At 37.5% G+C, this 57,671-nt stretch carries 47 protein-coding genes, 1 tRNA gene, 1 pseudogene and 1 CRISPR repeat array; of the genes and pseudogenes, 28 read left to right on the top strand and 21 right to left on the bottom strand.

Going from position 1 to position 57,671, the window contains the following annotated elements; genetic code table 11:
* The 3 genes from C7H19_RS11450 to C7H19_RS26350 form a co-directional block, all read left to right on the top strand.
* The coding region (locus tag C7H19_RS11450) for a transposase (RefSeq protein ID WP_146136511.1) at window positions 1-540 on the top strand (540 nt) is incomplete at its 5' end.
* 10 nt (window positions 541-550) lie between these two features.
* A CRISPR array of direct repeats spans window positions 551-2,705; the repeat unit is 37 nt; unit sequence CTTTCTATTAACTGAATCCTGTTTACGGGATTGAAAC.
* Between the two features lie 91 nt (window positions 2,706-2,796).
* A complete protein-coding gene (locus C7H19_RS27185) occupies window positions 2,797-3,069 on the top strand; it encodes an IS1/IS1595 family N-terminal zinc-binding domain-containing protein (protein WP_219907635.1) in 273 nt (90 codons plus the stop codon).
* Window positions 3,066-3,539 carry an IS1 family transposase gene (locus C7H19_RS26350; RefSeq protein WP_219907636.1) on the top strand — a complete coding sequence of 158 codons (474 nt, stop codon included), beginning with the start codon at window positions 3,066-3,068 and terminating at the stop codon, window positions 3,537-3,539. Before C7H19_RS27185 ends, C7H19_RS26350 begins: the two co-directional genes overlap by 4 nt.
* Window positions 3,540-3,677: 138 nt before the next feature.
* On the opposite strand, the gene C7H19_RS11460 is transcribed toward C7H19_RS26350, so the two are convergent.
* Together C7H19_RS11460 and C7H19_RS11465 are read right to left on the bottom strand one after the other, a co-directional pair.
* Window positions 3,678-6,443, bottom strand: a complete 2,766-nt coding sequence (locus C7H19_RS11460; protein ID WP_245927468.1) for a CHAT domain-containing protein — start codon at window positions 6,441-6,443, stop codon at window positions 3,678-3,680.
* Between the two features lie 13 nt (window positions 6,444-6,456).
* A complete protein-coding gene (locus tag C7H19_RS11465) occupies window positions 6,457-11,757 on the bottom strand; it encodes a beta strand repeat-containing protein (RefSeq protein WP_181280589.1) in 5,301 nt (1,766 codons plus the stop codon).
* A 177-nt stretch (window positions 11,758-11,934) separates the two neighbouring features.
* Here C7H19_RS11465 and C7H19_RS11470 point away from each other — a divergent pair, with 177 nt between their 5' ends.
* The 4 genes from C7H19_RS11470 to C7H19_RS11485 all read left to right on the top strand — a co-directional run bounded on the left by C7H19_RS11470 (window position 11,935) and on the right by C7H19_RS11485 (window position 14,710).
* Entirely contained in the window at window positions 11,935-12,765 is an 831-nt protein-coding gene (locus C7H19_RS11470) for a DUF4351 domain-containing protein (protein ID WP_106457021.1), read from the top strand.
* A gap of 57 nt (window positions 12,766-12,822) precedes the next feature.
* Window positions 12,823-13,380: a Uma2 family endonuclease gene (locus C7H19_RS11475; RefSeq protein WP_106457147.1), complete on the top strand. Its 558-nt coding sequence runs from the start codon at window positions 12,823-12,825 to the stop codon at window positions 13,378-13,380.
* A gap of 278 nt (window positions 13,381-13,658) precedes the next feature.
* The gene (locus C7H19_RS11480; protein WP_106457022.1) at window positions 13,659-14,132 is read left to right on the top strand and encodes an excisionase family DNA-binding protein; all 474 of its coding nucleotides are present in this window, start codon (window positions 13,659-13,661) and stop codon (window positions 14,130-14,132) included.
* 5 nt (window positions 14,133-14,137) lie between these two features.
* The gene (locus C7H19_RS11485; protein ID WP_106457023.1) at window positions 14,138-14,710 is read left to right on the top strand and encodes a PIN domain-containing protein; all 573 of its coding nucleotides are present in this window, start codon (window positions 14,138-14,140) and stop codon (window positions 14,708-14,710) included.
* On the opposite strand, the gene C7H19_RS11490 is transcribed toward C7H19_RS11485, so the two are convergent.
* The 3 genes from C7H19_RS11490 to C7H19_RS11505 form a co-directional block, all read right to left on the bottom strand.
* A complete protein-coding gene (locus C7H19_RS11490) occupies window positions 14,693-16,387 on the bottom strand; it encodes a ShlB/FhaC/HecB family hemolysin secretion/activation protein (protein WP_106457024.1) in 1,695 nt (564 codons plus the stop codon). The two genes, C7H19_RS11485 and C7H19_RS11490, sit on opposite strands and share 18 nt — an antisense overlap.
* 207 nt (window positions 16,388-16,594) lie before the next feature.
* Window positions 16,595-18,589, bottom strand: a complete 1,995-nt coding sequence (locus C7H19_RS11495) for a S8 family serine peptidase (RefSeq protein WP_106457025.1) — start codon at window positions 18,587-18,589, stop codon at window positions 16,595-16,597.
* An 832-nt stretch (window positions 18,590-19,421) separates the two neighbouring features.
* Window positions 19,422-19,802 carry a hypothetical protein gene (locus C7H19_RS11505; RefSeq protein WP_106457027.1) on the bottom strand — a complete coding sequence of 127 codons (381 nt, stop codon included), beginning with the start codon at window positions 19,800-19,802 and terminating at the stop codon, window positions 19,422-19,424.
* A gap of 204 nt (window positions 19,803-20,006) precedes the next feature.
* Between C7H19_RS11505 and C7H19_RS11510 the strand changes: the two genes are divergently transcribed.
* The gene (locus C7H19_RS11510) at window positions 20,007-20,594 is read left to right on the top strand and encodes a Uma2 family endonuclease (protein WP_106457028.1); all 588 of its coding nucleotides are present in this window, start codon (window positions 20,007-20,009) and stop codon (window positions 20,592-20,594) included.
* Here the strand turns inward: C7H19_RS11510 and C7H19_RS11515 are convergent, their stop codons facing one another.
* The 4 genes from C7H19_RS11515 to C7H19_RS11530 form a co-directional block, all read right to left on the bottom strand.
* Window positions 20,595-21,659 carry a glycosyltransferase family 4 protein gene (locus C7H19_RS11515; protein WP_106457029.1) on the bottom strand — a complete coding sequence of 355 codons (1,065 nt, stop codon included), beginning with the start codon at window positions 21,657-21,659 and terminating at the stop codon, window positions 20,595-20,597.
* 78 nt (window positions 21,660-21,737) lie between these two features.
* Window positions 21,738-23,021, bottom strand: a complete 1,284-nt coding sequence (gene glyA / locus C7H19_RS11520; protein ID WP_106457030.1) for a serine hydroxymethyltransferase — start codon at window positions 23,019-23,021, stop codon at window positions 21,738-21,740.
* A 104-nt stretch (window positions 23,022-23,125) separates the two neighbouring features.
* Window positions 23,126-23,917: an ABC transporter permease gene (locus tag C7H19_RS11525; protein WP_106457031.1), complete on the bottom strand. Its 792-nt coding sequence runs from the start codon at window positions 23,915-23,917 to the stop codon at window positions 23,126-23,128.
* Window positions 23,918-24,901 carry an ABC transporter ATP-binding protein gene (locus tag C7H19_RS11530; RefSeq protein WP_106457032.1) on the bottom strand — a complete coding sequence of 328 codons (984 nt, stop codon included), beginning with the start codon at window positions 24,899-24,901 and terminating at the stop codon, window positions 23,918-23,920.
* 533 nt (window positions 24,902-25,434) lie between these two features.
* Here C7H19_RS11530 and C7H19_RS11535 point away from each other — a divergent pair.
* A complete protein-coding gene (locus C7H19_RS11535; protein ID WP_106457033.1) occupies window positions 25,435-26,835 on the top strand; it encodes a hypothetical protein in 1,401 nt (466 codons plus the stop codon).
* Window positions 26,795-27,931, top strand: a complete 1,137-nt coding sequence (locus tag C7H19_RS11540) for a DNA cytosine methyltransferase (protein WP_106457148.1) — start codon at window positions 26,795-26,797, stop codon at window positions 27,929-27,931. The genes C7H19_RS11535 and C7H19_RS11540 overlap by 41 nt, the downstream gene beginning before the upstream one ends.
* A 23-nt stretch (window positions 27,932-27,954) precedes the next feature.
* Here C7H19_RS11540 and C7H19_RS11545 read toward each other — a convergent pair whose 3' ends face one another.
* Together C7H19_RS11545 and C7H19_RS11550 are read right to left on the bottom strand one after the other, a co-directional pair.
* Window positions 27,955-30,348, bottom strand: a complete 2,394-nt coding sequence (locus C7H19_RS11545; RefSeq protein WP_106457034.1) for an endonuclease MutS2 — start codon at window positions 30,346-30,348, stop codon at window positions 27,955-27,957.
* Window positions 30,349-30,435: 87 nt separating this feature from the next.
* Window positions 30,436-30,834 carry a YybH family protein gene (locus tag C7H19_RS11550; protein ID WP_106457035.1) on the bottom strand — a complete coding sequence of 133 codons (399 nt, stop codon included), beginning with the start codon at window positions 30,832-30,834 and terminating at the stop codon, window positions 30,436-30,438.
* Window positions 30,835-31,356: 522 nt separating this feature from the next.
* On the opposite strand from C7H19_RS11550, the pseudogene C7H19_RS27190 reads away from it, so the two are divergent.
* The 5 genes and pseudogenes from C7H19_RS27190 to C7H19_RS11580 form a co-directional block, all read left to right on the top strand.
* Window positions 31,357-31,488 (top strand): annotated as a pseudogene (locus tag C7H19_RS27190) (DUF4164 domain-containing protein); the annotation flags it as partial.
* A 45-nt stretch (window positions 31,489-31,533) separates the two neighbouring features.
* Window positions 31,534-32,454: a tRNA epoxyqueuosine(34) reductase QueG gene (queG, locus tag C7H19_RS11565; protein ID WP_106457038.1), complete on the top strand. Its 921-nt coding sequence runs from the start codon at window positions 31,534-31,536 to the stop codon at window positions 32,452-32,454.
* 22 nt (window positions 32,455-32,476) lie between these two features.
* Window positions 32,477-33,196 (top strand): HAD-IA family hydrolase, encoded by a 720-nt coding sequence (locus tag C7H19_RS11570; protein ID WP_106457039.1) that lies wholly within the window; start codon window positions 32,477-32,479, stop codon window positions 33,194-33,196.
* Between the two features lie 116 nt (window positions 33,197-33,312).
* Window positions 33,313-34,416: a YheT family hydrolase gene (locus C7H19_RS11575; protein WP_245927476.1), complete on the top strand. Its 1,104-nt coding sequence runs from the start codon at window positions 33,313-33,315 to the stop codon at window positions 34,414-34,416.
* Window positions 34,417-34,478: 62 nt separating this feature from the next.
* Complete coding sequence (locus tag C7H19_RS11580) at window positions 34,479-35,084, top strand: glutathione S-transferase N-terminal domain-containing protein (protein WP_106457041.1); 606 nt, start codon at window positions 34,479-34,481, stop codon at window positions 35,082-35,084.
* A 40-nt stretch (window positions 35,085-35,124) separates the two neighbouring features.
* On the opposite strand, the gene C7H19_RS11585 is transcribed toward C7H19_RS11580, so the two are convergent.
* From C7H19_RS11585 to sppA, 4 genes are all read right to left on the bottom strand, one after another.
* A tRNA-Arg gene (locus C7H19_RS11585) sits at window positions 35,125-35,197 on the bottom strand.
* A gap of 47 nt (window positions 35,198-35,244) precedes the next feature.
* Entirely contained in the window at window positions 35,245-36,309 is a 1,065-nt protein-coding gene (locus C7H19_RS11590) for a pentapeptide repeat-containing protein (protein WP_106457042.1), read from the bottom strand.
* Between the two features lie 2 nt (window positions 36,310-36,311).
* Entirely contained in the window at window positions 36,312-36,725 is a 414-nt protein-coding gene (gene aroH, locus C7H19_RS11595) for a chorismate mutase (RefSeq protein WP_106457043.1), read from the bottom strand.
* Window positions 36,726-36,819: 94 nt separating this feature from the next.
* A complete protein-coding gene (sppA, locus tag C7H19_RS11600) occupies window positions 36,820-37,641 on the bottom strand; it encodes a signal peptide peptidase SppA (protein WP_106457044.1) in 822 nt (273 codons plus the stop codon).
* 172 nt (window positions 37,642-37,813) lie between these two features.
* Between sppA and C7H19_RS11605 the strand changes: the two genes are divergently transcribed.
* From C7H19_RS11605 to C7H19_RS11615, 3 genes are all read left to right on the top strand, one after another.
* Window positions 37,814-38,815, top strand: coding sequence for a DMT family transporter (locus C7H19_RS11605; RefSeq protein WP_106457045.1), 1,002 nt, complete (start codon window positions 37,814-37,816; stop codon window positions 38,813-38,815).
* Window positions 38,816-39,083: 268 nt separating this feature from the next.
* Window positions 39,084-39,902: an acyl-ACP--UDP-N-acetylglucosamine O-acyltransferase gene (gene lpxA, locus C7H19_RS11610; protein WP_425428897.1), complete on the top strand. Its 819-nt coding sequence runs from the start codon at window positions 39,084-39,086 to the stop codon at window positions 39,900-39,902.
* Window positions 39,903-39,986: 84 nt separating this feature from the next.
* Window positions 39,987-40,838, top strand: a complete 852-nt coding sequence (locus tag C7H19_RS11615) for a DNA adenine methylase (RefSeq protein ID WP_219907638.1) — start codon at window positions 39,987-39,989, stop codon at window positions 40,836-40,838.
* 326 nt (window positions 40,839-41,164) lie between these two features.
* Here the strand turns inward: C7H19_RS11615 and C7H19_RS11620 are convergent, their stop codons facing one another.
* Both C7H19_RS11620 and C7H19_RS11625 read right to left on the bottom strand, forming a co-directional pair.
* Complete coding sequence (locus C7H19_RS11620) at window positions 41,165-41,665, bottom strand: hypothetical protein (protein ID WP_106457047.1); 501 nt, start codon at window positions 41,663-41,665, stop codon at window positions 41,165-41,167.
* A 645-nt stretch (window positions 41,666-42,310) separates the two neighbouring features.
* Window positions 42,311-44,128: an alpha/beta hydrolase gene (locus C7H19_RS11625; RefSeq protein ID WP_106457048.1), complete on the bottom strand. Its 1,818-nt coding sequence runs from the start codon at window positions 44,126-44,128 to the stop codon at window positions 42,311-42,313.
* 262 nt (window positions 44,129-44,390) lie between these two features.
* On the opposite strand from C7H19_RS11625, the gene ubiE reads away from it, so the two are divergent.
* Together ubiE and C7H19_RS11635 are read left to right on the top strand one after the other, a co-directional pair.
* Entirely contained in the window at window positions 44,391-45,098 is a 708-nt protein-coding gene (gene ubiE / locus C7H19_RS11630) for a bifunctional demethylmenaquinone methyltransferase/2-methoxy-6-polyprenyl-1,4-benzoquinol methylase UbiE (protein WP_106457049.1), read from the top strand.
* Window positions 45,099-45,132: 34 nt separating this feature from the next.
* A complete protein-coding gene (locus C7H19_RS11635) occupies window positions 45,133-46,362 on the top strand; it encodes a DUF445 domain-containing protein (protein ID WP_106457050.1) in 1,230 nt (409 codons plus the stop codon).
* A 230-nt stretch (window positions 46,363-46,592) separates the two neighbouring features.
* Here the strand turns inward: C7H19_RS11635 and C7H19_RS11640 are convergent, their stop codons facing one another.
* Entirely contained in the window at window positions 46,593-47,477 is an 885-nt protein-coding gene (locus tag C7H19_RS11640) for a 4-hydroxybenzoate solanesyltransferase (RefSeq protein ID WP_106457051.1), read from the bottom strand.
* Window positions 47,478-47,532: 55 nt separating this feature from the next.
* Between C7H19_RS11640 and C7H19_RS11645 the strand changes: the two genes are divergently transcribed.
* A complete protein-coding gene (locus C7H19_RS11645) occupies window positions 47,533-49,188 on the top strand; it encodes a Ppx/GppA phosphatase family protein (RefSeq protein WP_106457052.1) in 1,656 nt (551 codons plus the stop codon).
* A gap of 89 nt (window positions 49,189-49,277) precedes the next feature.
* Here C7H19_RS11645 and C7H19_RS11650 read toward each other — a convergent pair whose 3' ends face one another.
* Genes C7H19_RS11650 through C7H19_RS11660 form a run of 3 tightly spaced genes read right to left on the bottom strand, consistent with a single transcriptional unit; the run spans window position 49,278 to window position 51,047 of the window.
* The gene (locus C7H19_RS11650) at window positions 49,278-49,877 is read right to left on the bottom strand and encodes a hypothetical protein (RefSeq protein WP_106457053.1); all 600 of its coding nucleotides are present in this window, start codon (window positions 49,875-49,877) and stop codon (window positions 49,278-49,280) included.
* Window positions 49,878-49,897: 20 nt separating this feature from the next.
* Entirely contained in the window at window positions 49,898-50,269 is a 372-nt protein-coding gene (locus C7H19_RS11655) for a hypothetical protein (protein ID WP_106457054.1), read from the bottom strand.
* Complete coding sequence (locus C7H19_RS11660; RefSeq protein WP_106457055.1) at window positions 50,253-51,047, bottom strand: TIGR04255 family protein; 795 nt, start codon at window positions 51,045-51,047, stop codon at window positions 50,253-50,255. The genes C7H19_RS11655 and C7H19_RS11660 overlap by 17 nt, the downstream gene beginning before the upstream one ends.
* A 299-nt stretch (window positions 51,048-51,346) precedes the next feature.
* On the opposite strand from C7H19_RS11660, the gene C7H19_RS11665 reads away from it, so the two are divergent.
* The 7 genes from C7H19_RS11665 to C7H19_RS11695 all read left to right on the top strand — a co-directional run bounded on the left by C7H19_RS11665 (window position 51,347) and on the right by C7H19_RS11695 (window position 57,622).
* A complete protein-coding gene (locus C7H19_RS11665) occupies window positions 51,347-52,627 on the top strand; it encodes an MSMEG_0569 family flavin-dependent oxidoreductase (protein WP_106457056.1) in 1,281 nt (426 codons plus the stop codon).
* Between the two features lie 302 nt (window positions 52,628-52,929).
* Window positions 52,930-53,544 (top strand): PEP-CTERM sorting domain-containing protein, encoded by a 615-nt coding sequence (locus tag C7H19_RS11670; protein ID WP_106457057.1) that lies wholly within the window; start codon window positions 52,930-52,932, stop codon window positions 53,542-53,544.
* A gap of 304 nt (window positions 53,545-53,848) precedes the next feature.
* Window positions 53,849-54,331, top strand: coding sequence for an MSMEG_0572/Sll0783 family nitrogen starvation response protein (locus C7H19_RS11675; protein WP_106457058.1), 483 nt, complete (start codon window positions 53,849-53,851; stop codon window positions 54,329-54,331).
* A 1-nt stretch (window position 54,332) separates the two neighbouring features.
* On the top strand, window positions 54,333-55,310 hold the full coding sequence (locus C7H19_RS11680) for a Nit6803 family nitrilase (protein WP_106457059.1): 978 nt from the start codon (window positions 54,333-54,335) through the stop codon (window positions 55,308-55,310).
* 3 nt (window positions 55,311-55,313) lie between these two features.
* On the top strand, window positions 55,314-56,381 hold the full coding sequence (locus C7H19_RS11685; protein WP_106457060.1) for an MSMEG_0568 family radical SAM protein: 1,068 nt from the start codon (window positions 55,314-55,316) through the stop codon (window positions 56,379-56,381).
* Between the two features lie 15 nt (window positions 56,382-56,396).
* Window positions 56,397-56,933, top strand: coding sequence for an MSMEG_0567/Sll0786 family nitrogen starvation N-acetyltransferase (locus tag C7H19_RS11690; protein WP_106457061.1), 537 nt, complete (start codon window positions 56,397-56,399; stop codon window positions 56,931-56,933).
* A 206-nt stretch (window positions 56,934-57,139) separates the two neighbouring features.
* Window positions 57,140-57,622, top strand: a complete 483-nt coding sequence (locus C7H19_RS11695) for a cupin domain-containing protein (RefSeq protein ID WP_106457062.1) — start codon at window positions 57,140-57,142, stop codon at window positions 57,620-57,622.
* Window positions 57,623-57,671: the final 49 nt, after the last annotated feature.

Consider the following 57,671-nt stretch of genomic DNA (forward strand, 5'->3'; position numbering starts at 1 on the left):
GCAAAAAGTATACCACTCGAGAGTTTTAAACCAGTTGTTTTAAACTTAGAGAAACCAAAAACGGTTTGGGTAAAGACATTTACAGCTAAAATGTTGCGTCATGAAGGAGAAAGAACCTTTGCCATCGTCATGAATGCTAGTTCTTTTGAAAAGGCGACAGATATCGATTATTTGATTACAAATGTTGAGGCAATAAAAGTGACGCCTGAATGGATAGTAAGCATCTATTCACAAAGGAATTGGGTGGAGGTCTTTTATCGTGAAGCGAAAGGGTGGTTAGGGCTAGGAGAATATCAAGTGAGAGGGAAAAGAAGCTTGCTTCGTCATTTTATTTTAGTATTTTGTGCTTATACTTTCATCTTATGGCACAAGTTAACTGGGGGACTACGAAGGAGATGGGCTAACAAACCTTTGAATACATTTACTGAAGCTTTAGAGGCTTTTCGGACAGCGATGTCTTTTCGTTTCTTCGATTGGCTGACTCAAAATAGGGATGTCTTTGCTTCTTACAAAGCAAGTTTAGGGTTTATTTGGGCTTGATTTGTGTTTAAGTCCCATTAACTGAATCCTGTTTACGGGATTGAAACGTCCAGTGATTTATTATTAAATCTAGCAGGATAAACTCTTTCTATTAACTGAATCCTGTTTACGGGATTGAAACATGACATTAAAGCTCAAAAAATAGCACCGCTTCAACTTTCTATTAACTGAATCCTGTTTACGGGATTGAAACATTTAAAATAATAGGGATTGCTTGTTCTTTTTTACTCCTTTCTATTAACTGAATCCTGTTTACGGGATTGAAACGAAGACACTGAAACATTATCAATTCCCGCTACTGTCCTTTCTATTAACTGAATCCTGTTTACGGGATTGAAACAAGTCTTTTAAAGCACTTTCCGAAGGAGCTTCCCATTTACTTTCTATTAACTGAATCCTGTTTACGGGATTGAAACTTTATCTTCGCCTTTTGCCCTTCTTTGAATTCAGCACTTTCTATTAACTGAATCCTGTTTACGGGATTGAAACATTGACAGGGCAGATTTAAGCACGATTACATCTGCAAGCTTTCTATTAACTGAATCCTGTTTACGGGATTGAAACTCACGTAGCAGTCTAATGCGGCATAATCGTAGGCATCCTTTCTATTAACTGAATCCTGTTTACGGGATTGAAACATACATAAAGAATGTTGGTTGGCTACGGCATAAGTAACTTTCTATTAACTGAATCCTGTTTACGGGATTGAAACTCAGTAACACCACGAAATGGCATAGGATTAGATTTACTTTCTATTAACTGAATCCTGTTTACGGGATTGAAACAACACCAGCAGCAAGCACAAAGAACACTCCCTGAGCTTTCTATTAACTGAATCCTGTTTACGGGATTGAAACGTTGATGTCCCGATGCTTAGTGCGGCAGACGATTTCTTTCTATTAACTGAATCCTGTTTACGGGATTGAAACCGTATGCCACAGGAAAATCTACACTACTTGGTTCACTTTCTATTAACTGAATCCTGTTTACGGGATTGAAACATGGAGTAATTAGCGATCGCTCCTGATGTAGCGTAACTTTCTATTAACTGAATCCTGTTTACGGGATTGAAACATTCAGTCGCGATCATAACAAAAGCTACATAGAAGCTTTCTATTAACTGAATCCTGTTTACGGGATTGAAACCTTCACTGGGCAATTCACGGGAATGAGCATCTTTCCTTTCTATTAACTGAATCCTGTTTACGGGATTGAAACATGGAGTAATTAGCGATCGCTCCTGATGTAGCGTAACTTTCTATTAACTGAATCCTGTTTACGGGATTGAAACATTCAGTCGCGATCATAACAAAAGCTACATAGAAGCTTTCTATTAACTGAATCCTGTTTACGGGATTGAAACCTTCACTGGGCAATTCACGGGAATGAGCATCTTTCCTTTCTATTAACTGAATCCTGTTTACGGGATTGAAACTTGGATGCTCAAACCAATGTCTTTGAGTATCTATGAACTTTCTATTAACTGAATCCTGTTTACGGGATTGAAACATAATATCCCACAGAGATTCGATTAACATTTCTTTTTCTTTCTATTAACTGAATCCTGTTTACGGGATTGAAACTTTAATTAGATTGTTAACTGTTACTATTAAAGGATCTTTCTATTAACTGAATCCTGTTTACGGGATTGAAACGCAAACTCCCATTTAAACTTGAAGGGAATTTTTACTCTTTCTATTAACTGAATCCTGTTTACGGGATTGAAACAACCATAACGCGCATTTACCGGTGAAGGTAGACCCCTTTCTATTAACTGAATCCTGTTTACGGGATTGAAACGGGAAATCGGCTGGTCAGACGAGTCCAGGTGCGCTTTCTATTAACTGAATCCTGTTTACGGGATTGAAACGTTTGACTAAGATGCTTGTTGTTTATAGGTTTCCCAATCCTTTCTATTAACTGAATCCTGTTTACGGGATTGAAACATTGGGAGCCAGAAACAAATTATACGAATTATAAAGCCTTTCTATTAACTGAATCCTGTTTACGGGATTGAAACCATAAACTGGCAAATCAGCAATCGACTTTTGATCTCTCTTTCTATTAACTGAATCCTGTTTACGGGATTGAAACGCTTAACGGGTGTAGGAAAATGGAACCCTAATCTCTTTCTATTAACAGAATCCTGTTTACGGGATTGAAACTATAAAAAGAATCGGTGGTGTCTTAACTTTGTTGATGACCTTTGATAAAATAGACTGAACCATATCTAATCAACTAGCTTTCTTAGACATCATGACCGTTTTGCTTCCAGTTCAATGCCCTTTTTGTCATAGTACCGATGTGATTAGACATGGAAAATATAATAATAAACAACGCTATCGCTGTTCTAACCAGGATTGTCTTCGTGTAACCTTTAGTCTTAACATAACTGAAAGAGGCCGCCTCCCTGAAGTGAAAAAGCAAATTATTGAAATGAGTCTAAATAACAGTGGAACTCGCGATATCGCTCGTGTGCTTAAAATTAGTACCACAACGGTTACTAAAGAATTAAAAAAAAATCGTTGAAGCTGCAATCAGTCAATCAAGCCTTTCTAGAAACGATTAACCCAGACTCAATAGAAGTAGAGATATATCCAGTTAAAGAAAGTCCCAAAGAAGGAGTAGAGGAGTCGGAGTTAGATGAAATGTGGAGTTTTGTTGAGAAAAAAAAGAATCAAAGATGGCTGTGGCACGCGATAGCTCACGCGACGGGAAAAGTTCTGGCTTATGTATTTGGAAAACGTCAAGATCAAGTCTTTCTGAAGCTGAAGGAATTGCTAGAGCCATTTGGCATCAAAAAGTCTTATACAGATGGGTGGGGAGCGTATGAGCGAAATTTACCAGCCGAACAGCACGAAATTGGCAAGAAAAATACTCAGAAAATTGAGCAAAAACATATTCGTTTGAGGACAAGAATTAAAAGACTAGCGAGGAAAACAATTTGCTTTTCCAAATCTGAAAAAATGCACGACGAGCGTGATTGGACTATTTATTAATCGGTATGAATTTGGAATGTCAATTTAGAAGGTCATCAACAAAGTTAAGACATCTCCGCTTTTCGGAGAGTGACACAAGAGGGATAGCAGTTTTTAATATTGATTGAATTCGGAGAGTGACAAAAGAAGGATAGATGATTATAACCAATTCCCTAAAAGAACGTATGCTGCCCAAAAATGCGGGCGTTTGTATACAGGATCGTTGAGTAATCCAAGTTGAGCTTGGCGAAGTGCATCCGCTTTCGTCAGGGTTGAATCTTTTAAAGCGCCGTAAAATCGCTCCATCAAAATCGTCGTTGCTTGATCATTTACTTGCCAAAGTGTCGCTAATGTGCTACGCGCACCAGCCCTGACAGCGACTCCAGCGAGTCCTAAAGATGCTCGACTATCTCCGGTTAAGGTTTCGCAAGCACTCAAAACCAGTAGTTCAATAGAACTATTTCGCTCAATATCTCTGGAACGAAGTAGATTATTTAATTGGTTGACATTAAGGCGATCGTCCCAAGTTAAAATAAAAGTCTGATCGGCTTTTTGGCTAAATTGTCCGTGAGTTGCCAAGTGAACCACAGAAAAAGGTGCAGAATTGACGGTATTCTTAAAACCTTCGTTGGTAAAGGTTTGATTGAGCAACTCGACACTACGAGGTACTTGGGTTTGTATCTGTTGTAATTCTTGACGGACAAAAGGAAGCGCCGCGAATTTTCCTCGTGCTTCGCTTAATCCTGCGATTAACGCTCTTTTATTTTGTTGTTTAAAAGGTTTGGGGTCTATTAGTTGTAAGCTTGGAATTAGGGCAATGCTGTACTGTTCGATTAAATATTGTTGACCGTTGTGCAGTACAGACATCGGTAGATTTCTTAGCGCACTATCAAGGACAAAAATCAACGTTTTAACTTGACTTTGGGCTAAATCTTCTTGAGCCGGACGTAACAACCAGTCGTATACTTGTTGTGCTAAAGGTAATGTTTCTTGACTATTAGCCTGAGTCAGTGATTGAGTGAGTCTATTGAGTATTCTTTCAACTTCTTTTTTATTCTCAATGGGCGTAGTGTAATGACGTAGCTCTTGTTGTGGTAATTTAAGAATAATCTCGAAACGGTCTTCTAAAAAAATCGGATAAATAACCGCAGCCGTAGGATCATTTTGTTGAGTTACTTCGTCAATTACTACAGGGTTAGCATCAAGACATACCAGTCGAAAGAAGTTTTCTAATTCAGCTAATTGTAAAGAATCAATGGTCAAAAGAGCTAATTGTAAGTTTTCTGTTGATGTTTCAGTTGTTTCAATGGGCTGTAAGAGCAAATCTACATATTCACGATAAACAGGTTCAACACTTTCTCTAAAAGTAAATTGTATTTCTGGATTGAGAGAGACTAAATCACTCCGTAGGGATTTTAGTGTGTTTACGGCTTGACTATAAGCAAAAAGGGCTTTTTGTTGCTGTTTCTGTGCCTTTAGAAGCCTTGCTTGTTGCCATTGCCACTGATAGCTTAAATCCGATGCTTGAGCCTGCCAAGAGTCATATAATGCTTGTTGGGTATATTTATTGGCTTTGTCCCATTCTTGCCGACTTTCTAATAATCTTCCCATAATACCGATCGCATAAGAGCGAGTCCGTTTATCTTGTAAGTTTTCTGCATCTTGAGACGCTGTTTCTAAAAACTGTACGGCTTCTTGATAAGAGGATTCATCAACATTGGATGAATTTGGTTTTTGAGCATTAAGACAATTTGGCTCTTTTTGCTTTAAACAAATTAGATTTTTAGCATAATTAATTTTGGCATATATAATATCTTTATTAATCAAGACTCGCTCTAAGTTTGTGTGTATTTGTCTTAATAATTCTTCTGATTTTTTCCAGTTTTGCTGTTCGAGCAATAATTCTACTTGATTGATTTGAGCTTGAATTTGCAAAAAAGTTGAAGACAATTCAGCAGCTTTTTGATAATGAATTATGGCTTGTTCTCGATAAGTTTCTGACTGTTGTATATCTCGAATTTCTGCGGAGCTAATTGCTAAAGCTCGTTCGGTATTTCCGAGATTGAGTAAAGTTTTGCTTTCATCTTGTGGTAAATTCCAATGTTGAGCGATTTCTAAACTAGCGAGTAAAACTTGTTGTGATTGTTGAAAGTCTCCGATTACTCTTAGATTATTTCCTAAACTTCTGAATGCTTTTGCTTTTTGGATATTGCTTTTATAATTATTGATTAAATCTTGTTTAAGTGTGGTAATTTCTGGCTCTGATATATAACATTCTCTATTTTCTAATCCTAATGATAAAAGTAAGGTTTGACAAGCTCTTGGATAGAGTCCTAAATCTTGCATAGCTTGAGCTTGATTAATTTGATTAATCGTTTTATTATCTCGATCTTCTAAATTTATATAGATTTGTGCGGCTTGTTGCCAAGTATTCAATGCGGCTTGAGATTGACCTGTTTTTTGTTGAGATTGCCCTTGAATATCGAGAGTTTTAGCCAAAATACGCTGCTGTTCTTTTGTAGTTTTTAAAGAGTGTAAAATATCTAAACTTTTTGTAATCGCTTTATTGGCTTTTTCCCAATCACTAAGTTGTTGATAAGTTAAAGAAAGATTACTCAAAGACATCGCTTGCTCAAGAGGTTTATTCTTGTTGCCAAAAGTTTCTGACGCTTGTTGCCAAATGGGTAATGCTTTTGTATACTGTCCTGAGTTATAAAGTTCTTTGCCTTGCTGCACAAGTTGAGAAGCTTCGGGCGAATGATTTTGAGCAAAAACAGAAGAAGCACTTAGAGAAAGGATGAAAAGTAAGATCACGAAGATTAGTGATTTCTTTAATCTTAAAATTGATTTTATCTGTTGTAGGGCTTTGTTTACCAAACCCTGATTATTGCTTCTCATCTGAAATCTTTTCGGTAATTTATTCATGATCATCGCCCTCCTAATTATTGCCACAAAACGCAGGTGAATTGACTTGTCGGCTAACTGAATTAGTGGTTGGATAAGCGACTAAAACCACATCTCCCGTTTGATTTCGCTTCCATCCTTGAGCAGGAATAATTTTACGATTTATTCCCGATGAGGGATTGACAATATTTGATTCTTGTGCTACGGGTTCAACTAAACCGACTTCGACTTCATTGCTACTCTGTACTTGTTGGGGCGTACTCGGTAAACCTCCCCTACCCCTGACTGTAAATTCGCTTTGACTTCCTCTTCTACAAGCATCTTTTGAAATTAGGGTGTTTGGATCGATTATATTTTGAGGTAGGTTAATTAAACCCCGACTGGGATCAACTTCTGGGGTATTAGTTTCGACTACGCCATCGACTCCGAGTTGAGAACTTGCTGTAATTGTGCTATTAAAACCTCTAAAAATACCATCAGCAGTGATATTAATATTACCTCCTGTTCCTTGAAAAGCATTAGCGGTAATATTGCTGTTTTCGTTGCCAATTATAAATTTAGTATTGACTGTAATGTTGCCACCATTGCCAGTACCACCGGCTGTAGCGGTGATGGGGCTATTGTTGCGCTGGTTTATTGTATCAGGAATGTTAAGGGTGATATTACCACCTTCGCCACTTGCTGTAGTCGCAGAGATAGAAGAACGGTTATTTAAACGCAGATTTTGGGCTTTTAGAGTAATACTACCGCCATCGCCAGTTCCTTGAGAATTAACGCTAATTCTGGCGTTGTTATTTAAGTTTACTGTTCTTGGGTCAATATTTATGCTTCCACCGTTGCCGCTTGACCTCGGATCTGTACTTGCTTCTATAGTACTATCAGTTAGCGTCAGATTATCTTGAAGAATAAAAATGATATCACCCGCTTGACTACTACTGGTAGTATTGGTTTGAATGCTAGATTTACCTTGTGCGGTTAAACTATTTGCTGTAATAGTAATTTCCCCTGCATCTCCTTTTCCTGCTGTACTTGCAGTGATGTTAGAATTATTATCTAGGTTTAATGTATTTGAAGTGAGAGTAATGTTACTTGCTTCGGTGGCTATTCCATCTTTTTGTATTTCAGTAGAAATGGTGCTGTTATTAAGACTAATACTTTGAGCATTTGGTACATTTATACTTCCTGCATTGCCTTGCCCGTTAGTGAAAGCTGTTATGGTTGCTTGCTGTAAGTTAACTTGTGTGGCATTAAGATTAATGTTTCCTGCATTTCCTGTTCCTATTGTACTAGCTGTAACTGTCACTCCTTCAACTAGATTGAGTTGATTAGTATTAAAGTTTATTGTTCCTGCATTGCCACTTCCTGATGTAGAGGTTGCGATCGTCCCATTTCCACTAACATCTATATTATTGGGCGCACTGATGTTAATATCGCCACCATTTCCACTAGCTGAGGTTGATGCTGATATTTTTCCTTGTTCAATAAAAAGTATATTAAGGTTAGGATTAGCATTATCGGGATTTAGTGTTAGTGTACCTGCGGGGGCTAATCCTTGGGTTTCTGCGAAAATACCTAGTTTTCCTGCGATATTGAGGTTAGAAGCATTAATATTAATACTTCCACCACCTTGCGTATTCGTGGCTGTGGCGGTAGCTGTAGCACTGAGTTGGGCATTTGTGCCAATATTTAGAGTATCTGTCGTAATGTTAATGTTACCTGGTTGTCCAGCACTAGAGGTTTCAACAACTATCTTACTATTTTGACCAATATTTACTATCTGGGGGGAGTTAATAGTAATGCTGCCAGCGTTACCTGTTCCTTGAGTAAATGCCGAGACTTCCGCACTGTCTGAGATGTTGAATATAGGGGTGTTTATGGTAATGTCTCCCGCTTCTCCTCCACTTAATGTGAATGCAGAAACTCCTCCTAAAACTAATTCTCCAAAAAATTTCGCACCTGAAGTAGAAACTGTTTCTTTTGCCGTAATAATGATATTGCCAGCGTTCCCATTGCTTCCAGTTGAAGTAATGATAAAGGCAGCGTCTTGAAGAATCACATTAGTAGCATTTATTTCTATTCCTTGACTATTTCCTTTTCCGTTAGGTGTTACTGCGCTAGCTATACTACTTCCCTCACCTGCATTGGATTGTCCCTTTAAAGTAACATTTCCAGTAACATTAACTATTATTTTGCCTGCATCTCCTATGCCTTCAGTAGTAGTATTTAAACGACCACCACCTAGTAATTTTAAAGTACCTGCCTTAATTTCAATTCCCTCACTATCTCCCTTTGCTCCCAATAAAACTCGACTAGAGACTGAAGTTCTAGTGTTTTGACTTTCTCCCAAAATTATCGTGTCAGTGACATTAATAGTTATTTTACCAGCATTTCCTAATCCTTCCGTACTGCTACTGATCGTAGTTGCATCAAACATCTGCAAATTTGTTGCTTTAACTTCAATACCACCGCTATCACCTTCTGCTCCTAAACTTACTTGACTACCTACACCACTAACATTTCCTTCGCTATTGCTTCCTCGTAAAGTCATCGTATCAACAACACTAATCGTTACTTTACCGGCATTTCCTATTCCTGCTAAACCAGCATTTATGTTTCCACCGTCTAATAAATTCAACGTCCCTGCATTAACTTCAATTCCACTAATATTTCCTTTTGCACCTGCTGCAACTCTGCTAAATATGGCACTTGTCAAACCTAGACTATCTTCGCCTTGTAAAGTCATAGTGCCATTAACATTGATAGTTATTTTATCTGCATTACCCACACCAAAAATACTATTGCTAATTTGTCCTTTATCCAGAAGTAAAGTATTTGTCTTAACCTCGATTCCATAACTATTTCCCTGTCCAACAATCCCATTAAATATACTACTTCCTATACCTAGACTCGACTCTCCTTTCAAAGTCATCGTATCAGTAACGCTAATCGTTATTTTGCCAGCGTCTCCTATACTTCTTGACGAACTATCTAATCTTGCACCATCGAATAAATTTAATGTATTTGCACTAATTTCAATTCCCCCACTATTTCCCGTTCCACCAAAATTTACTCTACTGATTACAGCACTTCCTAAACCTCTACGATTTTCTCCTTGTAGAGTCATCGTATCAAAAACATTGATGGCTATTTTACCAGCATTTCCTAATCCCTCAGTACTGGAATTCAATTCAGCACCATCGAATAAATTTAATGTATTTGCACTAATTTCAATTCCCCCACTATTTCCTATTCCTTCTGATTGCACTAAGCTAGATATATTACTGACTCGTTTTTGACTATCTTTACCCATTAAAGTCATAACATCAGTGACATTAATGGTTATTTTTCCTGCATCTCCTATACCTATAACATTACTAAGAATCCTTGCACCATCGAATAAATTCAAAGTATTTGCATTAACTTCAATTTCCCCACTATTTCCTATTCCATTTGAGGAGACTAGACTAATTACACCACTTCGTAAACCTTGACTATCTTCACCTTTTAAAGTCATAGTATCAGTAACATTAACGGTTATCTTTCCTGCATTTCCTACCCCAAAAGTGGTAGATTCTAAAACTGCGCCATCTAGTATATTTAAAGTACCTGTCTTAAGCTCAATGTCTCCTGCATCTCCTTTACCATTCTGTAGAACAGCATTGGAAACCAAACTACTATTAGCGATCGCAATTGTCCCTATTGCATTAATTGTTATATCTCCTGCTTGTGCATCTAGTGAACCTAACCCCGATGCGATTCCTGCTCTAAGTTTACTTCCTACTCTTAGTTCAAGATTTTGAGCATTAATCGTAATATTACCGCCACCACCACCACGAACATTTAATTCTAAACCATTCGTTAGTAATACGTCACCTGTGCTGGTTAGAGTGATATTCCCGCCTAGTAAACCTTGGGCTAAAATATTAGAACCTGTACTGATATTTCCTTGAGAGAGTAGCGTCACATTACCACCATTACCGATCAAAGACGAAGCATCAACCGCACCAACAAGAGTAATTCCACCACGCGCATCTATAGTAACAGAACCACCACCAAACGCATTTTTAGTAGTAATCGAACCTACCGTAATGCCTCCAAATAGAGGTTGTAAGGCTAGATTGGGTGAATATTGATTGCTTAAAAAAACTTTACCGCCACTGCCAAAAATGGGATGGAACGTAATACTACCAATAAAAATGTCTGCACTTGTTGGCGTATCTGTATCAAAAAATGGGTTACCGACTGCTGTTGTTCCTGCACGAATATCTAATGTTGGTTCTAAACTTCCATCAATATTAATCGTACTACCATCAGATAAAGTTACTGTAGAAGCTAATGTATCGCCAGTTTCATCGACACCCGTAATGAGAATCGTACCTGGAATATAGACAGAGCCACCAGCAATAATATGTAATGATGCTCCCTGATAAGCATCAAATTTAACATCTCCAACTGTACGAATAATTGGATCGTATAAACTGACTAAACCTCCCAAACTTCCGTCTAATTTCTCTATCTTAAAACTGCCACCACTCCAGTAATGTGCATCTCCACTGACTGCATTAGTTGAACGTAATAATAAATCTTTTCCTGAAACAATCCCACTCTGAGGATGATTCAACGCATATATGTCAACGTTTTGATTTCCTTGTAACAGTAAATTTCCACCTGATGCGGCGATAAAAGGACTAATTACACTATCTCTAATGATTAAAGTATCTAATGCTTCTAAGGTTAAATCTCCTCCTACTGCAAGAGTTCCAGATATGTTGAGATTTCCAGCTTTAAGAGTTAAATGACTCGGAGTTACTATATTTGCTGTACTACTAATATCCCCAGCGTTTTCTCGAAATCTTAAACCAATTGGAATATTTACGGTTAATAATGGTGGTGCATCTGGATTAGTTGTACTAAACTCGAAATTATTATCAAATACTAGACTATCAGCCGTTGCACCAATAAAGGCTCCTCGCATATCTAAACGCGCATTTGGTCCAAAAATAATGCCACTTGGATTAATCAAAAATAAGTTAGCATTTCCGAGTACGCCAAGTGTTCCCAAAATATTAGATACATTTCCCCCTGTGACTCGTGAAAAGATATTTTGAATTACGTCGGGATTGGCAAAATAAGCCCCTCTGCCTTCATTAACATTAAATTCCTGAAAACTGTGGAATAAGTTACTACCACGTGTTGCACCGCCTTCTATTACGTCACTGGGCGTATTTTTGATCGTGTCTGGTCGAGTTCTGGAGTTTTCTGCACCAAGGCTGTTGTCAGGGATAATTTGTGCCTCTGCTATTCCATTATCTATTAGACTACCAAGCAGTGTCAAAAATATGCCAAATGTGAGACGCAATGAGAAGAAATTCATTTGTTACGAGATGTAAATTGATTTTTAAAAAATTTGACCAAGAATTAGTTAAATAATACTGATTGCAGCTTAAAAAGAATCTAAAATAATTATAAAAAATGGTTTAATTAAATAAACGAAGATAAAACCTAAACACAATTGAGCTACGATAATACTTGTAAATATTTAGCAGAACGTTATCCCGATGCTTTTGCCAAGTGGTTGTTAGGCATTGAAACCGCAGATATAGAAGTTCTTAAAACTGAACTATCTCAAGATCCGATTCCTGCTGATTCATTGACATTTCTTAGAGTTTCCAATAGGATTTTACATTTAGAATTTCAAACTTTACCTAGATCTAAACCGCCTCTTCCTTTGAGGATGTTAGATTATGCTGTACAGTTGAAACGACTATATCAGTGTCCTGTAGTACAAATTATCATTTTTCTTCAACAAACGAGAAAAGCGATCGCTTATACTGAGGTTTATCAAGATGAGACAACAATTCATCGTTATCGAGTCATTCGTCTGTGGGAGCAAGATTCGGCATTATTTTTAGATAATCTAGGATTATTACCTTTAGCACCCTTGACTAAAGCTGAATCATCTTCAGGATTATTAGCACGAGTAGGAGAAAAAATTAGTACAATTAAGGACAGTAAAGAAAAATCTGATATCGCCAGTTGTACTGAACTTTTAGCTGGCTTACGTTTTAACACAAATTTAATCTATCAATTTCTAAAGAAGGATATTATGAAAGAATCATCAGTTTATCAAGATATTATCCAAACAGGAAAGCGAGAAGAAGTACTGTCTCTGACAATGCGTCTTTTAAGAATTCGGTTTGGTGAGTTAGAAGCTCCGTTGTTGGAAAGGATACAAGGTTTATCGACTGAACAATTAGAATCTTTAGTCGAAGCTTTATTAAATATTGTCGAGAAGTCTGAATTAGTGCTTTGGTTAAATCAACAAAATTATAAGAGTGACTGATGTCAATATTTGATAAGACTAAAATTTTAGATGGTGAAATTTAATCAACAAAAATTAATGGTACAAACACCAGTTCAAGTTTTAACACTTTCTGAGTTTTTATACTTACCAGAAACTCAACCAGCTTCTGAGTTTATTCATGGAAAGGTGAGTCAAAAATCCATGCCTCAAGGGGAACATAGTCGCTTACAATATAAGTTTTGTTGGACAGTGAATGAGTTAGCAGAATCATCTCAGGTTGCGATTGCTTTTCTGGGGTTGCGCTGTGTTTTTGAAGGGAATGCGATTGTACCAGATGTGGCGGTGTTTCGCTCTCGCAGAATTCCTCGCACCGAGTCAGGACGCATAGCGAATCGGTTTGAGAGTTATCCAGATTGGGCAGTTGAGATTCTATCGCCAGATCAAAGTACAACGAAAGTGTTAGAAAATTTGTTACTTTGTTCGATGGCGGGGACAGAATTAGGATGGTTAATAGATGCTAAAGAAGAAACAATTTTAGGTGTATTTCCAGAACAACGGGTGCAGTTATTTCGGGAAGATGAAAAATTGCCGATTTTAGAGGGGATTGGGTTAGAGTTGAAGGTAAATGACGTGTTCAATTGGTTAAATTTATGACTGATCTCTGTTTTTGAAATCTTTAAAATGTCCGAATGATAAGGAATTCATGTGTTACGAGATGTAAATTGATTTTTTAAAAATTTGAGCAGTAATTAGTTAAATATTACTAATTTATGCTTGACAAGAAGATAAAATAATTATAAAAGATGATTTAAGTGAATAATTGGTGCTAATTTGCGAAATTACTCTAATTTTTGAATTAATCTTTGTTCATTGCGTTTGTTTCTTTTATTTCGTATAATCAAAAGACTAATTAGCTGATTCAGTAAATTTTTATGACTCGTTCAGTTTCCCATTCTTCTGACACATTCAACTCGATAGCCGATGAAAAGACTCTTGCAATGGCAAGCTATGATATTTTGAAGAGCTACTTAAAGCAAGAACAAAAGTATTATACTTTACAAATAAAGTCGAATCAGCTAGAAACTGATTCAGTAACCATTTCAGCTACCGCACTTAGTCTAGTAATCGAAATTTTAGAGCAGATAAGCCAAGGAAAAACCGTCAAAATTGTTCCTATTAAACTAGAACTAACTACCTCTGAAGCGGCTGATTTATTAAATGTGTCTCGTCCTTATTTTGTTGAGTTATTAGAGTCAGGGCAAATTCCTTTTCGCAAGGTCGGCCCACGTCGTCGGGTTCTTTGTGAAGATGTGATGAATTATAAAAACCGTATTGACACACAACGAGAACAAACGTTAGCTGAACTAGCCGCCCAAGCACAAGAATTAAAAATGGGATACGAATAAAAAGAGTGACAAGTTGGACAGTTATTTATGATGCTTCGGTTTTGTATCCTGCACCGTTAAGGGATTTTTTGATGTGGCTGGCTTTGACAAATTTATTTAGAGCAAGATGGACAGATGAGATTCATGATGAGTGGATCAGAAATGTTTTAAAAAATCGTCCTGATCTGACTTTAGCTCAACTGAATCGTACAAAGAACTTAATGAATATAAATGTTCATAATTGTCTAGTTACAAATTACGCATCACTAATTCCAAGGCTGAAACTTCCAGACCCTAACGATCGTCATGTTTTAGCGGCGGCTATTCAGACTCAGGCTGATTTCATTGTCACTTTTAACCTTAAAGATTTTCCTGATTCGGTTCTTGATCTTTATGAAATAGAAGCCATTCATCCTGATGAGTTTATCATAGAATTAATTGAGCGTGACTCAAAAACTGTCGCTCAAGCGGCAGAAAAACAAAGAAGCACTTTAAAAAATCCACCTCTAACACGCGATCGATATTTAGAAATTCTAAAACAGCAAGGATTACCTAAAACAGTAAATTTACTCACAGATTTATTAGAAGCGGAAATTTAAACTAAAATAAAGACCACGATCGTTTAATGAATCTTTTTCCACATCTGTACTCACCAAAGGAATACCCCAATCAAACCGAGCATTTAATCGCTCTCCCATTTGCCATAATAACCCTAAACCAACACCTACTAATGTATTAGGATCAGGATTAGAAAATTCTCCATTATTCCAACCCACACCAAAATCAATAAAGGGAATAACTTGTAAAACGCCTTCTATTCTGGATACTCGCAAAATCGGTAAGCGAACTTCTGTACTGAGCAAAACGCCATTATCGGTGAGGAGTAAATCTTGGCGATATCCTCGCACACTTCCTAAACCACCGACAGAAAACTGTTCTAGGGCTAATAAGGGTTCATTGGATAATTGTAAGTCAGAACGAACGACTAATAATGTTTCGGGTGCTAATAATCTGACATATTGTCCTTGTCCACGCCAAGCAAAAAAGGTACCATCTGGAATACCATCTGAGTTGATGGTAGAATCGAAAGCATTAACGCCGATACTAAATTGAGAGTTTACTGCAATGACTTCTCTAGGGTTTCGTTTTACCCAGTCTTGAAATAAACGTATTGCAGATATCCTGACTTCACCTTGATTATTAGCACCCGCAGAAAGAGGAAACCCTTCTCCTTCTAAGAAATTTTTGCTTTCTTGGCGAGATAGTGTCAATCCTAGCGCAAATTCTTGAGTCGGTGATTGAATTAAAGGCTGACGAAAAGATAATTCGTAGTAATAATAATTGCCTGTAAGATCAATATCATTAAAGAGGCGATCGACTACTTCATTACTACTATAACCCCCCGCTAATCGAATTGTCGTATTATGGGGACTAACGGGAATAACATAACTCAAATCAACGGCATTACTTCCATCTGTATTGTTATATGTTAGATCGATGCTATCACCAAAACCGAATAGATTTCTCTCTTGAATATAGACTCCTCGCTGAAAACTACCCACACTAGGATTACGACCATTATTAGCAAATACATCAATATTAAAAGTGTCTGCTTCTGTAACTTCAACTTCTAATAAACTTAAATCTGGGCGTACTCCGGCTGATAATTGTGCTGAAATATTTTTGATTTGCGGATCAAGTTGTAGAAGTTGTAATGCTTCGAGTAAACGGTTTTGATTGAGGGGAGTTTGCACAGCAAGACCTAAACGAGAACGAACATACTCTGGTCTTAAGCGTCGAGTTCCTGTTACTTTGATGTCTTCTATTCCACCTTCGATAATTGTAATTTTTACAATTGCGCCTTCTGGACTAAGGGATTGTCCAGCTTCAATAACTGCACCAGAATTGATGTAACCATTGCTAATATAGAGATTTGTGATAATTTCTTCTATTGCAATTAAGTCAGAAAATGTAAGCTCTTTTCCAATAAAATTTTTAACAACTTCGTTTAATTCTTCATTACTAAAAGCTGTATTATCAATAAATTCAAATCCGTTAACTTTAATGGTGCCTGGGATTTCTTCAAAAGGTGCAGGAGGCGTTTGAGGTGGCGGTATTTCGAGTTGTGGTTTTTCGATGGGTTGTGGTTTTTCTAGCGGGGGAACAGGCGTGATAGGATCAGGTCTAGTGGGGATTTGTGCTAAGGTTTGACTCGCATTAACCGGTAAAATGCTCCCAACAAGCGTAAGGGCTAAAAAATTTTGAATTGAATTCATTTTAAATGAAGTAAAGAATAAATTAGTCTATTTTCAATACATTTACTGTTTTAACCTATGTTTGACGTTTTTCAAATTTTTTTTGAGAATGCGATCGTTTTTTGTTAACCAATAACTAGAACCTTTGTATTAATTACCCAAAAATGTAGGGGTTTGGAGACCAAACACTGTCGGTTACCAAACCCTAGATGTAAGAATGGAGTATTATTAAGAATAAGCACCCATTAACTCATCAGTATGTTTTACTAAAGAAGAATAGAAATCCAATCCAGGCATTAAACTATCAATGGATGCGCTTTCTAATTCTCTGAGTTGAGTTGTCTTGAAATTACCTGTCAAAGAAATAACATTAGCCGCTACTTTTGCAGGACTTGGAATGTCTATAATTTCTACAGAACTCATAGACGGAGCCTCAACTACTTGTAATGTCTTAGCTTGACGAGAATCATTAGCAATCAAGTCTGTAGTTGTGATGGCATTTCGGTTGCTCACTTCACCTTGATTTTGACTCAAAACATTAACCGCGCTCAGTTCGTAATCATTACTAGCCATACCAGACATCAAAGCACTAGAAAAACTACCTGTTCTCTTAACAGCTAAAGCTCGTCGTACTGCCGCATCAGCATTCACAAACCCACTACCAGTAAAATAATCATAGCCTGATGTCCCTAAATCAACGGCTGTTTGAGAGAGAATTTGTTTGACACCAGATGCACTAAGATTTGGGTTAGCGCTCCAAACTAAAGACGCTACTCCCGCTACGTTCGGTGCTGCTGCTGAGGTTCCGTTAAAACCGCTAGAACCATTGCCGTAATAACTAAATTGAGTATTAGATGTATTGTTGGGATATGGCAAACCAGACGCTTTAGCACTAATCACCTCGGATGGCCCCATTAAGGTTAACCCAACGCCATATTGAGAGTAATTAATTCTTTGTCCAGAGGTATTAGCTGCACCAACTGCAATGACGTTGCTGTAAGAGTTAGCTAGAATTGCTGGATAGGCGATGCTACTCTGTCCACTGTTCCCCGAAGCAATTACAAAAAGCGCTTTACTTTGATTGTTAGCTACAAGTTGATTAAATGCAGAGTTTGAACTACCTCCACCTAAGCTCATGTTAATAACTAAACGCTTTCCTTGGCTATTAGCATAATTAATCATATTTTGTGTTGCCGTAGCCAATGATTGATCTCCCAACTCATTACCCGGAATAACATCAATGTGGAAAACCTCAGAATTCCAGTTAATGCCACTCATTCCCAGTCCGTTATTACTCTTTGCTGCCATGATTCCTTGTACTGCGGTACCGTGAGAAGTACGCTGATTAACTGGGAAACGAGTATCGCTGAATTCATCCCGATAGTTGTTGGTATAAACGGTTGTATTAGGTAAATCAGGGTGAATGAAACCAGAACTATTAACCCCTAATCCTGAGTCTTCAACTCCTAGCATGACATTTGTCGAACCTTTGGTAAACCACCAAGCATTATGAACCCCCATCATGTGTAAATTCCATTGGGAATTAAAGTAGGGATCGTTTGGTATGGTAGATAAATTGGCAGTACCGTTGGCAAAGCGAATATTATCGATTCCTTCAAAATAAATTTTAGAACCGTTACTGAGTGTCATAGAATCAAATAGACGATTTCCACTGCCTGGATTGTACAAAACTCCGCCCGAAGAACCTGTGGAACTAACAAAGTTAAAAGCAACGCTACTAGAATTAATCCCAGATAGATCGATATAATCTCTTAAACCACTACTATAATTTACATTGCCATTACCAGAGATGATGTAGTTATAGTTAGAGTTAATCGTAAAGCGATCGGCCCCTAATGTTCCCCGAACCTTCTTAGTTCCTAATGCTGATGTACCCACCGAAAGCGGATCAATTTTACCAACAACAGAAGCATTAGCAGATAGTCCAGTTAAAGGATCATTACTGCCTTGTGTTGTTAATTGTTCTACACTACCAACACGACTAATCAACGATTCTTTATTGATTATGGTTGTTTTTTCTAATGTTCGATCAATATATTCAGACTCAAAACCTGAATTGATAGCAAGTTGAGATTGAGAACTAAAATCTAATAAAGACGATTGTTCAGTTAGTCCAATTGAGCTATTTAATAAAGAATTGGAATCTAGTAAGCCACTATTTAGAGAAGTTGATTGATTTTCTGAGATGTTAGGTTCAAACATTTGACATTTACTCCTAAATAAAACATTCGTACACTAAATAAATTGGATGTCTTGAAAAGAAAAGCTTAGGCGAAGATTGTTTGTATAAACTGCATATTCTCACTCTAAAGCTATTATCAAACTCTGATGTGTCCAAAATAGAGATAAAATTGGATAAATCCATCTTTTAAGGCAATTCGGCTATTTTTTTAAGTTCATCATTCAATGATTACAATTGCATTTTTTAATGAATTTGTAATGAAGCCAAAAATTTAAAAGTAGTTGAGTTTGTTCGACTGATAAATGCAAAGCTTTTGAGAAGGCTAAGATAAAGGATTTTGGAGGAAATCGATTACATTTAGGGTTAGAATTGAAATAACGGTAAAGGGATTCTCGGTTCATATAATAATTTTGCTCCTGTAATTTATAGAAAAGCTTTTTGATGCTGACTTCTTTTTTTTTGAGGATTTTTTTGAGAAGTTCACTAAACTGAATTTTCTGATAATCTTGGATGACTTGAAAGATATATTCTATAGATTGATAATCGTTAGTTGAATTATCTTGTATCATGACCTTTTCCCAAAATCTAGAAGTAACATCGCTCCTGTAATCGTTCATATATCTGAGGTTGGATGGGTTATGCAATTTTTTTCGGTCTTGAATGAAATTATTCATATGGTTTTCTGGGTGATGTAAGTTTCAAGTGCATTAAATTACTTTTTGATGACTATTTTCAACTGAACCTGACAATTTAATTTTTTTAAGAAATAATACCAACAATAAAATTTAATTCCTTTCAGATTAGCCAGCCAAAAAATCCAGTTATTGTTGTAACTAAATTTTAAATAGTTCATTAAATATTGCTCCATAATGGGTTTGGAGACCAAACTCCTACATTTTTTTGATTTAGAAACCAAACCCCGATATCATCTATAAGAGAAATGTTATATAGTGGCGTTTTACAATAATCTTTTTGTCTTTTTGCATTACTTTTTTTAGTGGATGCTTGATTAGTTTTTTGCTGTTGTTGAAGCTGACATTGAGCTATCTCGAAAAATCTGCGACAATAATTAGTAGCATTTAAAGAAATTGATTGCTCAGAGTTAGCTAAATTTGTACATCGATTGATTTTTTCACGTAAAGAGTCTAAAGCTACTGCTTTGTTTTTTTCTAAATCAACTCTTAAGCTAAACAAAAGTATAGAGCTTAAAACAACTGTATTTAGCTTTTTCATCTTTAATACCTCCCCGACATTTATCCTGTGCTGTCATTACTTATTTCTGGGCGCAAGGAGGTTATGCAATTGTTTTAAAATCTAAATTAGAGGCGATTTAATTTTTTTAGTATAAAAATACTATTAAGCGATGAAAAAAAGATAAACAGCGTTATGCTTATTTTAGGAAGTATTTACCGAAATTAGACAAGGGACAAAAATAGTATGCAACTACAGACGGAAAAACGGTATTACACCCCAGAGGAGTACCTCGAACTAGAAGAAACCACCGAGTACAAAAATGAATATCTAGATGGAGAAATTATCCCGATAGTAGGAGATACAACGAATCATAATAAAATTTGTTTAAATTTTTGTCGAAATTTTCCTTTAAATATTAATTCCCAAAATTATGATATTTATATGGCAGGAGTACGTTTATGGTTATCTGAATACCGTTTTTATACTTATCCTGATGTGATGGTTATTAAAGATAATCCGATTTATCATGGAAAAGGAAAATCAACAATTACCAATCCTCAAATCATTGTAGAAGTGTTATCCAAATCCACTCAAGGGTATGATAGAGGGGATAAATTTAGATATTATCGTTCTCTACCTAGCTTCCAAGAATATATTTTAATTAATCAATATAGTTATACAGTCGAACAATATTTAAAACAATCTCAAGAACAATGGTCAATTCATTTTTATGAGGGCGAAAATGCGGTTTTACAATTAGCTTCTCTAGATTGGCAAATTTCTTTACATGATTTATATCAACGGGTAGATTTTGAATTAGTAGAAGATTAATTAATCTCCTAAGCGACTATTACGCCGCACTTGCCAACTAACATAAATTAATAATAAGGTAGCAACGATCGCAAAACCCCAACCACTAGGAACATTAGAAAAACCTAGCGCCAAACTGCCCACCCAAAACGTCAACGCATATATAAATAAAACCGTCAGACGATGAGAAATTCCAGCTTTGAGTAAACGATGATGGAGATGGCGTTTATCCGCTAAAAAGGGTGATTTTCCTTGACTGAGACGAGAAATAATCACAGTTGACATATCTATAATCGGGACAGCTAGAATTAGATAGGGTAATAACACCGCAGTTACGGCAATGGTTGTCACAGCAGTTGTTTTAACTAAACCAATTACCGCCACACCTGCGAGAGTAAAGCCCATAAAATAAGCCCCACCATCACCCATAAAAATTTGTGCAGGATTAAAATTATAGCGCAAGAAACCTAAAGCCCCACCGGCCATTGCTGCGGCGATAATAGCGGCTGAGGGTTGGTGCATTGCTAGAGTAACCATTAATAATACTACCGAAGAAATGCCGGCGACTCCTGCGGCTAATCCATCTAACCCATCAATCCAATTTATCGCATTTGCCATCCCCACTAACCATATGACGGTGATGGGAAGACTTAGCCAACCAATATGAATTAAATCGGAAAAAGGAACCGAAAGAAAGTCAATTTTTACGCCGACAAGCCATGCTAAAGATGCGACAGTTACTTGCATTGCTAAACGAGAAAAAGGCGAAAGATTGTATAAATCATCCGCTAATCCGATTAAAAAGAAAGCTAATCCGCCGATGGTGACTCCCCAAACTTCCCACTCACGGTTAGGGGGTAATCCTTTAAAACCACCCAACCACCAAATAATCAATAACGCAATTAACGTACCAATAAAAATCGAAATGCCACCTAGACGTACCATTGGTTGTTTATGAACTTTTCGGTCGCCTGGTTGGTCAACATAACCACTTTTGAGGCCGACTGTTTTGACGACGGGGGTACTCCACAAAACGACGACATGAGAGATGAGAAAGGCAACTAGATGATATAAATCTCCAGACATCTTGGCTATGTTGGGGGTGAATGGGATTAAGAGTACTCATGTGAAGTTTACCTTAATCCCAGCCTTTTAGACGAGGTTTTATACGATCGCTGGTACAGGAATTTTGAGATGAGGATATAACGGGAAGTTATTACAGAGTTTAGCCACTCTGTTTAAGCAATCTTGTTGTATTGACTCATTTTCTGGATTAGTCAAGCGATCGGCAATAATATTACCAATTTCGGTAAATTCTGCTTCCTTCATGCCGCGAGTGGTCATTGCTGGAGATCCTAAACGAACTCCACTGGTGACAAAGGGGGAAGCGGGATCAAAGGGAACAGTATTTTTATTAGCCGTAATATTAATGCCACTGAGTAGTTGATCGCCGACTTTGCCCGTCATATTTATTAAACGGAGATCCAATAGCATTAAATGATTATCTGTGCCATCTGTAACGAGTTTTAAGCCCCGTTGATTGAGTTGTTGGGCTAGGGACTTAGCATTGGCGATGACCTGCCCAGAATAGGCTTTAAACTCTGGTTTGAGGGCTTCTCCAAAGGCGACGGCTTTACCTGCGATCACGTGTTCTAGTGGGCCGCCTTGACTTCCGGGGAACACTGCTTTATCGAATTTTTTGCCTAATTCTTCGTCTCTAGTTAGAATTAAACCACCTCTTGGCCCTCTAAGGGTTTTGTGTGTGGTGGTGGTGACGACATCACATACGGAAATAGGACTCGGATGATGTCCGGTGGCGACTAAACCGGCAATATGGGCAATATCGGCCATTAAATATGCCCCTATTTCATCGGCAATGGCGCGGAATTTTTCAAATTCGATGATTCTCGGATACGCGGAATAGCCACAAATTAAAAGTTTTGGACGTTCTTTGAGGGCAATATCTCGAATTAAGTCAAAATCGAGTCTTTCAGTGGTAGGATTAACCCCATACTGCACTACTTTAAACCATAAACCTGAGACGTTTACGGGTGAACCATGCGTCAGGTGTCCACCATGAGACAAGTCCATCCCCATGATTGTATCACCTGGTTTCAGTAAGGAGAGAAATACCGCAAAGTTCGCCTGTGCGCCCGAATGGGGTTGTACATTAGCATGATTGGCCCCAAATAATTGTTTAACACGATCGATGGCTAATTGTTCAACTTGATCGACAAATTCACAGCCCCCGTAGTATCTTTTTTTGGGGAGTCCTTCTGCATATTTATTGGTTAAAACTGATCCTTGTGCCGCTAAAACCGCAGCCGAGGTAAAATTTTCACTAGCAATGAGTTCGAGGTGATCTCGTTGACGTTGTAACTCTCGATCGATCATCGATGCTACTGTTGGATCACTCAGGGCAAGTATATCTAAGTTAGTATCCGTCACGTTTGCTTATTCCCTACTTTCGTCGGTTTTAATTGTATGGCAATTCTCTATTATCGCTTATCTTCTTAAGCTTTGCTTTCAATATAGAGTACTCACTAACAAGTTTATGCACCCATTCCAGAATATCGCTTGAGTCCCATGCGCCATAACCAACGATACAAAAAGAAAAATATTGTACCCCAACCCAACATTACAAGACTACCCCGCACTAAATCGACGGGTAAACCAATTAAAATAGCAGCAGGAAAATGTATTAAATAAGGAAACGGTGTCCATTGTATAAAGTCTCGAACTTGTGGGGGATAGACTTCTAACGGTGCAATCATTCCCGATAAGAACAGATAAAATAAGAACCAAAATTGTTCGATCGCGCTGGCACGTTCTGTCCAAAATGATAACATCGAAAAAGTATACTGTATCAAGAACCGAACAACGAAAGCCATTACAATAGCCAGCAAAAATAAAATAACACTTTCTAGTTTCGGTATCCAAAACGCTTGGGGATACAGCGCAAAGAAGAGAACAATAAAAACACCCACTAAGACAAAACGAGTCATTTTTTCAGAAAGGTGTCGAGCAATATGATGCCAAACGGGGTCAATAGGTTGCAATAATCGAAAAGATAATTTACCTTCAACGATTTCCCGTTCAAATTCCCAAATGACCCAAATTGTGGTAAACTGTCTAACTAAAAAAACTGCAAAAAAATAACGGGCAAATTGAGTCGCATCTAAACCAAAATTACCGCCGTTTTGTGAAGCTTGTATCCAGACACCCATTAAAATTAAAGGTAATGAACCCGCTAACGCCCATAAAAAAATTTCTGCTCGATACTCAATCATATGAGCATAATAGGTTGTAAGTAACGTAGTCATTGCTCGATAAAACCACTTCATTTAGGCAACAACTCCCGTTTGAAAAAGACGACCAATAATTTCTTCAATGGGTGGCTCATTAATACTAAGATCAATAATATCTAATTCGGCGATAATTCGTGCGATCGCATTTCTTAACTTTTCCTGTGGTACGACTAATCTTATTTCTTTCCCATCAATACTGACAATCTCTCCATAGGAAACTAACTGATTTTCCGACACAGGATAAGCTAACTCGATTTTGACTTCTCGACAGGGTGCAAATCGTTCTAACAAACCGTCTAGACTCCCATCATACATCAAATTTCCATGATGGATCAGCATCACTCGTTTACACAAAGCCGTAATATCAGCCATATAATGACTGGTTAAAAGAATCGTCGCTTGATATCGTTGATTATATTCTTTTAGAAACTCTCTAACGGCTGCTTGGGCGTTAACATCGAGTCCTAATGTCGGTTCATCTAAAAATAATACCTGTGGGTGATGCAATAAAGCAGCGAGTAATTCTGCTTTCATTCTCTCACCTAAAGATAACTTACGAACGGGTTGTTTTAGCTTTTCTTGTAGCGTCAACATTTCCGATAACTCACCGAGACGCTGTTGAAAAACCGACTCAGGGATATTATACACTGCCGCATTAATCCGAAGAGAGTCTAAAGCTGGTAAATCCCATAATAATTGTTGTTTTTGTCCCATAACGAGACTCATTGTCTGTAAAAACTGCGGTTGTCTACGAAAAGGAACATAACCCGCGACTCTTACTCGTCCACATGACGGATGAACTAAACCTGTTAACATCTTAAGAGTAGTGGTTTTTCCTGCACCATTAGGACCGAGAAACCCGACAATTTCCCCTGGTTCTATTGTAAAAGAAACATTCTGTACAGCTTTGATTTCCCGATAGGTGCGTTTAAAGAAATGAGTAATTGTCCCTTTTATTCCTGGTTCTTTGACCGCCACAGGATAAATTTTACTAAGATTGTCAACAATGATCATGGACATGGTGGGGAAAGTCGTAGAAATAATTAGTAATGCTGACGCTTCTAGATTATTACACGATTTTTGCTTTGAGTTGTTCTAGCTAACGTTAGATATTTAAGTCAATTAACCTCTTTATCATAGATGGCGATGGGGCGAGTTTGACCACCTTCGTACTTAACACACTCGTTTACCTTTTATAGGTGTAACGCTTGATCGCTCTGATGCTGACACCAAGATAATCAGCCACTTTTTATTTTTTTATATGGGTTAAGGTAATATTGTAAGAGATTGATAAGGTAATGTAGACGGAATGAGATCGAGAGATTGAGCCAATATAGATATAATATGCTGCAAAATGTAATTTTTTGCCTATAATAGAAGCTGATGAATCTAAAAAATCTAAATCCATATCTAATTTATCAGACTTTACATCGTAATAAATTTTGTGCGTCTTTTGTTTCTACACTTCAAACAATTGTTGTGACTGCTTTTTAAGCAAAATATCAGTTTCTGGCTCGATGCCGCGAAAACCCCATTTTATTCAATAAATCTTTATGGCAACTAATAAAAAGAAGCAAAAAAATGATGAAGCTACTGATGTAGAGAGTAAAGAGGAAGAACTTTTAAAAGACCCTAACTGGGTAGACAAAGCAATTGGTAGAGCAAAACCTATTGAATTGACAGAGTATGAAAAAGAGCTTGCCAATTTGCTAGTTGAGCTTGCATACAAAAACTCTGAGTCCAATTCTTCACCATTAGGCTACTCTCTAGCTGCTGCCTTCGATCTTTTCGTCGCCGCAGGATACTACAAAAACATAACGCCTAAAGAGAAGAAGAAAAAAACATCTGAGGAGAAAAAGAAAACATCTGAGGAGAAGAAAATGTCTGAGGGGTGGCTTTATTGCTCAAACCCAAATGCTTCACCGTTACTAATTTACCCATATACTAATACTTGCCCTCTTTGCGTACTAAATGGCGAGTTTCACTTTCATCCAGCGAAAAAGCCTGAGTCAGGAACTATAGGGAGCATTACGCAGAATTCACTGGGTGTTTTCCTAACCTGTCTTTTTGAACGGAACAACCAGCGTCTTGAAGTGCGGTGTGGTCACCGTTATGATCCAATGGATATTATTATTGAGGACAAGCAAAATAATAATATTGTTCTTATGGGTGAAGTGAAAGCGGCCCCACTCACTACTCTTGCTCTAGCCGTTCAATGCGATGCTCAACTTGGTCAAAACGCTGAAGGTAAAGTAGTTAATCATAAACCGCAATCTCTTGAAAATTCATTTTTAGCTCAGTCTGAGTTTTACCTTTTGCTCCCACAATTAGAGGGTTCAAAGTGGAAGCCTGAGCTTATATCTTTAGGAGTAAAAAATAATGAGCCAATAGAGGAGTGGGTGTATCGCCAATTGTTTCGCGTGTTTAGTGAAGATAAAAAGTTGTTCGGACGCTACTTTCAGTTTTGGGAGAAAGCTTTTGTTGCCTACACGAGAAGTGAGTGGATTAAAGACTCGGATCCAGATCCTGTTTATTGGTTGACTAATGGCTGTGGGGTTCCTCCAAACCCCGAATCAAAGAACTGGCCTAAAAGAGAAAAAGGAGACAGTTATAAGTCGGTATCCGATGGTAAGACCAGCGTGGGAATGGACAGAACAGACGATATCAAAAAAGGGATTTGCCAAGTTCTCATAATTGGTGCCTCATCAGCGAAGCTAAAGAGTAAACGTACTGTAAAAACAGCGTTGCTTTCTAACATTCACGCGGTTCGTCACTACGATGCTTACATAAAAGATCTTGAGGATATCGTTTGGACGAAAACTGGTAATCAGATAATTACCAAAGCAAGTCAGTTGCCGTCAGATCAAGATATGTATAATCTTTGTGATGGGATTATTTCCTTTACGAAAATTTATGCAAGAGACCAGTGGATCATTGACAATTTTAAATTTTAAGCAAGAAAGTAGTTCCATCCCTAATCACATTGCTCGGCAAGTCAGTCCAGATGTCCAGCGACGCATCAATGCTTTAAAAATAGGGCAAAAAATGCAAGATTTACCAGAAGAGCTTTGGCATACAAGTTTCCGTTACTATGTTAAAGAAGATGAAAATCGACGTGGTGGCCCAAATCTCAGAATTATTAGACTTAACCCTGAAATGCCATCTCTAACAGTAACGGCATACATTTTCAACAAGTTTGTTCACCCTTATGAAAACCGCTATATTTCAGTTCGAGAGGCCGCAAGGTTACAAGGTTTTTCCGATAGCTTGGAGTTCAAAGGTACACAGAATAGCACACAATTACAAGTTGGTAACGCTGTTCCTGTTCAATTAGCAAAGGCGGTGTTTGATCAGGTTATCCAACATACAGAAAAAGTTAGGTATAAGCTAGGTCAGAATCTTACTGCTATGAGCCTTTTTAGTGGTGCAGGAGGCATGGATATAGGTGCAGACTGTACAGGCCGAATTAAAACGCTTTTAGCTATAGATTCTTGGCAAGATGCTTGCGACACTTTGAGCGGCTATTATAATGGACGCTGCGATGTGCTTCAGCAAGACGTTGTAAATATTACAAATCCCTTGAAGCTTTGGCAATCAAGAACTGGTGAAACAAGAGAGCCAGATTTAGTTTTTGGAGGCCCACCGTGTCAGGCATTTAGTCAGGCTGGCAAGCAGAAAGGCTTGGATGACGATCGCGCACAAATGATCTTTGAGTTTATCCGATTCATTAAAGACTTAAGTCCCGCATTTTTTGTGATGGAAAACGTCGCCAACTTGAAGGGAATTGGAGAAGGCACCATCTTTAAAAAGATTCTAAAAAGTATGGAGGATCTGCAATACGAAATTACTACAGGATTGCTACTCTCTGCCGATTTTGGAGTTCCTCAATTGCGAAAACGCTTGTTTTTCTTAGGAAGCCGACGAGAATTTGGGAAGATTCCGCTACCGTACCCTACCCATAGTGCTATGCCTGGTCTATTTACTCTACCTTATCTGACTGTTGGCGAAGCGTTTGCAGGACTCCCGTTGCTGCCTATAAACTATAAATAAGGATTATGAAGTTGAGACGAGAGTTACCGTAAATATACGATCGTAACTCCTGATCCTCCTTCGTTTTGTGGGGCTATTTCAAAACGTTTCACTTGGGGATGTTGTCCCAAAAATTCGTGTACACCTTGGCGGAGTTTTCCCGTTCCTTTACCGTGAATAACCCATAATACACCAGATTGGGTGGCTTGTGCGATCGCTTTTTCGAGATCCGCTTCTGCTTCAGCGACTCGACTACCACGAATATCAATGGTATTTTTTGAGGTTTGGATCAAAGTGGGCGGTTTTTCGGTTTGGGATGGGGGAGGAGTAACAGGAGTTGCTTTTGCTTTGACGAGTATTTCCACTTTCTGCCCGTCTAAAGATTCAATTTCCGTAAAGTTGATCGTCATTTTCATTAAACCAAATTTCACGGAAACATTCCCTGTATCTTCAGAAACACTCAAAACTTCTGCGGTTTGCCCTAAACTAGGAATTCTTACTCTTTCACCAACTTTCGGTATATAAGTTTTTTGCGGTTTTGCGGATGTATTAGGCAAAAACTGAGCAGAAATTTCATTTAATGCTTGAGTGGCTTTTTGGGCATCTTGGGCGGTAGGTGTACCTTGTTGCAGTTGTCGAATGACTTTCGCTATCTCTGTTTTAGCGTTAGTGAGGGCTTTTTGGATTTCTATTTCTTGAGTTCGTTTTAGATCTTTTTCTCGTTCTTGTAAAGAGGTGGCTTTTTGCGAGACTTCGGTATAGAATTTTTCCGTTTGCTGTAGGAGTTTTTTGGCTTCAAAGGCTTTTTGTTCTTGTTCTTTGCGTTGTTGTTCTAAACCTGCAATGACTTGATTGATATCTTCAGTATAGCCACCGACTCGACTTCTGGCATCTTCGACAATTTCTGGATCTAACCCTAAGCGTTGGGCAATGGTTAAAGCATTAGAACGCCCTGGAATGCCCCACAACAGACGATAGGTGGGTGAAATGGTTTGATCGTCAAATTCTACTGAGGCGTTCTCAAAGCGAGAATCTTGGTATTTGAGGGCTTTTAGTTCTCCGTAATGGGTTGTTGCAATGGATAATGTTACGTTTTCGGCTAAATATTTCAAGAGTGCGATCGCTAAGGCACTTCCTTCGGCTGGATCGGTTCCTGCCCCCACTTCATCGAGTAAAACTAAGCTAGAGCTATTATCTATTTGTAATGCTTCTAAAATTCGGACAATTCGCCGTATATGTCCCGAAAATGTCGATAAACTCTGTTGTAAAGATTGTTCGTCGCCGATATCTGCTAATATTTGATCAAACCAAGGAATTTCGACGGGTTCTTTTGCAGGGATAAAAAGTCCCGCTTTTGCCATTAATGCCGCAAGTCCAAAGGTTTTAAGGGTAACGGTTTTCCCTCCAGTATTTGGACCTGTAATTGCTACAACTCGAATCGGTGCTAAAATCTGTACATTAATCGGAATAACGGCTCGTCCTTGTTCGTGTTGTTGTTGCCAAACCAATAGGGGATGACGTAACTGTCTAAGAGTTAGTTGTTCTCCTGCTTCAAGGTTGACAAAACGCGGCGGATGTGCTTCTAACCATAAACTATATCGGGCTCTTGCTGTGGCTAAGTCTATGGTTGTTGCAACGGCTAGAAGATATTCTAAATCATCAAATAAACTGGCGACTTGTTCTGATAATTTTCTCAGTATAATTTCTTCTTCAATTTGTTCGGTTCTGCGAAACTGTCTAAGTTTGTTACCTTGTTCGACAACAGACTGAGGTTCTACATAAATAGTCGCGCCTGTACTAGAGGTATCATGAATAATGCCAGGTATTTGATCTTTTTGTGGGGCTTTTACGGGAATGACAAAACGATCGCTTCTTTGGGTAATCACAGCTTCTTGCACTGCGCCCCCTTGTTTGTTTATAATTTCTTGTAGTCGGCGATAGATACGTTCTCGGACGACCTTCATTTGTCCCCTGACTTCTCTTAACTGTGGACTAGCGCGATCGGCTACGGTTCCATCTTCTTCGATACATCGATATATTTCTTGTTCGAGATCAGGATAGGTTCGTACTTGTTCGACTAATGCGTTTAAAACAGGACAATCTTCTTGTTGATCGATGATTCTTCTTAAGCGTCTGACTCCTGCTAAAGTAGTGGCAATGGATAGTAATTCTTGTCCGATGAGCATTCCACCAATATTTGCACGTTCAAGCGCGTTACCAATATCGGTGATTCCTTCAAATGATAATCTACCATTGGGACGTTGTTCAAGTTGATAGACTTCTTGCGTTTGCGATAATAATGTTAGACTTTCTTCTTTAGTGGTGGGAAGTTGAAGTTGACGAGATGCGATCGCTCCTAGTTTTGTTGCCGCAAAGGTTGATAAATGCTGACAAAGGCGATACCATTCCAGTAGGTCGAGGGTTTCTGCTTGAATCAAGATCTAACGATGACTGTAATCTAAATTTTTCCTATTTATTTATCCTAGCTTGGTTTTGTAGTTTTTTTGAAGTACAAAGTAAGATTTTTACTTTTTCAGGTGTAACAATTCTTGTAGGGAAGCAAGCAACCTAATTTCGGCAAAAGCAATTTCTGAGTTAGGCGTTAGAATAAAGTACCAAGAAACATTAACGCCCAAAAGAGGGGTTTTGACATTTCCAACAACAACAATTTTAGTCTGTTCGTCTTCTGTTGGTTCAATACTACCTTGCTTGGGATACAGTTCTAACCCTCTTCCTTCTAGAGTTAAGTAGTCTGCGATCGCTTCTCGTCCTATTATAGGTGATTCAAAGGGCGGCTGTAAAATACCGTCAGGGGCAAAAAGATTAGCCGTCGCCTCGAAATCACCTGCGTTAAGATAGTTAAAATAGTTGAGAATGACGGGTTCTGTAATTCCTTCGATGGTTGTTTGAGAGGTCGAGATCATAAAAACTAGATTAATTTTATGTTTTGATTTACTTTATCTTTTAAGGCTTTTGGGTGTAACCTTTCTTGATGTAGAAAAGTGCCTGTAACTTTAGAATGATTAAAAAAAATCCCTAGATTACCGAAATCAAGATCATAATATGAGTAGCCTATGAGAGATTTTAAACCTAATGAATAGGAGTTTGCTTTAATGTCAACCGCAACAGATACAGACTTAAAAGAATTAAAAGATTTAATTTTAGGTATAGACAAGAAACTAGATGTACATATAGCGAGAACCGATGAACAGCTAAAAGCACTTAATGATAAGATCGTACAATTAGATAAACGGACTGAGGAACGTTTTGTCGATCTTAAATTACAAATGGATCTACGTTTTGCTCAAGTTGATAAACAGTTTGAACAAATGGATCTACGTTTTGCTCAAGTTGATAAACAGTTTGAACAAGTTGAGAAGCGGTTTGAACAAGTTGATAAACGGTTTGAACAAGTTGAGAAGCGGTTTGAACAAGTTGACAAACAAATAGAAGCAGTTAACGCACGAATTAATACATTTACCATCGGTTTTTTAGGTATTGTTGGAATTTTGGTCACAGGACTTTTAGGTATTGTTGGAAAAGTTGTATTTTTCCCAAACCCTTCATCTTATATGTAAGCTGGCTTTTTGCGAATTTAATACACTTGACAAAAAAATAAATTTATGGTAATAGAGGAGCAAATTAAAGAAAAAGCGATCGCACTGGGATTTCACAAAGTGGGGATAGCTGCGGTAGGTGAAGAAAAACAAGCAGTGAGTCATTTACAAACTTGGTTAGCGATGGGATATCACGGGGATCTTGAATGGATGGCAAACCCAAAACGACAAAATATTAAGGAATGTTACCCAGAAGTGCGATCGGTGATTTGTGTGGCATTAAATTACTATACACCCCACCAACACTCTACAGAAAAGGAATATGGAAAGATTTCGCGTTATGGTTGGGGGAGAGATTATCACAAAGTTTTACAAAAAAAACTCAAAGCTTTGAGTCGATGGTTAGAATCACATGAAGAGGGGATTCAATGCCGTTATTATGTTGATACAGGGCCAATACAAGATAAAGTTTGGGCGCAACAAGCGGGTATTGGTTGGATTGCTAAGAATGGTAACGTTATTAGCAGAGAATACGGCAGTTGGGTATTCTTAGGAGAAGTATTAACTAATCTAGAGTTAATACCTGATGTTCCTCATACGGAGCATTGTGGCACTTGTCGCCGTTGTTTGGACGCTTGTCCGACAGGAGCAATTGTGCAACCCTTTGTCGTCGATGCCAATCTTTGTATAGCGTATCATACAATAGAAAATAGGGCAGAGCAATTACCAGAGGCGATCGCATCTAAACTCTCAGGATGGGTAGCAGGATGTGATATTTGTCAAGATGTTTGTCCTTGGAATCAACGATTTTCTCAAAGTACAGATATCGCCGATTTTCAGCCTTATCCTGGCAATATTACGCCTTCTTTAAAGGAATTAGCGGAATTATCCCCTGAGTCATGGAATGAGCGCTTTACAGGATCAGCTTTACGACGAATTAAACCCGAAATGTGGCGACGTAATGCTCGTGCCAATCTTGATGTTTAACTAATTTATACCATAAGCTACAATGACTGCTAAGATTATCTTCTTTGATTTTGATGGAACGATCGCTAATACTCGTGACACGTTTATAGAAATTGTCAATGGGTTATCAGGAGAATTTGGCTATAAACCCGTTAATCAAGAAGATATTGAACACTTCAAAAATTTAAGTTCTAGAGAAATTATCAAACAGTCAAAAATTTCCCTTATCCAAATTCCGTTTTTATTAAGACGCGTTAAAATCGAATTAAACCAAAAAATCTCAACCCTAGAACCTTTTATTGGTTTATCGGCGTGTTTACATCAACTCATTTCAAAAGGTTATACATTAGGAATCATTACATCTAATTTAGAAAAGAATGTTATTACTTTTCTCCAAAATAATGAATTAGATCATCTGTTTAAATTTATTTATTGTGATACCTCATTATTTGGTAAAGATAAAGTCATTAACCAGATTATCCGAAAAAATAACTTTAAAAGAGAAAATATTATTTATGTGGGAGACGAAACCAGAGATATTAGTGCAGCCCGCAAAAGTAATATTAAAAGTATTGCTGTTGCTTGGGGTTTTAACTCGCCACAAATTTTAACCAAATACGAACCCGATGTTTTAATTTATTCCCCCCAAGATTTAATTAAAGCAGTAGAAAGTCTCACTGAAAAAGTGATTATACCATCTCGTGACATCCATCAATCTTTTCAATTAACAATTTCCCAAAAAGGTGATGAGATCAGAATTTAAAGTTTTTCTTAATTGGTATGGGTTTGGTTTACCTTCCCCAAATTATACATCTCCAAAAGAAAAAAAAGATCCGCTTTAATGCAGTTGAAAAAATTAATCAAACTGTGTGATGATCTATGCCAAAAGAAAGGTCAAATCTTCGGACAATGGTACAAAAATATTATCAACCGCCTAGGTTCCTCAAAAACGGATTTTTAAATACTGTCTATACAGCTTGGTTTGCCGCGAATAACTGGCAAAAAACACTTAATTATACTGAACCAATCTATCAAGAAATTATATTTCAAGGTGCATCTAATATACCAATTTATGGTTTAGGAGCAATTCCCGAAAATGCCAAAGGTACGATTATTGGAACCTATGGAATTACAGGAACTTTAGAAAATCAATGGTTTTTGAAAATCCTATCTTGTCTAGCCTTTACTAACAATTATGCGGTAATTTTATTTGATTGGCGAGCGCATGGAGAAACCGCAAAACTCTCATCTACACTGACATCTGATGGGATTTATGAAGGAAAAGATTTTATTTATATTGCCTCACAAGCGAAAAAAATGGGATATCCTACACCTTTTTGGTTTACAGGATATTCTCTAGGTGGGCAACTCGCTTTATGGGGAATTAAAGAAGCACAAACCATTAATGATGAAGAGAATTCTTTAGATTTAATTGAATCTGATATTGGTGGAGGTGCAGTAATTTGCCCAAGTTTAGATTCTAATCGTTCTTTAGATTATTTAATTAAAGATAAATTCGGTAAATATATAGAAAAATCGATTACTAAAAATTTAATCAATATAGCTTGGGAACTACATCGTTACTATCCTGATGAAATTGATCCAGAAGCGATCAAAAGAGTCAATAGTATTAGAAGCTTTGATGATGAATTAGTCATTAAACAGTTAGGATTTTCGACTACAGAAGAATATTATAATGCCTGTAGTCCACTTCCTTTTTTACCCCATCTCAAAAAACCTACATTAATTTTATATGCCATTGATGATCCGATGTTTGCGCCATCCATTATTGTCGATTTAAAATTAGCTTGTCAAAACAATCCAAATCTTGAATTAGTTCTCACTCAATATGGCGGTCATGTCGGTTATATTAGTAGTGTAGCGTGTCAGCAACAATTGGGTGATCCTAATCCTTGGTGGGCGTGGAATCGCGTTTTAGAATGGATTGGTGAACAAGAAATATTAATAAAAAATTACAAATAAAAATATTTTTGATTAAAGAAGTACAATGATTTTAGGTAGTCGTCACAAAAAGGAGAAAAACGATGATTGATTTTTATACTTTCACCACTCCCAATGGGCGTAAACCCGCCATTATGTTAGAAGAAGTAGGGCTATCTTACACAACTCATAAAATTGATATTACTAAAGGCGAACAATTTACGCCCGAATTTATCGCCATTAATCCTAATAGCAAAATTCCTGCAATAATCGATCATGATCCTGGAATAACTGTGTTTGAATCTGGAGCAATTTTAATCTATCTTGCCGAAAAAACAGGACGATTTATGCCCCAAGATTTAGAAGGAAGAACAAAAGTTATCGAATGGGTAATGTTCCAAATGGCTAGTGTTGGTCCAATGATGGGGCAATTAAATCATTTTAAACGTTTTGCGACCGAAAAAATACCCTATGCAATTGAACGATACGAAAAAGAAACCTATCGAATATTCGGGGTTTTAGATAGTCAACTTTCTGAACAAGATTATCTAACTGGAGATTATTCAATTGCTGATATGGCTACTTATCCTTGGATTGCTGCTGCTTCTTTTGCCCATGTTACCCTAGATAATCATCCTAATCTCAAACGTTGGGCAGAAATGTTAGGAGAACGTAGCGCCGTACAAAAAGGCATGGCAATTCTACAATGAAGCTATTATTAATATAGCCTATCAAAAAACAATTAACTAGCGAGCATGGAGGGATTTGAACCCCCGACCTACAGGACCGGAACCCGGCACTCTATCCACTGAGCTACATGCCCAAAAACTAGGCTTATCTAGTATAACATTTTTTGAGCTAATCACCCAACTATTCAAAGTGCCCGCCTCTATCTTTGATCATTTCTTGCATCGCTTCGGTTAATCCTGGATTGTTGCCAAATCTTGCATCTACGAGTTTAGCACCACTCAGATTAGCATTACTTAAATTCGCTTCAAGTAAATTAGCGCCTGTTAAATCTGCACCAATGAGATTCGATAAAGCTAAACTGGCTCGATGTAAATCAGCATAACTCAAATTTGCATTACCTAGATAGGCTCCGCTTAAATCTGCACCACTAAATTTAGCACAACTCAAATTCGCTTCACTGAGATCAATATCTGTTAAATTAGCACCTCTAAAATTAGTCTGATATAGATTAGCATTCCCCAGAGAAAGTCCGCTTAATTGAGTAGCGATGAGATTTCCGCCCCTCAAGTCTATGAATGGGTTTAAACTGGCTATTTTGGCAAGTTCTATCAAATCATCACTGGAAGCATTGTAGATTTGTTCGATTAATGTGTCTAACTGTGTTAAGTTTTCTTGCAATATTAATCTATTTGCCTCAAAAGATGCTGTATGGGTTCCCCATTGCACAAAACTTATGTAGGGAGAACTATAATTTTGTTGTAGAAAACGAGCGATCGCACGTTCTAACACACCATGTTGATTCGGACTGATATCATGTTTCCAGAGTCCTTCAGCATCAGTTATCGAAAAATCAGCCAAAGTTGGGGTAAAAGTTGCCGTTAAATTAAAAGTTTCTGCATTTGGGATAAAAGTTCCCAATTTAAAAGAAACATCACCTGTTTTAATCTCTTGAATTGTTTTAGAATTTAAAATCCAAATGTGATCATCAACTTTAGTGGATGTGGATATCAAAAAATCCTGATTTTGCGGAACTGAAGCGATCAGCAATTGACCATTTTCTAATGTTACTTTTAATTGTCCTCCTTTCAATCCCCACTTAATCCGTCCCTTTAATAAAGGTTGCCAATTTTCGCTAAAACTAAGATTAGTCTCCAGATCCCATTGTCTAGAATTAATTTCAACAAAAGAAAGATCTAAAGAGATCCAGTCAGAATAGGGGTTGTCAGAATTTATTAAATACATCATCTCTAAAAACGATGAGATTGTACAGAATTGGGGGGTGTCAATTGAGCTAAACTCCAATCAGGGCGTAGATTTTTCGCTTTTCTCAAATAGGGGTGATAGATTTCGATTTGTGGTTTGGGAGTATTGATATGGATTAAGATCCGTATACAACGTTCTAAACTACCTTCAACGTGCATTTGTTGGACATCGAGTAAAGGTACATTTTCCCAGTTAGAACGTTCTCTAGCGATCGCTGCGGGAAAAATTGCATCTAAATCTTTAGTTGTGGTAAAAATGACGCTAACGATGTCTTCTGGATCAACTTGGTTGTGCGTTTCAACTGCATTAAGTAACTCGACTACGGCATCTCTTATCGCTTCAGAAGTGTTGCTTGTTGCCGTTGTTGCCCCCCGAATTGCCCGCACTTTCCAATTCACAATCTTAACCCTCCGACCATAACATAATGATACTAGCTTTAAGATTTTAGCCTTCAGTTTGACTAAAATCTATACCCAGTCATTCCCACTAAGGCTAAGGCCGATATAACCATAGGGGTTGACCATTGGTCGCTAGTTCAAATTCTATCCAATTAAGTGCCGTGCTGATCCGTTTATTGTCGAGTTGATTTCGTCCTAAAAAGCGGTTTAATAAAGGTTTCGGTTCCTCGATATTATAAAATTTAGTTTTTTCTGGGTTTAATCCAACTAATTCTGCTGCCCATTTTTTTGCTTCTTCTTCAGTTCCTAAACGATCGACAACCCCTAATGCTAAAGCTTGTTGTCCCGTAAAAATACGACCATCAGCAAATTTTTTCACCTGTTCTACATCTAATTTACGCGCTTCGGCCACAGTTTCGACAAATTGCTGATAGGTAGTATCTATCATTTCCTGTAAAATATGTTGTTCAGAGTCCGTTAATTCTCGATCAAAAGAAAGAATATCTTTATAGGGGCCAGATTTAATAACTTTAAAAGATACCCCAATTTTATCGAGTAAACGTTCTAAATTATTGCCTCGTAAAATCACGCCAATGCTGCCTGTAATCGTTCCAGGGTTAGCCATGATGTGATTAGCCCCCATCCCGATATATACGCCGCCTGAAGCCGAAATATTGCCAAAACTAGCAACAATTTTCACCTTTTCTTGTAATTTTTTTAAAGCGGTGTAGATTTCTTGAGAATCGCCAACGGTTCCCCCAGGTGAATCAATTCGCAATAATAAAGCGGGGAATTTTTTTTCTTCAACCATTTCTAACGCTTTTAAAACTCGCTTACGGGTATCTGCTGCGATCGCTCCGTTAACTTCTATCCGAGCAATTTGTTTTGTTGTTCTGGGTGGAAAAGGCCAAACCATAGATTAATAAGACAGTTTTATCATATTCTGTGCAATACCACTCTAGCCTAACACTTTTGTTCAAACGAATACGATCGCGCATCTCTACACCAGATCTCTTTTTTGTTCCCTATGATCTTCTTATCGCTTTACAAAAGTATACAATTTAATCAATAAACCTATAACGAACCCTATGGAATCCAACCTTAAAAAAACCGAATCACTTTGGTCATCAATTCTGCTGATTTCGCCTTTTTTCTTGTGGGGTACAGCGATGGTAGCGATGAAAGGCGTTACTGAAAAGACAACACCTCTGTTTATGGCTAGTTTTCGACTCCTCCCAGCCGGTATATTAGTACTAATTGTAGCGATAATTTTAGGACGTTCTCAACCGAAAAGCTTACGCGCTTGGTTATGGGTGGGATTATTTGCCCTAGTTGATGGAGTCATGTTTCAAGGGTTTCTAGCAGAAGGATTAATGCGAACGGGTGCAGGTTTAGGTTCTGTTATTATAGATTCTCAACCTTTAGCCGTTGCTTTAATGTCAAGTTGGCTATTTAAAGAAGTGATTGGTGTATGGGGTTGGATCGGGTTAGGAATTGGTATTTTAGGAATTAGTTTAATTGGTTTACCAGATCAATGGTTAATCGATTTGTGGCAAAATCATACCTTTAATTTTTCTTTGAGTTGGGATAATTTATTTAATAGCGGCGAATGGTTAATGTTGCTTGCTTCCCTATCGATGGCAGTGGGTACAATTTTAATTCGTTATGTATCGCGTCATGTTGATCCAGTAGTAGCGACGGGATGGCATATGATCTTAGGAGGAATTCCTTTACTTTTGGCTTCTTTATGGGGAGAAACGCAACAATGGCAACAACTAGATCTTAATAGTTGGTTAGGTTTAGCTTACTCTACAACTTTTGGGAGTGCGGTTTCTTATGGTGTCTTTTTCTATCTTGCGTCTAAAGGCAATCTAACGAGTCTGAGTTCTTTAACGTTTTTAACACCAGTTTTCGCGCTAACATTTGGGAACTTATTTTTATCAGAAATATTAAGCCCTCTACAATGGTTTGGTGTTAGTTTAACTTTAGTCAGTATTTATTTGATTAATCAACGAGATCAGATAACACAGCAACTCAAATTATTCTTCTCAGGGACATCATTACCTTCTTTTTTTAAAAGTGAATCCTAAAACGGGTGATGCTGTCAGAGAAAGAAACGATCAAAGTTAGGGTTTGCGTATTTCATTCATCGCTGTTAGATATTCTAGATGTTATGGGATTAACCGTCTTGAAAAGAACGGAGACAACCTAAGCGCTATTTTCTCCCCATTGACTTATTCCAACACGTCTGAAAATTGTTTGTGTGAACCATTTGCACCACCAATAGTATAAACATTCGGCATAAGGTAAAAATTGAAATTAGGGACTATTCGCTATAACATTATTCAAGACTAAGTATTGATAAGTACGGACGATATTCCTTTGAGTACACTGATTCATCCCACTGCAGTTATCCATCCCAAGGCTGAACTTGATTCTACCGTAAGAGTTGGCCCCTATGCTGTGATTGGGGAAAAGGTGAAAATAGCTGCTGATACAGAAATAGGCGCACATGTTGTGATTGACGGTAATACGGAAATAGGTATCGGAAATCAGATTTTTCCGAGTGCGGCGATCGGACTTCCTCCACAAGATCTAAAATATAAAGGTGGAGATAGTAGGGTCAGAATCGGCGATTATAATCAAATTCGTGAGTTTGTGACGATTAACCGGGCAACAGAAGCAGGAAATGTCACTCAAATTGGCAGTCATAATTTATTGATGGCTTATGTTCATGTTGCCCATGATTGTATGATCGAAGATGGAATTGTGATCGCTAATGGTGTGGCGTTAGCAGGACATATTCATATCGAGTCTAAAGCATTTATTGGCGGCATTTTGGGCGTACATCAGTTTGTACATATTGGACGAATGGCGATGTTAGGAGGAATGAGTCGCATCGATCGAGATGTTCCTCCTTTTATGTTAGTCGAAGGTAATCCCTCACGAGTGCGATCGCTAAATTTGGTCGGTTTAAAACGCGCTGGTTTAAGTGATGATGAAATGAATATCCTAAAAAAAGCTTTTCGTTTGTTATATCGTTCTGATTATACGATGAGTGAAGCGATCGAACAGTTATCCCTTTTGCCTGATCATGAGTCAATTCAGCATCTACGTCAATTTTTACACTTATCGATGACAGGAGACAAACGACGCGGTACAATTCCAGGCAAATAAGAAAAAGTGAATCGAAAACAGGATCATCAGATTATAAATTTTTAATCGGATTTATTAATATTGTCAAACATCTTAACTAAAAAAATGAGTTTGATTAAAAGTCCCTTACGTTATCCTGGTGGAAAATCTAGAGCAATTAAAACAATTATTCCATATTTACCGCCGAATTTTTCCGAATATAGAGAACCTTTCGTGGGTGGAGGCTCTTTATTTATCTATCTTAAACAAAAATACCCAAATTTTAAAATATGGATTAATGATCTTAACCCAGAATTATTTCTATTTTGGAAAATAGCTCAATCACATCTTACTGAGTTAGTCAATGAAATTAAAAAAATTAAAGCCACTTGTACAGGAGGCAAAACACTTTTTAATGAACTAACGACTATTAATATTTATCAACTATCTGACCTAAAGCGAGCCGTGCGTTTTTTCATTTTAAATAGAATAACCTTTTCAGGTACTATAGAATCAGGTGGTTATTCTGAAGAAGCATTCCAAAAACGTTTTACAGATTCGTCAATTTCTAGATTAAGTAAAATGGATGAGCTTTTAAAAAATGTTAAAATCACTAATCTTGATTACAGTGAGTTATTAATTGCTTCAGAAAAAGAAATCTTTATTTATCTAGATCCGCCTTATTTAAGTGTCACTCAATCAAGATTATATGGAAAAAAAGGTAATTTACATCTGGCTTTTGATCATACACTTTTTGCCGAAAGATTGGAAAAATGTCATCATAATTGGTTGATTACTTATGATGATTGTCAATTAGTTAGAGATAAATTTAATAAATTCCATATTTTTGAATGGGAATTACAGTATGGAATGAATAACTATAAACAAAAAACGGCAGCCATCGGAAAAGAGTTAATGATTACTAATTATTCTTTAACAAATCTATATTCTCAACTCATAACTTCTAGCTATGAGTAAAAATACTGCCGTGAGAACTCACATCGGGAACTTGCATCATTTCCTTAGAGATAAATTAACCCCATACTCTGTATGACTTTTCCCGTTATCTTTTTCCAAAATGCGATCGCTTACCTTCGTCCCTATCTCAAAGTCTTATTTTCATCAACTCTAAACAGTTAAAAATTAGGATTGATTTGAAACCCTTGCTATTTCGACTTTCTGGGATAAAGCCAAGAAAAATTAGATACTCTGTAACTTAAACTTAAATCGCGGCTGGTGTATAATTAACTTATCTACATTTGTTCATAAATATTAATCCTTCTCTTTGTAAGAGAGGGATTTTTTTAAGCATTTGCAATCATTCCTTTTTCCTGTAAAATTTCTTGCGCTTGCTCATATTCTTTTTCCCCTCCAATAATCACTCGATACTGATAAGTTTTGCTTTCATCAATATCTTGTAAGTTGGTTTTTGGTGCATTTATTCCACTCAAACCAGCAATTAAACCAATAGCAGCAGCCCCGACACCGCTTCCTAATAAAATAACACCCACAGGAGACATCTGAGACATCCCATCACCTGCACTAGCAGAAATATAGCCAGGAAGACTGATCAATAATCCAATTAATCCGCCTAAAACAGTCCCAACCAATGCTCCACCCGCAGCACTTTTCATCGCTTCCGATTGTTCTATATTCACAGTATCAGCTAGTAAGAAATCTAGCATCACCTGTTTTTCCGATAATCCATTCTCTATGAGGATTTGATAGGCTCGTTCTGCTGCTTCTTTTTGGATAAAGGCAAAAATAAAGGACTGTGATTCAGTGTCTACGTTTTCAATTGCCATTTTTTCGAGATTAATTTAGCTTAGACGATCTATTCTTTAAGATAAAACCCTTGATAAAGTTATTTATCTATCTTAAGTTAGGTCAAATGACTGATTTTTGAAATTCCAAACAGCTAAAGAAGCAAAATTAGGTATTGGAAAATTTACTCAAAAGTATAGACGAGTGTAGCTTGCATATGTTTAAATATTAATAGTTCAAGAGGCAATGACCTATAAAAGAGGGGTGAAAGTCCTAACCTTTCTGCGGAGAATTGGAAAAAATCCAATCATAGTTTCTGTGTGGCAGAAAATCCTATAACAAAGGTAAGCAGATACTTTTATGGATAGCTAATCAAAAATAAAACGAAAATACGAGCGCTTCTTCAAGTAGTCGGAAATGCTCACAAGGCTCATCCGATAGAGGATGTGTAGTTCATCCAGTTAAGTTAAACTTACAAACTAATTGAGTAGATATTTGTCTATAAAATTAGCAACTATTTAGACCAGTTTACAAACTGTCCATCAATACTTTGCAATATTTAAAATTTCTGTTTATACTTGTAGACAGATAAAAAAAATGTGGTGTGAGGAAAGTTGAAGCAGTTGGAGTCGAAACACGGAAAGACGCCCGACTGCTTCTTCTTATTGAATGAATTTTTTCAAGTTTTAACCAAATTGATTGGTTTTTTGGCGATAATGTTTGAGTAAGTCGGTAAAAATCGGTTCTAGATGACCTGTATAAGCTTCTGTCGGTTCAACAAAACTTTTAAAGTGTATCCAGTTGTTGTGAAGTTGATTGAGTAGTGAATGCTCAGAATAAGTGGAAATAGACGCTGATTTTGGATAGTCTTTATGTAACACTTTCAGCCATGTCACAATACTATCGGGTAGCTGATCAGTGAGACGTAAATTAATTTCTTTGCTGGATAAAGATTGGACATATGTTGCACTGAGATAGGGTTTATAAATATCTGCTTGCTCCGACATTTGTTGAATAAAGGCTAAACTTAAACCTCGTGCCATTTCTCGTACAGGATCAGCTTTTTTATCCATAATTTCCCGAACTAATGTACTTTGTCCCATCGCACTATTTAAGTAACTAATATCCGTAACACTCATATGAGTTGCACCCGCAGCAACAACTAAATATTTTTTGCCTTTTATCCGTTGAAAAGGTTGTAATTGATGTGGCACTATTGGAGTAATTCCATCTTCCGTAGAAGTTAAAATCATAGTAGGAATATTCACCGTTGAAAGATCTTGGGCAAATAAATGACCGATAATTGGATTAAATGCGATCGCTTGGACAATTCTTCGATCTTTTAAATATATATTACCATATGGTAATTCAGCCGCAGCACATTGTAACCAGTCGGCAGGAGAACGTTCTAACGGGTTAGAATTTTGACAAAACTTACGAAGTTCTTTAGGATTTAATACCCCACCCGCTAAAGCTAAAGCTGTATAACCGCCAAAAGAATGACCAATAATACTAACTTTTTGGGTATTAAATATTCCTTTATAATAAACCGTTTCACGATTCATTTTTTCCAGTTCATTTAAAATAAAACTAATATCTTTCGGACGATTAATAAATTCTGAAGCGGGGAGAATTTGACTAATTTTTGCTTGGGAAGAAACATCAATTAAAGCATTAATATTACTGCCTGGATGTTCAACCGAAACAACCGTTAAACCATGAGACGCTAAATGATCAGCTAAATAACTCAAAAAACGACGATCAGCAGCGAACCCATGAGACATAACGACTAATGGACCACGAGGATTAAAGCTATAATAAATATCTGTAACAATCCGTCGATTTCTTTCTTGATCGAAAAACATTCGACTATCTTTATAAACTTTTTCTACGCCCTCTGAAGCTGGCGAAAAGTTTTGAGGTAAGCTCTGTGAAGAGGCAATTTTTAAATCATGAGTAAGTCGAGGACTTAAAAGCTTATTTTGTAGATACGATAAATTAATTTGAGCGGCAATTTTAGCGATCGCACTTAGATCAATTGTTATTTTTTCTTCGGGATAAGCTTCTAAAAAAGTCAAAAAACTAATATTATCTGATTTATGTATCGTCAAAAAAAGTGATTTGATAATCTGTTCATCCGAACTATCACTTAAAATAAAACTCAGTTCTTTAATTAACTTTTTTCCATCGGGTAAATATAATAAATCTTTTAAAAACTGTTGAGCTAAAAAAGAATCTATATGCAGTTTCTTTTGTAAAGCTTTTTGTACTTCAGCATTAAAAACAAAGCGATAAGGTTGTAGATTAGAGGATAACTCACCTGTTTTCGCATATTTTTTTAATTCTTCAATAGAGACAGATTGCTCAAAAAAACCTAATTTTAAATTAACTCGTTCAGCCGATGTAGCAGGAGAGGCTAAACCCAATCCCAAAATAACAAAGAGTATGCCGAACTGACCTAGTTTTTTAACCCAATGAAGATGAGAAAAAGCGGATGTGAGCATGATTAAAAAAAAATGTAGACGGAGCGAATAGTCTAGCTGAGTGATAATATTATTATTCCCATTTTCTTAGAAAATAAACTCAGCTTACTTAAGAAATATTTATTAACAATTCAATGACCCTGACTTCATTATCTCTGAGATTTCAGAATTTATGTATAAAAAAAGTCAGTATTTTTCATTAAGTTTTTAAGTTAAACAACTTCCCTTAACGATTCACGCTTGAGATAATAAGAATAGAGAAAATCAATTCGTCTCGCCATTTATGACTAACACTCAAGTTACCGCATCAGAAGTACAAGCTATCTTTAATCGTCTTGCTCCAGTGTATGATCAATTCAACCAGTCTCTCAGTTTTGGACTTCATCGGATCTGGAAACTGATGACAGTGAAATGGTGTCAACCTAAACTCGGTGATGTGGGGTTAGATGTTTGCTGTGGTACAGGCGATCTAACTCAACTGTTAGCCCAACAAGTCGGCAAAACTGGAAAAGTGATAGGGTTAGACTTTTCTGTAGAATTATTAGCGATCGCCCAACAACGCGCCACACAAAATACGCCTCAACTTCCCCTAGAATGGATTGAAGGAGATGCCCTAAATTTGCCCTTTGGCGATCAGACTTTCGATTGTGCTACGATGGGCTATGGGCTAAGAAATGTAACAGATATTACTCAATGTTTAAAAGAGTTGTATCGAGTTCTCAAACCGAGTGCAAAAGTGGCTATTCTTGACTTTCATCGTCCCCATCAACCTTTAATACGCAGCTTTCAACAATGGTATCTCAATCAAATCGTTGTCGAGCAAGCGAAACGTTTTGATTTAACGGATGAGTACGCCTATATTAGTCCTAGCGTTGATCGATTTCCTGTTGGGACTGAACAAGTAAAATTAGGATATAATACCCAGTTTTCCCATGCTGTTCATTATCCTATTGCTGGCGGATTAATGGGTGTTTTGGTGCTGACTAAATAGCTGACTTAATAATTTTGATTTTTTTTGTACGACCTTGAATCTTTCATCTGTTTGGACTTTTATCGTTCCGCCCGTTGCAGGAGCGCTGATTGGATACTTTACCAATGATATCGCCATTTCAATGTTATTTCGACCCTACCGAGCCATTTATTTCGGTAAGCGTCGTCTTCCTTTCACTCCTGGTTTAATTCCGCGTAACCAAGAACGTTTAGCGCAACGAGTTTCAGATACTATTATGGGTTCTTTACTCACTCCCGAAGAACTCCAAAAACTAGCTAAACGATTATTAGAAACCGAACGAGTACAAAGTGCTATTCTTTGGCTATTACAATTATCGATCAGCAAAATTCGAGACGATAAAGAGCAAAAAACCTCGAAAATATTATCTCATATTCTAAGAGATTTGTTTGGCGAATCCTTACCGCGACTGCTCAAAGTATTAGCAAGACGAGAAGATTTTTTAGAAGCACAACTCAATCAAATTTTTGATCAAATCTTACTCGATTTTCGGCTTTCGGATGCCCAAGCGCGTCAATTTTCTGACTGGATGTTAGAAACAGTAATCCCACCCGATGTCATTCGACAAATTATGATTGATTTTTTAACCGATCGCAATATTCAAGTAATTGATGAGGGTTTTCGGGAAAAAACCAGTGGTACTTATTGGGTCGTCGCTAATTTATTAGGTGTAAAAAATGCCTTAACCCGTCTCAGAAGTTTCTTTTTAGATGAAAAAGATGTGGCGAATACTCGTTTAAAAGAATTATTTTTATCTTTAGAAATACGGAACCGTTTACGTGTTTGGCTACAAAATATTTCCTTAGAAAACTTACCGATTTCTACTGTTCGCCAACTCCGAAAAACCACCAGAGATAGTGTTAGAACTTATATCCAAGAAAATGGAGCGCAATTTATCGAAGATTTTGGTCAATCTATAGATTGGGATAAAGTGGCTATTGTGATTGTTAATCGACTTCAATCGTCTTCTGTCCTTACCAGTTCTTTAGAAGTGATTAGTCAAGAACTAGCATCAATTTTAGAACGGTATTTAGAAGAAGATCTCGAAAAACTTGTTGCTCAAGCTATTCCTATTTTATCCATCGATCAAGTTATTATAGAGCGTATCAAAGCCACTTCGCCCGAAAACTTAGAAAACGCCATCCAAGGCATCGTCAGAAGCGAACTTCAAGCAATTGTTAATTTAGGAGGTGTTTTAGGGTTTTTGGTGGGAATCATTCAAACTGTTTTAATGTTAATTTATTAATCAAATCTGTAGATTTTTTCTTCTGTTTACTCTGAACAGTAAAGAATTCATTAACAATTTACCTATTAGCACAAAAACTGGATAAATTAAACCCCCTTTTGAATTGTTTTTGATTTTGAATAATTAACATATATTTTTTGAAAATTAATAATGAAGGTTTGTAAAATACAGTTATGTTTAAGCAGAATGAATAATGAAGAGTCGGAACTCAGAAAGTCTGACTCTTTGATTTATGAGAAAATTTTTCCGAAAATCATTCCGAGCAGTAAAATAAAGCCGATCCAGACATTTTGAGCAAAAATATCGCCATAAGCCGCTTTTTCAATTTCTGGCTGACGCAGGCGAATATAATGTCCAACCCAACCGATCACCGCAATACTCCAAGCGATCCAGAATGCCCAAGATAGCCGCATTTCAACCCCTAAACAGGCTAATAAACCAGACGCGATCGCTAAAAATACCCCAACAGCTTCACCCGCATAATTCCCAAAAAAGATCGCACTCGAATTAATACCAACTTTTAGATCATCCTCTCGATCCGACATCGCGTACACCGTATCAAAACCCAGAGTCCAAGCAACAGTCGCCCCCCAAAGTAACCATGTCGGAGTCGTTAAATTTGCCGTAACCGCACTCCAACTAATCAAAACCGCAAAACCCCAAGCAATAGATAAAACTAACTGAGGAATCGGAAAAAACCGTTTAGCCAAAGGATAACAAATAATCACTGGAACCGCCGCCACACAGAGCCAAAAACTCAGGGAATTTAGATATAAGGCCAAAACAGCCGCACAAGCAAGAGCAATTAGAGCGATAATAATAGCAACTTTGACCGACAAAGCACGAGAGGCTAAAGGACGGTTACGGGTTCGTTCAACTTGAGGATCTATATTGCGATCCCACAAATCATTAATGACACATCCTGCCGCGCTAGTGGTTAAGCTTCCGAGTATAATAACACCGACAAGAGGTAAAGGGGGTAACACCTGTGCCGCGCTGAAAACTGCCCACAAAGCCGGAATCATCAAAATTAAACGTCCGGCGGGTTTATTCCAACGCAATAAGCGAAAAAGGGTTAACCATGTTGGCTCTTGAATGGGCTGAGTTTGGGTCATAGTTTGATAATTGTCTTTGAAATAAAGATAGATTTGGAGGACACTGATAAATTTTATGGTTAATTCTCTCAACCAAGTTACAACGAATGGGGCCAAGCTGACTACCCTTGATCCATCTACACCCTGTATCCTCGCTGCGATCGATATTGGAACCAATTCGGTTCATATGGTGGTTGTTCGTATTGATCCCTCTTTAAGCGCATTTACTATTATTGCCAGAGAAAAAGATACGGTAAGATTAGGCGATCGTAGCCCTGATGGGAATTTAACCCTAGAAGCAATGGAACGAGCGATCGCAGCCCTCAAACGATGTAAAGATCTTGCCCTCAGTTTAAATGCTAACCCGATTATTGCCGTTGCTACCAGTGCCACAAGAGAAGCCGCTAACGGACACAAATTTTTACAGCGAATAGATGCAGAAGTTGGTATTTTTGTCAACCTTATTTCTGGACAAGAAGAAGCCCGACGCATTTACCTCGGTGTTATATCGGGGATGGACTTTCAGAAGCAACCCCATGTCATTATTGATATTGGTGGTGGTTCAACTGAACTAATCTTAGGCGACAGCAAAGAACCGCGTTTTTTGAGTAGTACAAAAGTTGGTGCAGTTCGTTTAACCCAAGATTTTATCACCAGCGATCCCATTAGTCCAACTGAGTTTGCTATCCTCAAAGCTTATGTGAGAGGTATGTTAGAGCGTCCAATTGAAGAAATGCGTCTCTATCTTAAACCCGAAGAAGAATTACGACTCGTCGGCACATCGGGAACCATTGAAACCTTAGCTATTATAAACGCTTTAGAAAAATATGGTGAGGTTCCAAGTCCGCTTAATGGCTACCAGTTAACCCGCAAAGACATTAAAGAATACGTCAAACGATTTTCGCTCCTCAACTATGATCAACGAATGGCTATTCCTGGTATGTCAGATAAACGGGCTGAAATTATTCTAGCGGGTTCAGTCGTTTTATTAGAAGCCATGACCCGACTGAATCTCGATAAAATTATTCTTTGTGAACGAGCATTACGAGAAGGCGTAATTTTAGACTGGATGCTCACTCACGGCTATATTGAAGATCGCTTAAAATATCAAAGCGAGATTAAAGAACGTAGTGTGATCAAGATTGCGAAAAAATATGGAGTCAATTTAAAATCCAGTCAGCACGTCGCCCAATTTGCTAAAACTATATTTAATCAGACTCAAAATGTATTGCATTTTTGGAGTGAGATTGAATGGGAATATCTTTGGGCTGCTTCGATTTTACATAACTGTGGTAACTATGTTAATCATTCTGCTCATCACAAACATTCTTATTATTTAATTCGGAATTCAGAATTATTAGGCTATACCGAAATAGAATTAGAAATTATTGCTAATCTCGCTCGTTATCATCGGAAAAATAAACCTAAGAAAAAACATGATGAATACATGAGATTACCAGAACAATATCAACTGATGGTTAGACAACTCAGTGCAATTATTCGTTTAGCCGCCGCCCTTGAGCGTCGTCAATTGGGAGCAATTTCTCATTTAGAATGTAAATATGATCCCGAATATCGCAAGCTCCATTTACATTTATTCCCCGCAAATCCAGAAGATGATTGTGCTTTAGAAATGTGGAGTTTAGATTATAAAAAACCGATTTTTGAAGAAGAATTTGGCGTAAAAGTTATTACAACTTTAGCATTTTTTCCCTCTGCTGTTTCTAATTAAATTTAGAAAAATTGCGCTAATTTTTTCAAGAGTAAGCAGTGTTATTAGCTATTGGAGCTTATTTATATAAAAATTTATTTTTTACACTTTTAACCTTCTCGTTCACTTTCATATTGAAAAGGCAAAGCGACTCGACTGTGAAAGCTATAATATCGCCGAGAAAAATGCTCTAAGTATGGACTAGCAAGAACTGTTCGCCGTTTTACTATACCAAGTTCAATTTGACGATATAAAGTGGGTGCATCTATTCCAAAAACTTTTTTAAAATCCCCAGTCAGTTCAGGTAAGCCTTCTTGCTCTATATCACATTGTGGAGGTATTTTTTCAAAAAAATAGAATCTCTCATGACGTTGGGATTTCACTAATCCCCATTCTGTCGAATTCATAACATTTTTATCTGCTATATGTCTAACTTCTCTTGCTGTTGTAATTTCGCATAAAATTACGGAATTTAAAAATTTTGATAGCTGAGTAGTGCTACTTTGTCTAGCCCTGTAATCCCAATCTAAATCACAGTCTTGTGTAACTACAATTGCATAAGGATGAATTACAGAATTAAAAGAAAACTCCTGTTGCTCTAGTGATAACTCCTCAGCAACAGGGTTATATTGAACTACACCTGTTAAGATTTCTCCTTGTCTGAGGGAAGACAATTGATCTGGAACTTGATAGATAGCCTGTTTTCTCATGAAATAATTTGCCAGACAATCTAGGGTTCCAAAACAATAGGAGGTCTAACCTGTATAGATCTCAATTTACCTTTAATACTACTTGGTGAAATAGAAGGTAAATTAGTTTGAGAAAGACGATCAGAATAAAAATGAGCAATTTCCTGAATTTTATCAGTAGCTTCTTCTAAAGCGAATTCTGGTAGAGATTGGAGATAAACTAAGCATTTTAACAGCATTATTAACTTATTCTGCGATGGCAGGGGTAAATCAGTTTTAAAAGAGACAGAGCAATCAGACATACTCAAATCAAAAGAAGGATATTGAATTACAATACGTTTTCCATTCTCTCTATCAAAAATAATATTTTCTGTAGCAATTCCTGTTGAGGTTTGACTATACTTTTGTCTCATCAACTCTTTGGGGTTGCATGGCTTTGTGGAGGGTATCTGTGATACTCCACCTAAAAAGCTTTCTGGCAGACTTGTTGAACTGATCGAGTACGTTCCAGACATTTCCATCCCTCTTGATTTTTTGTTCTATATAAAAATCAGCATCAAATAAGTAAGCAACTTCATCTTCTTTATGCGGTTCTTTGACAGTAACAAGTCCATGATTTAAGATAACTTGAACATCTTCTGTCTTCAAAACCATATTTTTAGATAAAGTTTGAATTAGGGAGGAAAGTTCTGAATCATGTAATTCTGAAGCAATATGCTTGGCGATTAAATCTGACCAGTTTTTATCCTCCAATTCTAGGTTGGAACGGATAATCAAGTCTTGATACCGAAGTCCAACTCTTGTATAAAATGATGGCTCATATATTTTCTCAAAAATTTCTACAGCTTCCTTAAGACGTTGTTTAAACTGCTCATATCTTTCATATTTAGACGTAGTTAGCGCAATGAAATCCTTGGTGATAGATAGATGCCATTTTTGATCTTCAGATCTAAAACTATAAGCAATGTCACTTTGCAGAGGTAAACCAAACTGTTGGACTACTTTTACAATTTCAGATGGTACTTGTGATTGAGTTATTTCAAAGAGCGGATATTGAAGTCTAATCTTATCCTGAAACTCAACAGGCTCTTGATGAGAAATCTTGAGTATAGGTGGAAAACGTAATTGGCACACAACCTCGACTAGAGGGTTGCGCTCATAAATTACACGCTCTAACTCAGGCAAATTCATCAAATCTATTTTTAGGCCGAACAAACTACTATTGTCATTTTAGCTTAAATTATGTAAACATATTTTTACTAACCACTCAAAAACTTATTACAAAGCTTGTCTTAAAAAAAATTAACGTTATTCCTCAAAAATTGGGTTTTTCCCAATTTAGATAGGTTTTTTTGGCTTTTTTAAGTCATTTCAAGCATTTCCGCCCATAATAGTTAGACTACAAAGTTTCGTATTAAGAGATACAAAACTTCGCCTTTAGCACGCCTTAATCTGACATCAAATAAGCTAATTAAAATCATAGTAAGTCTATGAATAATCATTATTCGGTTGCGATCGTCGGCGGGGGTCAAGCGGGTCTATCGATGAGCTATTGCTTAAAACAGAAAAGCTTAGACCATATTGTTTTTGAAAAAAATCAGATCGGCTATTCATGGCGTGCCAAACGTTGGGACACTTTTTGTTTAGTCACCCCAAACTGGCAATGTCAGCTACCAGGGTATTCTTATACTGGAAATGACCCTAATGGGTTTATGCAAAAAGACGAAATCGTTCAATATATTGAAGCATACGCTCAATCCTTTGAGCCACCCATCAAGGAAGGCGTAGAAGTCTTGAGTGTTCGCAGTGATAATCAAGACTGTTTTGAATTAACGACATCTATTGGCGATTATACAGCAGATCAAGTGGTTATAGCCGCCGGAAGTTATCATCAGCCTAGAATTCCTCTCATTGCGGCTCGCTTTCCTAAATCGATCGTACAATTACACTCATCAGAATATAGAAATCCTCAGTCTTTACCTGATAAAAGTGTATTAGTCGTTGGTACGGGTCAATCTGGCTGTCAAATTGCCGAAGATCTCCATCTTAGCGGAAAAAAAGTTCATTTATGCGTAGGAGGCGCACCGCGATCGCCGAGAAAATATCGAGGTAAAGATGTTGTCGAATGGCTGGCTCAAATGGGATATTATGACCTATCTATTGATGAACATCCTCAAAAAGAAAAAGTCAGAAATAAAGCAAATCATTATGTTACTGGACGTGATGGCGGGCGCGAAATAGATTTACGTTCATTTGCCCTAGAAGGAATGCAATTACACGGTAGATTAAAAAATATTAATGATAATCAACTGGAATTTTGGAACGATCTCAAAGAAAATTTAGATTATGCTGATAGTGTTGCCGAAAATATTAAGAAAACCATTGACGGATTTATTGAAAAAAATCGAATTCAAGCACCAGTAGAACCCCCTTATCAACCCGTTTGGCAGCCAGAAACCGAAAATTTAATCTTAGATTATATTGAAGCAAATATTGGTACAGTGATTTGGTGTACGGGCTATCAATCTGATTTTAGTTGGATCGAAATCCCTGTATTTGATGGTAAAGGATATCCTGGACACAAACGCGGTGTAACTAATGTTTCTGGTTTATATTTTTTAGGTCTTCCTTGGTTATATACTTGGGGATCAGGCAGATTTTCTGGGATTGCGCGGGATGCTTTGTATTTAGCAGATTGTATAATTTCTCGAAAGAAAGTGTCTTATCAGAGTGATTGGAGTATCGTTAATGAATTTTTACTGGGTTCATAGGGGATCAGTAATACCAACTTTATTAATATTTACTCTTAATTAAATAAGTTACAGTAATAATAAAGATTATCAGTAAAATTAAAAAATTTACCTACTTCTACTCTTATTACTAGATTTAGCACATTACAAGTTTAAATTTTAGTTACAATTCAACAAAAAAAATAATTTTGTGGTTTTATTGATGGTATCTAAAGAATTATTCAATTTTTTGGCTCTAATCTATGAAAATCTATGAAGATTATGGTTTTTCTTCATATTTTTTTAGTACACCAAACTTAACTTGATCTTTTTCGGTAACAATCATGAAAAATTTCTTAACTCGACTTTCACTAACTGCCGTTCTTTTAGGAATGGTTGCGCCTGCTTATTCAGCTTCGATATCATTTAAACCAACTGGATCACAGATCGATAGTGATCCGATCAACGATCTAGTTGTTCAGGTTGGACAGCAATTTACTTTTACTTTAGGTATTGATACGACAGGCCTCGCTAACACATTGCAGTCTTTTACTTATGTAGTAACGAGAGATAATACTGAGATTCTGCTCGATAGTGCTGCTTTAACGCCTGCAGCAGATGCGCTTTTCGACCGTACTGTAATATCGGATATTGTTACCCCTCCTTTTACCGTAGGCACAATTGAGCTTGGGGGTGGCTTAGGATTAGTCCCAAATAGTCAATTAGATTTTGGTACAGCTACTTATACAGTACAGCCAGGACTGGTTAATGATGGAGTATTTGACTACAAAGTTGAGCTAATTTCTGCATTCGATGACCAAGGCAACGATATTACGAGTCTATTCGAGCCAGCCAGCCAAGAGCTTGAGGTACAGTCTCCCGAACCTAGCTCTATTTTAAGTTTACTCGCCTTGGGTGCCCTTGGTGCAGGTTCGATTTTCAAGAAAAAGCAATCTTAGTTCTTTAAGTATCTTAGCCTTATCTTGCTCTTGCGAAGTAATTTTGACAATCTCTAAGTTTTTTGCAAAAGCAAGATACTCAATCTGTAGTTTCTAGTATTAGTTCATAATTCACTGATCGCGTCTCTACAGAGTTAATGATTTTAACCTATCGATTTAGATAGGTAGTTGATGAAATTTGAAATAGTGTATCGAAATTCCCCCTAGTCTTATTGCTAAATTTAGGAACTTTGTATTAAAAACTACAAAACGCACCCTTAATCAACGATTAATCTGGCATCATAGCTTAAAAAAGGAAAAAATCATGCCCGAAGTAACAACCCCCGCGCATCAAGTTGGTGATTTTTTTGTTGATTACGAAGAAAAAGTATTCCCCGATGTTAAAGCCGAACCAGGCGAAAAAGCATTAGTTACCTTTCATACCGTCGCTTTTGAAGGATCAATTGGTTTCGTCAATCTTTTGCAAGCAACACGCTTATTACGCAAAGGTTTTGAAACATCGATTTTATTGTATGGCCCTGGGGTCACTTTAGGGGTACAGCGTGGCTTTCCTAAAATAGGAGATACTGCCTTTCCAGGACATCAAAATTTTAATGATCAACTCAGCAAATTTATGTCAGAAGGAGGCAAGGTTTACGCCTGTCGCTTTGCCCTACAAGCACTTTATGGACATGGTGAACCGTCTTTAATTCCGGGTATTCGCCCCATTAATCCCCTTGATGTCTTAGATTTAATGTTACTACACCGCAAAGATGGCGCATTTATTTTAGATACTTGGACGCTCTAAAATGAACAACTCACGCATCGTTCGAGCGGCGGCGGTACAAATTAGCCCAGTTTTGTTTAGTCGGGATGGCACAACCGAAAAGGTGTTACAAGCGATCGCCAAAGCTGCAACGCAAGGCGTGCAATTGATCGTTTTTCCAGAAACCTTGATCCCCTACTATCCCTACTTTTCCTTTATTCAACCCCCTGTGTTGATGGGTAAAGAACATATGCGGCTATATGAAGAAGCTGTCATTGTACCGAGTCCCGTAACTGATGCCTTTTGTAGTGCTGCCCGTACCTATGAAATGGTTGTTGTCTTGGGGATCAATGAACGGGATCAAGGATCACTGTATAACACTCAACTGATTTTTGATGCCGATGGTACACTTTTACTAAAAAGACGTAAAATTACTCCCACATATCATGAACGCATGGTTTGGGGACAGGGTGACGGTTCGGGACTAAAAGTGTTAGATACAGCCGTTGGTAAACTGGGTTGTCTTGCTTGTTGGGAACACTATAACCCCTTGGCTCGTTTTGCACTGATGGCACAGCACGAACAAATTCACTGCGCCCAATTTCCAGGCTCACTTGTGGGTCAGATTTTTACTGATCAAATTGAAGTCACCATCCGACATCATGCTCTTGAAGCGGGCTGTTTTGTGGTTAATGCCACCAGTTGGCTATCTCCTGAGCAAGTTGGTCAAATTACCCCAGATGAGCAGTTACAGCGTGTTTTAAAGGGTGGTTGTAATACAGCAATTATCAGCCCAGAAGGGACTCATTTGTGTTCACCTATCACTGAAGGAGAAGGAATGGCGATCGCGGATCTCGATTTTTCCCTAATCACCAAACGTAAACGGATGATGGACTCGGTTGGTCACTATTCCCGCCCTGATTTATTACAACTGCACATGAATACCGAAGCAAGAACCTTAATTGAAGAGTATAAATGGCAGTTTACCAGCGATGCAGACGTTTTTATCCCAAAAACATAGAAAATGAACAAACAACGGCTAATTACAGAATTACAGTCTTATGGACTCCAATTAATTGATTCTGAACAGGGGGCATCAGGACGCAAAGGAGGAGCCGGGCCATCCGATCATAAAGCAGTGACGATAGAAGGGACAACCGTAATGGTTCCTATTTACAATGAACCTGCCACGCGATCGCCTTATACTGTGTCTAATCAAATGGTTTTAAAACGTCATGGGGAATTTATAGCATCGCTCGATTTTCCCAAACCTCCCCAATTCTACAGCCTGACCACATCTGATGGAATTCCTTACTGGAAAATCGCCCTACTTCATAGTCGAGATGTATTAGCCACTACAGTATTACAAACCTGTATGCGTTATAGCGAGCCGACTACAGCTTGTCAGTTTTGCGCCATTGGACAATCTCTAGAAGCAGGTAGAACGATCGCTAAGAAAACGCCTCATCAACTCGCAGAAGTCGCAGAAGCAGCCGTCAGACTCGATGGAGTGACACAGATGGTGATGACAACAGGAACCCCGAATACAACTGATCGGGGTGCAGCTTATCTGAGTGAATGTGCTAAAGCTATTTCTACTAAAGTTAATATTCCTATTCAAGCGCAATGTGAGCCACCCGATGATTTTATCTGGTTTGAACGCATGAAAACCGCAGGAATAGATACTTTAGGAATGCACCTAGAAACCATTGAACCCCACGTCCGCGCTAAAATAATGCCAGGTAAAGCAACAGTCCCGATTGAGTATTATTTTAAAGCCTTTGCTGAAGCTGTTAAAGTCTTTGGTTGGAATCAAGTCAGTACTTATATACTGGTCGGTTTGGGGGATAGCTTAGAGGCAATTTTAGATATATGCGATCGCTTAATTTCAATCGGTGTTTATCCTTTTGTCGTGCCGTTTGTCCCCATTACAGGAACCCCTCTCGCTCAACAGAGCGCACCCAATAGCGAATTAATGTTCACAATTTATCAACAAGTTGGAACAATGTTAAAACGCTCAGGAATGTCATCAGCAGACATTAAAGCGGGTTGTGCGAAATGTGGTGCTTGTTCGGCTCTTTCTAGCGCATGAAAAATAGGTTTGAATATGTCATATCAATTCAGATTAGCTCAAAATGCTGAGGAAATCTCCGCTTATTTTGCTCTACGTCATTCGATCTTTGTTCTTGAACAACAATTATTCCAAGATGATGTAGATGAAATCGATCAGTATGCTTATCCTATTGTGGCACTCAATAGCGATACTCATCAGGTTCTAGGAGTCGTCCGAATTTATGAAGTCGAACCAAGTATCTGGTATGGTGGCAGACTTGGAACCCATCAAGATTATCGCAAAGGTTGGCAAATTGGAAAAGGACTCATTGAAAAAGCCGTCACAACCGCGAATACTTGGGGGTGTACACAGTTTCTCGCAACCGTGCAGTTACAAAATGTCCGCTTCTTTCAACGGTTACACTGGAAATCACTAGAAGAACTGATTATATGCGATCGACCTCATCACTTAATGGAAGCCGATCTAAATTTCTATCCTCCGAGTCATGAACCATTTAACCGAATAAAATATACGAATATTAATTATTTATCTCAACAGAAAACTGAAAAAATAATTATTAATTATATTTAACTGTTCTTTGATAAAATTAATTTATATTAATTCTCGATGAAGTTGCACTTAATAACGAGGTGATGATATAATCCTATCCACTTTCTAAAAGAGATCACTTCTGCTCTCGATGGAACCCTTGAACCTGTTTTAACTTCCGTCTTAATTCATCTTTAAGCTTCTCGCTTGTTCACCATCAAATTTTTTTAGCACCTTGGTATCAAGAAATGGAAAAGTATTTAGTTACCAAAGAAGAGATTGAGTCTTATGAAGGTCTAGAAAAAACACATTTTCTCAACTCCAATGCTCGCAGACTGAATAAATCTTTAGGAGATTTGACAGGTTTAAAAAATATTGGTTTCCACATCATTGAAGTAGAGCCTGGACGTGAATCAACGGAGCTTCATATGCACTATCAAGAAGAAGAGTGCGTATACGTTCTCTTAGGAGAAGCTGAGGCAACAATTGGAGAAAGCGTTTATCGAGTTAAAGCAGGAGATTTTATTGGATATCGCGCTGGTGGTAAGCCGCACAAGCTGAAAAACACGGGCAATTCTATATTCAAATGTATAGTAGTTGGTCAAAGGCTAGACCATGATATCGGTGACTATCCAAATTTGCAGAAGCGTATATATAGGAGCAAAGGTTTAAAGTGGAATTTGGTCGATATGGAAAATATAGCTGAACCAGTAGCAGGTAAGAAGGCATAAATCGAAACTTCGATTACACACGCCTCACCATCTCACTTTCCTTGAGTAA

This window comes from Aphanothece hegewaldii CCALA 016, from assembly GCF_003007785.1.
GTDB classification, from domain to species: Bacteria; Cyanobacteriota; Cyanobacteriia; order Cyanobacteriales; family Microcystaceae; genus Chroococcus; species Chroococcus hegewaldii.

What these genes read in the sequence shown, in the direction of transcription:
- C7H19_RS27185 (WP_219907635.1), top strand. Translation starts at nt 2,797, where the DNA reads ATGACCGTTTTGCTTCCAGTTCAATGCCCTTTTTGTCATAGTACCGAT.
- C7H19_RS11460 (WP_245927468.1), bottom strand. Translation starts at nt 6,443, where the DNA reads ATGAATAAATTACCGAAAAGATTTCAGATGAGAAGCAATAATCAGGGT.
- C7H19_RS11475 (WP_106457147.1), top strand. Translation starts at nt 12,823, where the DNA reads ATGGTACAAACACCAGTTCAAGTTTTAACACTTTCTGAGTTTTTATAC.
- C7H19_RS11480 (WP_106457022.1), top strand. Translation starts at nt 13,659, where the DNA reads ATGACTCGTTCAGTTTCCCATTCTTCTGACACATTCAACTCGATAGCC.
- C7H19_RS11490 (WP_106457024.1), bottom strand. Translation starts at nt 16,387, where the DNA reads ATGAATTCAATTCAAAATTTTTTAGCCCTTACGCTTGTTGGGAGCATT.
- C7H19_RS11495 (WP_106457025.1), bottom strand. Translation starts at nt 18,589, where the DNA reads ATGTTTGAACCTAACATCTCAGAAAATCAATCAACTTCTCTAAATAGT.
- C7H19_RS11505 (WP_106457027.1), bottom strand. Translation starts at nt 19,802, where the DNA reads ATGAAAAAGCTAAATACAGTTGTTTTAAGCTCTATACTTTTGTTTAGC.
- C7H19_RS11510 (WP_106457028.1), top strand. Translation starts at nt 20,007, where the DNA reads ATGCAACTACAGACGGAAAAACGGTATTACACCCCAGAGGAGTACCTC.
- C7H19_RS11515 (WP_106457029.1), bottom strand. Translation starts at nt 21,659, where the DNA reads ATGTCTGGAGATTTATATCATCTAGTTGCCTTTCTCATCTCTCATGTC.
- C7H19_RS11525 (WP_106457031.1), bottom strand. Translation starts at nt 23,917, where the DNA reads ATGAAGTGGTTTTATCGAGCAATGACTACGTTACTTACAACCTATTAT.
- C7H19_RS11530 (WP_106457032.1), bottom strand. Translation starts at nt 24,901, where the DNA reads ATGTCCATGATCATTGTTGACAATCTTAGTAAAATTTATCCTGTGGCG.
- C7H19_RS11535 (WP_106457033.1), top strand. Translation starts at nt 25,435, where the DNA reads ATGGCAACTAATAAAAAGAAGCAAAAAAATGATGAAGCTACTGATGTA.
- C7H19_RS11540 (WP_106457148.1), top strand. Translation starts at nt 26,795, where the DNA reads ATGCAAGAGACCAGTGGATCATTGACAATTTTAAATTTTAAGCAAGAA.
- C7H19_RS11550 (WP_106457035.1), bottom strand. Translation starts at nt 30,834, where the DNA reads ATGATCTCGACCTCTCAAACAACCATCGAAGGAATTACAGAACCCGTC.
- queG (WP_106457038.1), top strand. Translation starts at nt 31,534, where the DNA reads ATGGTAATAGAGGAGCAAATTAAAGAAAAAGCGATCGCACTGGGATTT.
- C7H19_RS11570 (WP_106457039.1), top strand. Translation starts at nt 32,477, where the DNA reads ATGACTGCTAAGATTATCTTCTTTGATTTTGATGGAACGATCGCTAAT.
- C7H19_RS11575 (WP_245927476.1), top strand. Translation starts at nt 33,313, where the DNA reads ATGCCAAAAGAAAGGTCAAATCTTCGGACAATGGTACAAAAATATTAT.
- C7H19_RS11580 (WP_106457041.1), top strand. Translation starts at nt 34,479, where the DNA reads ATGATTGATTTTTATACTTTCACCACTCCCAATGGGCGTAAACCCGCC.
- C7H19_RS11590 (WP_106457042.1), bottom strand. Translation starts at nt 36,309, where the DNA reads ATGATGTATTTAATAAATTCTGACAACCCCTATTCTGACTGGATCTCT.
- sppA (WP_106457044.1), bottom strand. Translation starts at nt 37,641, where the DNA reads ATGGTTTGGCCTTTTCCACCCAGAACAACAAAACAAATTGCTCGGATA.
- C7H19_RS11605 (WP_106457045.1), top strand. Translation starts at nt 37,814, where the DNA reads ATGGAATCCAACCTTAAAAAAACCGAATCACTTTGGTCATCAATTCTG.
- C7H19_RS11615 (WP_219907638.1), top strand. Translation starts at nt 39,987, where the DNA reads ATGAGTTTGATTAAAAGTCCCTTACGTTATCCTGGTGGAAAATCTAGA.
- C7H19_RS11620 (WP_106457047.1), bottom strand. Translation starts at nt 41,665, where the DNA reads ATGGCAATTGAAAACGTAGACACTGAATCACAGTCCTTTATTTTTGCC.
- C7H19_RS11625 (WP_106457048.1), bottom strand. Translation starts at nt 44,128, where the DNA reads ATGCTCACATCCGCTTTTTCTCATCTTCATTGGGTTAAAAAACTAGGT.
- ubiE (WP_106457049.1), top strand. Translation starts at nt 44,391, where the DNA reads ATGACTAACACTCAAGTTACCGCATCAGAAGTACAAGCTATCTTTAAT.
- C7H19_RS11640 (WP_106457051.1), bottom strand. Translation starts at nt 47,477, where the DNA reads ATGACCCAAACTCAGCCCATTCAAGAGCCAACATGGTTAACCCTTTTT.
- C7H19_RS11645 (WP_106457052.1), top strand. Translation starts at nt 47,533, where the DNA reads ATGGTTAATTCTCTCAACCAAGTTACAACGAATGGGGCCAAGCTGACT.
- C7H19_RS11650 (WP_106457053.1), bottom strand. Translation starts at nt 49,877, where the DNA reads ATGAGAAAACAGGCTATCTATCAAGTTCCAGATCAATTGTCTTCCCTC.
- C7H19_RS11655 (WP_106457054.1), bottom strand. Translation starts at nt 50,269, where the DNA reads ATGAGACAAAAGTATAGTCAAACCTCAACAGGAATTGCTACAGAAAAT.
- C7H19_RS11660 (WP_106457055.1), bottom strand. Translation starts at nt 51,047, where the DNA reads ATGAATTTGCCTGAGTTAGAGCGTGTAATTTATGAGCGCAACCCTCTA.
- C7H19_RS11665 (WP_106457056.1), top strand. Translation starts at nt 51,347, where the DNA reads ATGAATAATCATTATTCGGTTGCGATCGTCGGCGGGGGTCAAGCGGGT.
- C7H19_RS11670 (WP_106457057.1), top strand. Translation starts at nt 52,930, where the DNA reads ATGAAAAATTTCTTAACTCGACTTTCACTAACTGCCGTTCTTTTAGGA.
- C7H19_RS11675 (WP_106457058.1), top strand. Translation starts at nt 53,849, where the DNA reads ATGCCCGAAGTAACAACCCCCGCGCATCAAGTTGGTGATTTTTTTGTT.
- C7H19_RS11680 (WP_106457059.1), top strand. Translation starts at nt 54,333, where the DNA reads ATGAACAACTCACGCATCGTTCGAGCGGCGGCGGTACAAATTAGCCCA.
- C7H19_RS11685 (WP_106457060.1), top strand. Translation starts at nt 55,314, where the DNA reads ATGAACAAACAACGGCTAATTACAGAATTACAGTCTTATGGACTCCAA.
- C7H19_RS11690 (WP_106457061.1), top strand. Translation starts at nt 56,397, where the DNA reads ATGTCATATCAATTCAGATTAGCTCAAAATGCTGAGGAAATCTCCGCT.
- C7H19_RS11695 (WP_106457062.1), top strand. Translation starts at nt 57,140, where the DNA reads ATGGAAAAGTATTTAGTTACCAAAGAAGAGATTGAGTCTTATGAAGGT.